This is a genomic window from Cupriavidus sp. F041 (genome assembly GCF_057814235.1).
On sequence record NZ_JBVASY010000001.1, the window covers coordinates 1,077,820 to 1,133,848 of the forward strand.

A 56,029-nucleotide genomic window follows, 5' to 3' on the forward strand; every position below is an offset into this window, starting at 1 on the left:
CTACCTGCCCCCACACTGCGCTGCCGGCCGCCATGGCGCCGAAGAACACTACCAGGTAGACCGCCAGCGCCCGTGCCTTCACCCAGCCCGCCGAACTGCGCTGCGCGCCGCCATTGAGCACGGACAGCACGACGATCCAGGCCAGGCCCGCGAACAGCAGCACGGCGGCGATCAAGGCGAAGCTCCTGAAGACCGACATGGCCAACAAGACCAGCGCGAAAATCACGCTGGCGCCAAGCACCAGGCGATCGGGCGAGAGCAGCTGGCGCAGGCGCGGCAGCACCAGGGCGCCGCCGATCGCCCCCGCCCCCACGCAAGCCAGCAGCAGCCCGTAGCCGCCCGGCCCCACCGCCAGCCCTTTGCGCGCCACCAGCGGCAACAGCGCCCAGCCGGCACTGCCGAACACAAAGAAGGCCACCGCGCGGACCAGCACCACCTGCAGCACCGGCGCCGCCTGCACGTAGCGCAGGCCAGCCCGCACGGCCGGGAGGAAATGCTCGGGCGGCAAGCGCCGCGTGACCTGCGCCGGCTGCCACCGGTAGATCACCCACAGCACCCCCAGCACCGACACCGCGTTGATCAGGAACACCGCCGGCGGCCCGAACAGCGTCAGCACGACGCCGCCCAGCGCGGGCCCGATCGCCCGGCTGATGTTCACCCCCAGCGAGTTGAGCGCCACCGCCGACTGCAGCTCCGGCTTGGGCACCAGGTCCGGCACAATGGCCTGGAACGGCGGCGCGCTCATCGCCGCGCCAATGCCCAGCAGGAAAGTGGCGGCCAGCAGCACCGCGGGCGTTACCAGCCCGGCCAGCGCCAGCAGGCCGAGCGCCGCCGCCACCACCAGCATCCAGGCTTGCGCGAACAACAGGTATTTGCGCCGGTCCACGATATCGGCCAGCACGCCGGACGGCAGGGCGAACAGGAACATCGGCAGCGTCGTGGCCGCCTGCACGAGCGCCACCATCAGTGGCGACGGGCTGACCGACGTCATCATCCAGCCGGCGCCGACATCATGCATCCAGGTACCGATATTGGACGCCAGCGTGGCCAGCCAGATGGCCCGGAACACCTTGTTGCGCAAGGGACTCCACGGCCCGGCGGCAGGCGCGGCTACCGCGGAGCCTGCACGGGAAAGCTCCTGATTCATCTCAGCTCCAGGTCCACGAAAGCGACACCCATGGATTGTAGGATGCGGTATGCGCGGCATGGGTCCCCGCGGGCATGCCACTATCGAGCGCCGGAAATCACTGCCCGCGCGATGGCGCCTGAGCATCGGCTGACAGGCGTTGTCAGCGAGGCGGGCCCAGGTGCGACGCGGGCTGCGGCCACGGGCGAACATCCGCTGCCTGGCGCGCCTCGCTCGCCTCGCTCGCCGGAGCGAAGTCGGCCGGATCGAGCCTGGCGGCAAGCAGCTTGCCAAAAGCACTGAGGAGCACGTCGGAGGTCAGGCCGGAGGGGCCGGCCAGTGCCGGGCAGATAATCCAGGTGCTGTCGCCCCGCGTGACCACGCGCAGGGATTTCACCAGGTCGGCGGGCTGCAACTGCCGCTCTTGCATCGCCGCGCCGTCCAGCGCGAATGCACTGACAAAATCCTCGGTGTGCCGATGGCCCAGGCACACCACCACCTTTGGCCGCCAGCGCGCGCACATCTGGGCCAGGAAGCGGAAGCGTCCGCCGTACCGGCACAGGTCCAGGTAACGCTCCTTGGGCACCAGTTCGGGCTGGCCGCGGAACACCCTGGACCAGGGGGTCAGGCCATCGAGCTGCACGGGCAAGGGAAACAGGTTGAGCTTGAACTCGGCGCCGCGGGACGAATACAGGCAGTGCTCGTAATACGGCTTCCAGTCGGCGTCAGCATCGCGAAGGCCCAGCACCTCGGCGCGGGCGGCGGCCATGATGCGGGCAATGCGCTGGTGACTAAGCCATTTGCCCATGCTGCCCCGATGCGCTTCACGAAACGCGCGGTCCCACGACAACGGCGCCATGCGGGGCTCGAGCGGCGCTTTCAGGTGCTCGGACCAGGGATTCGGACTCCTGTCGCAGAACCAGACCGAAGCCCGGGGATTCCCACCCTCCATGCCGACATACGACGCAAAATAAGTGTCCAGTTCCTGCCTTGTGAACACCTCGGTGTTTTCCATGCTGCCCCCCTGATTGCCTGGTGGGCCCCCCTTCCGCACTTGCCGCAACGTGCCGTTCAGCCAGGTAATGGCCACGCGTGCCGTCGCGATCGTCAGCCGGACGCCAGGCACCGGCCAGGGCCGGCGCTATGTCATTCCGGTCGTCTCATCTGCTTTGCGCCTCGTCGAAATCGTCCTGAGTAGCCTCTCGTCGCGGCCTGCCCCCTCCCCCTATTCGTCAGCCTTGTCGGCCCGGCCGGCGTTGCCGGCCTTGAGCAACTCGGCGATCGTGGTCGCGTCGGCCGGTGCGAACTGCGTTACGCATGCACGCGTCAGCGCCAGTGTGTAGGAAAACGCCATGGCACGGTCCTCGAATGTGCGGTTGAGCATGAAGTGCGCGGCGGGCATCTGGCCGTCGGCCAGCTTTGACAGGCGGACGAGCGATCCCCAGCTTCCGTCCTCCACTTGCAGGATATCCACTTCAATGGCGTATCCCGCCTCGATATAGGTTCTGGCCGGTCCTGGTCCTGCCTGCCGGCGTTCCGGTTTGTCGGGCACCATCTCTCGCTCCTCCACGATACAGATCATTCCAACACCATCACGCGCACGCCGTGCGCGTCACCACCAGCCCCTGGCGGCGGGCTCCCCCCGGCCGCCACGGGCTGCAATGCACAGGTCAGCCTCGCCTTCGGGCCGGCGCGCCGGCCACGCGGTTGACGGCAGGCGGCGGCGCGGTGGACTGGCGCACCACCAGGCCGCTGGGGAAACACAGGCGAATCGGCGCCAGCCCGGGTTGCGCCAGCCGCAGCATGACCCGGCGCACCATGGCTTCCGCCATGTCGCCAAAAGGCATGGCCACCGATGTGAGCGCGGGATTGGTGTATGAGCACATGCCGATATCGTCCATGCCAATCACTGAAACGTCGGCCGGCACCGACAAACCGGCCTGGTGCAAACCCGACATCAGCCCGATCGCCATCATGTCGTTGACCGCGATCAGCCCGGTCGGGCGCGCCGTGGTGCGCGCCAGCCGAGCGGCCAGGAGCTGGCCCAGTTCGGCCAGTTCGGCATCGCCATAGTGCGCGGCGGGCGGGCACTCTATCACCTCTGCCGTTTCTGCGATCCCGGCCTCTGTTGCCGCGGCCTCAAAACCGGCAATCTTGCTCGCGCGGCTGACGGTGCGCCCGGCGGGCATGACGAATGCGATATGCCGGTGGCCAAGGGCGATCAGGTGCGAGGCGGCCAGGTGGCCTGCCTGGAAGTTGTCGGGCGCGACATGGTCGATGCGCACAGGCATGTTGGGATCGGCGCCGCCGTCGTAGCTCACCATCGCCAGCCCCTGGCGGGTCGCCGGCTCGAAATGCTGCTCGTCGGTCAGCGACGAGACGATGATCACGCCGTGCACGCCAAACGAGAGCAGGTCGTCGAGCATGCGCGACTCCTGCTCCCGGTCGCGGTTGGTGTTGCCCAGCAGCACGCGATAGCCGGTCTGGCGCTGTGCTTCGGCCTCGATCTTCAGCGCGAGCTGGCCGTACATCGGATTGGCGGTGGAAGGCACCAGCAGGCCCAGCATGGGCGTCTGCCCGGTCTTGAGCTGGCGCGCAACCTGGCTGGGGCGGAAGCCGAGCGTGCGGATCGCCTCCTGCACCCGCTCGAAGGTGGCGGGATTGAGCCGCTCGGTGCGTCCATTGAGCACGTTGGAAACGGAGCTCACGGACACGTTCGCCAGTCTGGCGACGTCTTGTATGGTTGCCATTATCGGGTTCTCATGCCAGCTTCATCAGTCGGGGTAGCCATAGCGTGAGCGATGGCATCAGGACCAACAGCAGCAAAATCAGCAACAGCAGCACCAGGTACCTCAGCATCGGCCCGGCGACCTGCTCCATGCGCGTGCCGGTCATCGCGCACGTGGCGAACAGCCCCAGGCCCAGCGGCGGCATGAACAGGCCGAACCCCATGGCGATCACCATCACAGTGCCGAAGTGTAGCGGATGCACGCCGGCCTGCGCGGCAATGGGCGCCAGCAGCGGACCAAAAAGGATGAGCGCCGGCGCGCCCTCCAGGATGGTGCCGAACACGATCGTCAGCAGCACCGACACCAGCAGGAAGGCGGAACTGCCGTAATGCACCGCCAGCCCGGTCATGGCGTGCTGGAGCAGGCCGGGAAGTTGCTGGATCGACAGCGCGAATGCCAGGCTCGATGCCGTCGCGATCACGAACAGGATGCTGCCGGTCATGGCCGCGGCCCGCGCGAACAGGCGCACCACGGCGCGCACATCGAGCTCGCGGAACACCAGCACCCCCACCAGCAACGCGTAGACCACCGCAAAGGCGGACACCTCGGTCGAAGTAGCCATGCCCGATGTCACGCCCTTGCCGATCATCGCGATCATCAGCAGGGTGGCCAGCGCGCCGCCGGCCAGCTTGCACCTGGACTTGCGCACCGGAAAGGCCAGGGCAGGATCGATGCGGCTGCCGCGGGCCACGGCGAGGACGATCAGGCCGAGCGCCATCACCACGGCCGGGACCACGCCGGCCAGGAACAGGCCACCAATGGAGATGTTGGCGACAAAGCCCATCAGGATCAGGTTGATGCACGGGGCGATGGTCTCCGCCATCACGGCTGAACTGGCGAGCACCGCCGCGGTTTCGTTGGCATCCTGCCGCGTGCGGCGCACCGCCGGCACCACGATGCCGCCCACCGCGGCAATATCCGCCAGCTTGGAGCCGGACACCCCGGAGAAGACCGCCGTCGCCACGATGGCGATCAGGTTCATGGCACCGCGCACGCGGCCGAAGGCCAGCACCAGCAACTCCACCAGGCGCGCCGACATGCCGTTGACCTCCATCAGCAGGCCCGCCAGCACGAAGAAGGGGATCGCCAGCAGCACGAAATGATCCATGCCGGAGAGCACCTGCTGCGAATAGACGATCAGCGGCAGCGACGGCTCTGCCAGGAAAAACAGCAGCGCGGCCAGCCCCAGCACGAAGGCAATCGGCATGCCCAGCAGCATGCCGCCGGCAAAACCCACGGCCAGCAGCAACCACGGCGGAACCTGCCAGCCGCTGCCGGCCACCGTGCCGGACAGCGTGTTCCACCCCCACACTGCGGCGCACAGCAACGTCGCCAGCAACAAGGCCAGCCACTTGGCACGGCCCCCCTTCAGTGCATTGGCGAGCGCAATCGCGCTCAGGTACAGGCTGCCCAGGCAAGCCGGCAGGACATGGAGCCACTGCGGCAGGCCCAGCGGCGTGCTGACGTTGCGCGCGTCGAGCAGCAGCAGCACCGATGAAGCGAACAGCATGACCGACACCGCAGCGATCATCCACGCGCACAGCCGCGTGGCAAGAGACTGCCACCTGCTCGGCAGCCGGTTGCGAAAGACCTCGAAGCCGGGATGCCGGCCACGCGCCAGCACCGTGCCGGCGCCGAAGAACACAAGTACCGCCATCAACAGCCGCGCGCCATCCTCGGCCCACTCCAGCGGCGCGTGCAGCAGGTAGCGGCAGATCACCGATGCGCACACCAGCAATACGTCGGCGGCCAGCGCTGCCGCGCAGAGGTATTCGGCCAGCCTGGACAAGCGGCCCGGCACGCTGCCGGCACGCCCATCGGAGGCGTGTGCGGCGACGCCCCCGGCATCGTCCAGCGGGTTCGCGCTCATACCGCCGCGCCTTGCGCGCAGAGACAGGATGGCACGCCCATGCTGCTCAGGCGCGCGCGGCTTCGATCGCCGCCAGCAGCGGCCGGGTAGCGGGATAGCTGGCGGTGAATCCCGGCCATAGCTGCGCCTGCATGCGGGAGCGGACCGACTCCCGCTCCGTGGCGCGCATGGGATGGAAGGCCAGCCCGAGCTGGCGCAGCGCATCCATGGCCCGCTGGCCACGCTGCGGCGCCACCTCGCGCTGGTAGACGCTGGCCTGCGCGGCCGCCTGCAGCAGCGGCGCCTGCAGCTCGAGCGGCAGCTTTTCCCATGCCCGCTTGCCCAGCACGGCAACGCTGGCACTGAACAGGTGCTCGGTCAGCCAGCAATGCCCGACCACCTCATTGAGCTTGTTGGCCAGCACGCTGGCGGCGTCGTGCTCGAAGCCCGCCACCACGCCGGTCTGTACCGCCGTATAGACCTCGTTGAAGGGAATCGGCGTGGGAATGGCGCCCATCAGGCGAAAGGTGTCGACAAAGATCTGCGTGGGCAGCACGCGCAGCTTCACCTTCTGAAGCGCCGCCAGCGAGGTCACCGGATTGCGGGTATAGACGCTGCGCGCGTTGAAGAAGGCGCCCCATCCGATCACGCGGCAACCGGTACGCTCGCGCAGCATGGCATCAAAGCGCGCGGCCACGCCGCCATCCAGCGCGCGCGCCAGGTGCGCCCAGCCGTCGAACAGATAGCCCAGGTCGAGCAGTGCCAGCTCAGGCAATGCGGTGGCCCAGATCGAACTCCCGGTGACCATCATGTCGATCGAGCCCAGGCGCACCTGCTGCACCACGTCGGCCTCCTTGCCCAACTGCCCGTTAGGAAAATAATCGACACGGATGCGCTCGCCCACCGCCGCGCGCAGGCACTCACGGAAGCGCTCGAACCACAGGTACTGGGCCGAATTCTGGTCCACCGGCATGGCCGAGGAACAGCGCAGCACCACCGGCGCATCGGCGCCCATCGCAGCGCGCGGCAGCGCGGAACCCGCGGCAAGCGCCAGCGAGGACTTCATGATCTTGCGGCGAAAAGCATTGCACACTTCGTAAGACTCCATCATGGGCAGGGCCGGACAACTTCGTATTAAGCGTTTCAGTAAAACGGTTTACTGAAACGATTGACGAGATCATAGGCGAGTGGGAGCCAAAAGCAAGCGCGGCGAACTGGCAGGGCAGCGGGCGGCGCACATCGGCGGGCCAGGCGCGGGGAGAGCATGCACGAACGAGAGAATTCAACAGCAAGACACGGAGTGATGCCGCCTGGATCCTCCTCTAAAGTTCGTTCCATCGACACGAACCACGAAAGGCCGCAGCATGAAAGCAAGCCACGCAACGGCAACCCGCAGCGCGAAAACCAGTGAAGAGGCCACCCCGCGCATAGAGAGCCTGGACTGGGACGCCATCGCACATAACCTGGACCACCACGGCTACGCCGTCATGGAAAACCTGCTCGCCCCCAAGGCGTGCGACACGCTCTCGGCCCTCTACCCCCTCGACACGCCCTTCCGCTCCCGCGTGGTAATGAGCCGCCACGGCTTCGGCCAAGGCGAATACAAGTATTTCAGCTACCCCTTGCCTGCCCTGATCGAAAGCCTGCGCGGCGCGCTATATCCCTACCTCGTCCCGATCGCCAACCGCTGGAACCAAGCCATGGCCATCGACACCCGCTACCCCGCCCGGCACGCCGATTTCCTGGAACGCTGCCACGCAGCCGGCCAGACTCGCCCCACCCCGCTGATCCTCCGATACGGCCCGGACGACTACAACTGCCTGCACCAGGACCTGTACGGCGAACACGTCTTCCCCATCCAGGCAGCCATCCTGCTCTCCGAGCCGGGCCAGGACTTTACCGGCGGCGAATTCGTGCTGACGGAGCAGCGCCCGCGCATGCAGTCCCGCGCCGAGGTGGTGCCGCTGCGCAAGGGCGACGCGGTGGTGTTCGCGGTCAACCAGCGCCCGGTGCAGGGCACGCGCGGCAGCTACCGGGTCAAGCTGCGCCACGGCGTCAGCCGCCTGCGCTCGGGCCAGCGGCATACGGTGGGGATCATCTTCCACGATGCCCTGTAGGGGTAACGCGGAAACCACCCGCGGAATTTGACCGCAAGGCCCGGAGTGCGCAGCCCGCTCCACCGGCATACAGTGAACCCATGAAACGCCACCAGACACCCAGTTCGAGGACCGCCATGGAAATCCCGCCGAACTCCGCCGAACGCGACCCGCGCTGGGCACGCGTGCTCGCCCGCGCCCCGGCTGTCGACGGCGACTTCGTCTATGCCGTGAAGACCACCGGCATCTACTGCCGGCCCGGCAGCCCGTCTCGCCTGCCGCGTCCGGAGAACGTGGAATTCTTCGACACGCCCGAGGCCGCCGAAGCGGCCGGCTACCGCCCGAGCCAGCGCGCGGCGGCCGATCAGGCGGCGGTGGCCGCGCAGCACGCCGCCATCGTCGCCGAGGCCTGCCGGGCCATCGAACGCGCGGACAATCCGCCCACGCTGGACATGCTCGCCGCGCAGTCCGGCCTGAGCCCCTATCACTTCCATCGTGTCTTCAGGGCGGTCACCGGCCTCACGCCGAAGGCCTACGCCGACGCGCACCGCGCGCGCAAACTGCGCGCGCAACTGGGCCGCGCCGGCTCCGTCACCGAAGCCATCTACGACGCGGGCTTCAACTCCAACAGCCGCTTCTACGAGGCCTCGGACCAGATGCTTGGCATGACGGCCAGCCGGTACCGCGCCGGTGGCGCCAATACCGATATCCGCTTTGCCGTCGGGGAGTGCTCGCTCGGTTCGATCCTGGTCGCGCGCAGCGAGCGTGGCGTGTGCGCGATCCTGCTGGGCGACGATCCAGACGCGCTGGCGCGCGAGTTGCAGGACCAGTTTCCCAAGGCCAACCTGATTGGGGGCGATGCCGGCTTCGAGCAATGGATCGCGCGGGTGGTAGGCCTGATCGAAGCGCCGTCGCTGGGCCTGGACCTGCCGCTGGATGTCCGCGGCACGGCGTTCCAGGAGCGCGTGTGGCAAGCGCTGCGGGAAATTCCTTCCGGCACGACCGCCAGCTACGCCGAGATCGCCGCGCGCATCGGCGCACCCAAGGCCGTGCGCGCGGTGGCGCAGGCTTGCGGCGCCAACCATCTCGCCGTGGCGATTCCCTGCCATCGCGTGGTGCGCAGCGATGGCAACCTGTCCGGCTACCGCTGGGGCGTGGAGCGCAAGCGCGAGTTGCTCGAGCGGGAAGCGCAAGCGTCATTGTGAATAGCGCAGCCGCCTGCGGCGTACGCGTCAGCTTGTCAGCGAGTCAGCGCGCCACGTTCGGTGGGCAACCAGCCGTGCCCCCGATACCACGAGATGACATCGCGCACGGTTTCCTCGACCGGCCTGAATCCCAGGCCCAGCTCGCGCTCGCTCTTGGCGTGGCTGAAGCGGGTCCGGTCCGCTTCGCTCACCATCAGCCGCACGGTGGCCAGGCTGAGCAGGACCGGCTTGCCGCTCAGGCGCGCGTAGATCTCTTGTACGCCGGCGAGCGCATACAGCAGTGGCAGGGGCAGCGCGCGCGCCGGTGTTGGCACGCCGGCGATGCGGCCGATCAACGGGATCAGCTCGCGCATCGTCATATGCCGGCCCGCCGCGAGATAGCGCTCGCCACGCCGGCCGCGCTGCGCGGCGGCGATCAGCGCCAGCGCGACGTCGCGGGCGTCGACCACGGAGAAACTCCCCGGAACCAGGCCCGGCAGCTTGGCCAGCACCGTGTCGAGCGCCACCTGGCCGGCGGAAGTCGGGCCGATATCGCCCGGCCCCCACATCCAGCCGGGCAGCACGAAGGTGGCATGCATGTCGGGGGTTGTCTCGAGGAAGTCCCGGACCGCGCGGTCCGCCAGGATCTTGCTGCGATAGTAGTCGTCCGCCTCGGCGAGATCGCGATCGTTGGTTTCATCGATCACCGCGCCCGGCGCGCCGTTGAGCACGGCAATGGACGAGGTCTGCACGAAGCGCCGTACACCAGCGGCATAGGCTTGCCCGATCAGGGCAGCCGTGCCGTCGACATTGATGCGCCTGAGCGTTTCCCAGTGACTGCCGCCCTTGTAGTTGTCGCGGAAGAAGGCGGCGGTATGGAACACCACGTCACAGCCGTGCAGGGCCGGCGCGAAGGCGGGAACGTTCTCCATGTCACCAACCACAAGCTCGACGCCGGCAAGGCCGGCGAATTGCTGCTGTCCTTTTTCCTGCGAACGGACGAGCGCCTTGACAGCCACGCCGCGGTCGAGCAGTGCGCGCACGAGATTGTTGCCCAGCAGGCCGGTGGCCCCGGTAACGAAAGCGGTATTCAAGTTCATGGCAGCCCCTGCATTTCGGAGTTCATTGCAATTTCAGATATCAATTGACATCCGTTATCATAACAGTTGAAGTCCCAAAAGCAATTGCTATCGTTATCGCCACCCGCCACGCCAATGAACCAACCCACCCCACGAAAGCGGCTAAGCCGCGAGCAAAGCCAGGCGCAAACCCGCGAACGCCTGCTTGATGCAGCACGGCGGCTATTCGTGCAGCGCGGTTTTGGTGGCACGTCGATCCGGGATATCGCAGAGGAAGCTGGCTATTCGCAGGGCGCGTTCTACTCGAACTTCCCTGACAAGGAGGCGCTGCTGCTCGACCTGCTGCGCGGACACATGGAAGCCGAGGCGCGGCAGCTTGCCACGGTGTTCGATACCGCCGAACGCTCGGGCAGTGAGGTGCTCGCGGGCCTGGATGCCTGGGCGGCGACGCTCAACGCGGAGACGGACTGGGCCATGCTCTCGATCGAGCTGCAAATGCACGCCAATCGCAGCCCGGCGTTCGCCGCCGCATATCGCACCATCTGGGAAACGCACCGCGCGGAACTAGGCCGCCTGATCGAACGGCTGTTCCGGCACCTTGGCCGCGTACCGCCAGCCGCACCGGAAGAGCTGGCCGCCAGCTTCATGGCGCTTGCGCATGGGCTTGCGCTGCAACGGGCCACGACGCATCCCGACCCCACGGGCCGCATGCTCATGGTCTTCCTGCGCGGCCTGCTGGCCAGTGCCGAGGCTGCGGGCGGGGCGCCCGCCGCGCGTCGCCGTTAGCGGGTGCCCCGCGCCTCAGTCGTCGAAATCCCACATTCGGTGCAGGTCCAGCCGCAGCCGGCTGTCCGCCTCCAGCGCGTCGACCATGGCCACGCGTTCGGCCAGCGTGGTGTCGGCCAGCGCGCGCCGGATGATCAGCAGTTCGCTCAAGCCGGTTTCGCCTGCCTTGTAGGCCCGCCCGGTGCGCGCGGCGGCGCTGCGCTGCAGCGCCAGCGCCTCGGACTGGGCCATGGCCGCGGCCCGCTTGCCTTCCAGCCCGCGATACAGCACCTCGAACTCCGCACCGATCCGGCGCTCCACCGACAGGCGGCGGCGGGCCGCGGCCTCCGCTTCGGCGGCGGCGGCCACCGCCGACGAGCGCCGGTGCGCCGAGCCCAGCGGCATGGCGATGCTCACACCGGCAATCCGCTCCGCGCCGCCGCGCTCGACCGTGAAGAACACGCCCACGGTCGGGTCGGGCTTGCGCTCCAGGTCGGTGCGCCGGGCCTGCCGCTGCGCCTGCATCTCCTCGGACTGAGCAAGGCGGAACTCGTGGCTGTCCTCCACATAGCGGATGCGCAGCGCGTCGGCGGAATCGTCCGGCAAGGCCTGCAGGCGAACCTCCGCAGGCAGGCCGCCGGGCACGCCAAGCCCCGGAAAGCGCGCGCGCAGCTCGGCTTGCGCCGCGGCTTCGGCCGCCCGCGCGCTCGCCAGCGCGGCAGCCGTGCGGGAGCGCTCGGCCAGCAAGAGTTCGTGATCCATGCGCGCCGCATCGCCTGCCTGTACGCGCCGCGCGGTCACGCTCGCCAACTCGGCAGCCAGGCTGTCGTTGCCCTGCGCCGCGGCCCTTGCCTGCTGCGCGCGCAGCGCCGCGAACCACAGCGACAGGATCTGCCGCGAGACCTCATGGCGCGCATCCATCACGGCGAGCTGGCCGGACTGCACGGTCGCATCGGCCAGCGCGCCATCGGCATCGGCCTTGCCCCATAACCGCAGCGGGCGCTCCAGCGCCAGTTGCCCTTCGGCATACCGCTCGGACGGCTCCCGCACCTGCCGGCCCTGCCCGATGGCGCGCACCACGGCCTCGGCGGTGCCGGCACGGATGCCGTCCGCGCGGGCCAGCACCGCATCGCGGTGCGCTTCGGCCATCTGCACGTCGGGGGACTGGCCGACCGCCTCGCGCACGGCGGCTTCCGGAGGCAGGATGCCGGCTTCGGCGGGCCGGATCGCCTGCGCCCACGCGGTACTCGTCATGCCGCCGGTTGCGGCCATCAGGGAGACGGCCGTTGCCACGGCGAACGCCGAAGCGGCGGCAATCCCGCGCATTGCTCCCTTCGTTGCGCCCTTCGCGCTCCTGGTTGCGCTCTTGGTTGCGCTCTTGGTTGCGCTCTTCATTGCCCCACTCCTTGTTCCATGCGGCCCTGGTTTTCCTCGCGCGAGCGCGCCACGCCGTAGCGCTCGAACAAGAGCGGCAACAGCAGCAGGGTCAGCGCGGTGGCACTCACCAGCCCGCCCGAGACGACGATGGCCAGCGGACGCTGGATCTCCGATCCCGGCCCGGTCGCCAGCAGCAGCGGGATCATGCCCAGCGCGGTGATGCAGGCGGTCATCAGCACCGGCCGCAAGCGGTCGCGCACGCCGGTGCGCACCGCCTCCGCCACTGGCCGCCCCTCCTCCAGCAAGGTATTGAAATGCGAGACCAGCACCACGCCGTTGAGCACGGCAATGCCAAGCAGCGCGATAAAGCCCACCGAGGCAGGCACCGATAGGTATTCGCCCGCCACCCGCAACGCGGCGATGCCGCCCACCAGCGCGAACGGGATATTGGCAATGACCAGCGCCGCCTGCCGGATCGAGCGAAAGGTCAGCATCAGCAGCAGGAAGATGGCCCCCAGCGCGAGCGGCACCACCAGCGCAAGACGCGCGGCGGCGCGCTGCTGGTTCTCGAACTGCCCGCCCCAAACCACGCGCAGCCCTTTGGGCAGCCCGGCCAGGCCAGCCACGGCGGCTTGCGCCTCCTGCACGAAGCCGGTCAGGTCGCGCCCTTCCACGCTGACCTGGATCACCGCGAAGCGTCCGCCGTCTTCATGGTTGATCCGCACCGGCCCTTCCACGCGCCGCACCTGCGCCAACGAGGTGAGCGGCCAGGGCGTGCCATCCGGTGCCGTCACCTGCAGGCTGGTGAACATCTCCGGCGTCTGCCGCAGGCTTTCGCCGCCTCGCAGGATCAGCGGCGTGCGCACGGTGCCCTCCGGCACGATGCCAATGCGCTCGCCTTCCACCTGCGCGCGCAGCAGCGCCTGCAGCGCATCGCCGGAAAGCCCCGCGCGACCGACGGCCGCGCGGTCCAGCGCGAGCGTGAGGTACTGCACGCCCTCGTTGCTGGGCGCGATGACTTCCGCCGCGCCGGCGATCTTGCGCACGCGCGCTGCAATGGCCTGCGCGGCCGTGTCGATGACGCCGAGATCGCTGCCGAACACCTTGATGGCCACGTCGCCGCGCGTGCCGGTCAGCATTTCCGACACGCGCATTTCGATGGGCTGGGTGAAGCCATACACCACGCCCGGGAAGCGTTCCATGACGTGGCGGATGGCGGTGGTGATATCTTCCTTGCTGCCGCGCCACTGGTCCTTTGGCTTTAGCACCAGGAAGGTGTCGGTCTCGTTCAGCCCCATCGGGTCCAGGCCGAGGTCGTCCGAGCCGGAGCGCGCCACGATCGAGCGGATCTCCGGCACCTCGGCCAGCAGCGCCTGCTGCACCCGGAGGTCCAGGTCCACCGAAGTGGCCAGCGAGACCGACGGCGCCTTTTGCAACTGCACGATCAGGTCGCCCTCGTCCATGGTGGGCATGAAGGTCTTGCCCACCGACAGGTAGAGCGCCACCGCCAGCGCCAGCGCCACGCCCGCCGCGGCAAAGACGATGCGGCGATGCTGCGCGCTCCAGTCCTGCAGCCTGGCAAACCCGCTCGCCAACTTGCGCATCAGGTACGGCGCCTCGTCGGCATGCGCGCGCAGCAGCAGCGATGCCAGCGCAGGCACCACGGTGAACGCGATCACCACCGACGACACCAGCGCCAGCACGATGGTCAGCGCCACCGGCCCGAACAGCTTGCCCTCCAGGCCCTGCAGCGACAACAGCGGCAGGAATACGATGGCGATGATCGACACACCGGCCAGCATCGGCGGCGCGACGCTGGCAACGGCATGGCGGATCACCGCGCCACGCAGCGACGGATCGCTCTTGTGGCCGTGCGCCCGCGCCAGGGCGGACTCGATGTTCTCCACCACCACCACCGCCGCGTCCACCAGCATGCCAAGCGCAATCGCCAGGCCGCCGAGGCTCATCAGGTTGGCGCTCAGGCCCACGTAGCGCATCAGCAGGAAGGTTGCCAGCATCGACAGCGGCAGGGTGGCCGCCACCACCAGCGCCGCGCGCAGGCCGCCGAGAAACAGGTACAGCGTCACCACCACCAGCAGGCTGGCTTCAATCAGCGCGCGCACCACGGTATTGGCGGCGCGGGTGACCAGTTCGCCGCGGTTGTAGAACACGTGCGTGGACATGCCCTTGGGCAGTTGGGGCGCCAGCTCGTCCAGCCTGGCCTGCACGGCGGTGACCAGCTGGCGGGCATCGGCGCCGCGCAAGCCCAGCACCAGCCCCTGGACCGCTTCGCCACGGCCGTCCTTGCTGACCGCGCCGTTGCGCGTGGCCACGCCGAGCCTGACGGTGGCCACATCGCCCACCGTCACCAGCGGCATGCCATTGCGCGCGCCGGGCGCATCGATGACGATCTGCCGCAAGTCTTCCACACCGCGCACGCCGCCTTCCACGCGCACCACCCAGTTCTCGTCGCCCTGCTCCACCCGGCCCGCGCCATCGTTGCGGTTGTTGGCGTCGAGCGCCTGGCGCAGTTGCTCCAGCGTGACCGCGCGGGCGCGCAGCCGCGCCGGGTCGGGGATGACTTCGTAGCTGCGCACCGCGCCGCCCAGCGCGTTGACGTCGGCCACGCCAGGCACCGTCCGCAAGGCCGGGCGGATCACCCAGTCGAGCACGCGGCGCCGTTCGGCGAGCGAGAAACCATCGCCTTCCACCGTGAACATGAACATCTCGCCCAGCGGCGTGGTGATCGGCGCCAGCCCGCCGATGGCGTTGGGCGGCAAATCGCGCATCAGCCCGGACAGCCGCTCGGACACCTGCTGGCGGGCCCAGTAACTGTCCACGCCCTCCTCGAAATCGACCGTCACGTCGCTGATGCCGTACTTCGATACCGAGCGGACGATGGTCTTGTGCGGAATGCCGAGCAGTTCCTGCTCGATCGGCGTGGAGACGCGCTGCTCCACTTCTTCCGGCGTCATGCCGGGAATCTTCAGGATGACCTTGACCTGGGTGGGCGAGATGTCCGGGAAGGCATCGATGGGCAACTTCAGGTATGCCCACGCGCCGGCCACCGCCAGCACGCAGGCGGCAATCAGCACCAGCGCCCGCTGGCGCAGGGAGAATTCAATCAGTCCGGCGAGCATCACTGACCTCCCGCCAGCATGCCCTTGAGCGCGCCCACGCCGCCGACCGCAACCCGCGTGCCGGCCGGCAGCGCGGCGCGCACGGTCGCCGCGGCATCGTCCACGGCCTCGACCACCACGGTCTGGTAGCGCACGCCGGCCTTGGTCGCCACGAACACGCCGGGCGTGCCGCGCCAGTACGTCAGCGCGGCAGCCGGTACCCGCGCGCGGCCGGCGCCAGTGGCGTCGGGTGTGCTACGCAAGTGCACGATCACATTCACGCTTTCGCCGGCCTGCAGGCTGCCGCGTTGGTCCAGCGCCGCGCGCACGCGCACGGCGGCGGTGCCGTCGCTCGCCGGCACCACGCCGGCCACCTTGCCGGTGGCGCCGCGCTGGCGCACTTCCACGCGCTCGCCGCCGGTTGGGGCCGGCATGTCGCGGCCGACCAGCAGATCAAGCTCCAGCGCGGTGGGATCGACGATGCGGAACAACGGCGCCGCGCCGTCCACGCGCGTGCCGGGCACCGCGTTCACCTCGGCGATCAGCCCGGCGCGGCCGGCCACCAGCTGGGGTTCGCCCGAGCCACTGGCGAACACGATGCCCGCGGCGCCCATCTCGGCCTCGCGGGCGCGCACCATCGCCGCCGCCTCGGCGGCGCGCGCCTGCGTGGCCTGCCAGCGGCTGCCGGGGATGATGCCGTCTTCATGCAAGCCGCGGTCCCGCGCCAGCGCGAGCCGCGCCAGGTTGGCCTGCGAGCGCGCTTCGGCCAGCGCACGCCCCGCATCGAACAACTGCGGGCTGGCAAAGGTGGCCAGCGGCTGGCCGGCGCGCACCGGCTGGCCGATCGCCACCAGCACGCGCGAGACCATGCCGGGATAAGGCGCCGCCACCACGTACTGCGCATCGGGCTTGAGCACCACGCGCCCGCTGGCGCCAATCTCAAGCTGCGCGGCACTGGCGACCGGCTCGAACCGCACGCCAAGCGCGCGGGCCTGGGCATCGGACAAGGCCAGCGCCTGCGCGCGCGCCATGCCGACGGGAAACAGCGCTGACGCAAGCAATGCGCCAACGAACAACATTCGACGGGAAAACATGCCTGACTCCAAAGCAGGATGGAAGCGCCCGGCACGCCTTGACCGGTCCCGGTCAGGCGCGCGAGCGTGCACCGCCGGCGTGGCCGGCGGGGGAATCAGGATGCGAAGGGAGGAGCGTGCGCCGGAGGCGGCCTGCTATCGCCGCCACGCCATCGGGGCGGCGTGCGTTCGCGCCAGGGCAGGCGCCGGGGTGCCGGCAAGGGCAGCGCCGCGAACAGCAGGAACGCGAAGACCAGGCCGACGAGCACATCGGCGGCCTGTACGTGGAGGGTAAAGGCAATGGGGCCGATGGCGGTCTGTACATCGACCTCCAGCGGCTCGACCGCGACCAGCGCGCTGCCATCGTGGGCAGCGGAAGCGTTGGGCGAAGCGGAAGGAGAATAAGAATTAACCGCACCTTGCAGCGCCGTGTGCACGTGCAGGCCATGGAGCTTCGGGGTTCCGAGATGGCCGTGCAGAAGCGGGGTCAGGAGCTGCATTGCGAACAGCAACAGCAGCAGGACTCCCCGAAAGAAGGAGGGGCGGTCTGCGCGAAACATGGTGCGATTGTAACCGAGTTCGAGGCGGCGGCTAGTTCTCATGGCATCTGTGCAGGCCGAGGATCCGCGCGACGCAGCCCGGCTTATCGAAGCGAAAAGGCCGCGCATCGGGCGCGCAGCACCGCCCACCGCCAAACCCGTTCACTTCACCGCGCCCACGGTGAAACCCGCGACAAAGCGGTCGACGAACAGGTTGTAGAGCACCGCCACCGGCACGCTGACGACCAGGCAGGCGCCCATCAGGGAGCCCCAGAAATAGACGTCCCCGCGCACCAGGAAGGTCGGCACGCCAACACTGACGGTGTACTGCGACGAACTGGTGATAAAGGTGAGGGCATAGACGAATTCCTGCATCACCAGCGTCAGCGTGAATATGACCACCGTCAGGATGCCGGCCGACGACAGCGGCACCACCACCTTCAGGAATGCGCCGAAGCGGCTCAGCCCGTCCATCATCGCCGCCTCTTCGATATCGCGCGGCACCGACTTGAAGAAACCCATCATCAGCCAGGTGCAGAACGGCACCGTGAAACTCGGGTACACCAGCACCAGCGACCACAGCGAATCCTGCAGCCCGAGCGCGCCGATGATGCGGGAGAAGGGAATGAACAGGATGGTGGGCGGGATCAGGTAAGTCAGGAAGATGGCGATCGCCAGCTGCCGGCCGCGGCTGCCTGCCAGCCGGGCCAGGCTGTAGCCGGCGGGCACCGCCAGCAGCAGGGTGATGGCCACCACCATCGCGCCCACCAGCAGCGTATTGGCGATCCAGCGCAGGTACTGCGTCTCCAGGAACAGCACGCGCAGGTTGTCCAGGGTGGGCGGCTGGTTGAACAGGAAGGGGTTATTGGCGGTGTTGATCAGGTCGTGGACATCCTTGAAGGTGGTGATCAGCATCCAGTAGAAGGGAAAAGCACAGAACCCCGCGAAGACGGCAAGGATGGCGACATGGCCGAAGCGTGCGCCCCAGCGCTCGCCACGGTGCTTCCAGCGATTTGCATCGGCACGCATTTCAGGCTACCTCCGCGCGGTTGGCGACGGTCAGCAGCAGGGCCACCACCGCTACCAGCAGCGGGAACAGGAACAGCGAAATCGCCGCGCCCTCGGCCAGGTCGCCGCCCTGGATGCCGGTGAAAAATGCCAGGCTGGCCAGCACCTGCGTGGTGTCGTAAGGCCCGCCACGCGTCAGTACGAAGATGATGATCATGTCGGTGAGCGTAAACACGATGCCGAACAGAAGCGCCACCAGCATGATCGGCATCACCAGCGGGATATTGATGCGGAACAGGTGGCGCCAGAAACCGGCGCCGTCCATGGCGGCGGCGTCGTGGATATCCTGCGGGATGCCATGCAGGCCGGCCAGGATGATGACCGTGGCCAGCGGCAGCAGGCGCCAGACATCCACCAGGATCACCGACGCCATCGCCAGGTCCGGCTGGCCCAGCCAGACCGGCCAGGTATTCGGGCCGAGCAGGCCGAGCGCGCGCAGCGTCCAGTTGATGATGCTGTAGACCGGATCGAAGATCCACAGCCAGCCGATCGAACCCAGCGAGATCGGCGCCACCCACGGCAGCAGGATCAGCAGCCGCACCAGCCATTTGCCGCGAAAGTCGCGCAGCAGTGCCAACGCCAGGATCTTGGCCAGAATCACCACCAGCGCCTGCGACACCAGCGTGAACACAAGCGCATTGCCGAGCGAGCGCCAGAAGGTGGGGGTCTGCACGATGCGCCGGAAATTCTCCAGGCCAACGAAATGCATGGCGCGGCTGCCCACGGTGATGTCGGACAGGCTGTAGTAGATCGACAGCAGGAAGGGAAAGCCGAGCAGCAGCGCGATGTAGATGAGTGCCGGCGCCAGCATCAGGGCGCCTAGCCAGCGCTCGCCCTCCAGCACATGCCAGGCGCCGGCCTGTGGCGCAAGCGCGGCGGAAGACCGGGCGCTCATGCGGGCCTCCCTGACGGCGCCGCGCTCACTCTGGCGCCGGAACGCGGATCAAAGCGCCTCAGGTCGGCACGCCGCACCACGAACGGGTAGCGCGCACCGGTCTCCAGCGGGAAGGTGACCGTGCAGGGAATCCGCGAGATGACCTTGGCGGGCGGCAGCGGTGGCTCCAGCAGGCCGTACACCAGCCGGTCGGAACCGAGGTTCTCGATGCGGGTGACATGGAACGGAAAGGGTTCCAGCATTTCATCATCGCCGTAGACACCGCGCGGCAGGAAGTGCTCCGGCCGGAAGCCCGTCACCACCGCATCCGTATCGACCAGGTTCATCGGCGGCGAGCCGATGAACGTGGCCACGAACGTATCGGCCGGCTGCTCGTACACTTGCTGCGGCGTTCCGATCTGGTGCACGCGGCCGTGGTCGAGGATGGCGACCCGATCGCCCAGCGCCAGCGCCTCGATCTGGTCGTGCGTCACGTAGATCGTGGTGGCCGCCAGGCGCCGCTGCAACTGCTGCAATTCCTCGCGCGCGGAAGTCCTGAGCTTGGCGTCCAGATTGGAGAGCGGCTCGTCCAGCAGGAAGGCCACCGGATCGCGCACCACCGCGCGCGCCAGCGCCACCCGCTGGCGCTCGCCGCCGGAGAGCTGGCGCGGCTTGCGCGCCAGCAGGTGGCCGATGCCGAACAGCGCCGCGGCCCAGCTCACCTTGCGCGCGATCGCCTCGCGCGGCATGCGCTGCGCCTGCAGCGGGAAGGCGATGTTGCCGGCCACGCTCAGGTGCGGATAGAGCGCGTAGCTCTGGAACACCATTGCCATGTTGTGCGCGCGCGGCGGCAGCCCGGTGACGACACGGCCGCCCACCAGGATGTCGCCGGAGGTGGGCGCTTCCAACCCGGCGATCAGGCGCAGCAAGGTGGTCTTGCCCGAGCCGGACGGGCCCAGCAGCACCAGGAACTCGGCCTCGCGCACGGCAAGGCTGATGCCGTCGACGGCGTTGCCGCCGTCGAAGCGCTTGGTGAGCGAGCGGGTCTCCACCGTGGCCATGGCTCATCGGGCCACGCCCGTCCCGACACCGCCGGCCCGGCGGGGGCGGCTCATACCAGCCCTTTTTCCCGCCACTTGGCGAAGATCCGCTTGCAGGTCGCATCCGCGGCGCGGATGGCATTCTCCGGCGTCTCGTCGCCAGTGGCGGCCTTGGCGAACATGGTGTTGAGCACCCAGGTATTGAAGATCTCGTCGGTGGCCGCATTGGCATAGCCAGGGAAGCCGACGTTGGTGGCCTGATTCCTCAGGCTGCCCAGTACTTTGTACTTGTCGCGCGGCCTGGCCTTGGGATCGTCGGCGATCAGCTTCTGCAGGTCCGGCACCGTGCCCGGGAAGCACGGGAAGTTGTAGAACTCGCTGCCGAGGAAGCCGTCGCGGAAGTGGTCGATATAGTCCACCAGGAACTTCCTGGCGCCCGCAATGTTCTCGGCGAACTTCCAGATCACGTAGCAATCCATCACATGCTCCAGGCCGATGCGCCGCACCGGCCCTTGCAAGGCCTGCGTGAGCCAGATGTCCGGCGTGACCGGCAGGTTCTTGTTCTCGCCTTCGCGGGTGATGGAAATCGCGTTGAGGCAAAGCGAGATCTTGCCCGCGAGCATGGCTCGGTTATTGGACGAAGGGTCCCACGCCAAGACCTCCGCCGTCATGGTTTCCTGGTACAGCGCCTTGACGAACTTGACTGCCTCCAGCGTATTCTTCGAGTTCAGCACCACGGTATGGCGCTCATCCTGCACCGAGCCGCCGAATGCATAGAGGATGGCTCGCATCGCCATCGCGGTGTCGAGTTCCGCGGACAAGCCAATGCCGACCGGAATATTGCGTTTCTGCTTGATCTTCCTGCCCGCTGCAAGGACATCCAGCCAGTTATCGGGCGCGGCCATGCCAACGTCGTCCCAAAGGTCCTTGCGATAGTTGATCGGGTCCGGCACGAAGCTGTCGGAAAAGCCGAAGTACTTCTTCGTCTTCGGGTTATACGTACTTTTGATCGCCAGTTCGACCGGCTTGCCATGCTTGCGCTGGCATTCCTCGTAAATCTCGCGGTGATCGATGACCTGCTCCTCGTACACCGGGGGCGGCGACAGGAACATGAACAGGTCGTGCCCTTTTTGCGCGGAAACCTCGGCCGCGGCCCGCGTGGCCAGCGCGGGGATACCCACGTGATCGACGATGACCTCGGTATCGTTGCGCTGGCCCCATTCCTTCACGTAGGTGTTGTCGAACCACTTGTCGTAGCCCGGTACGAAGTGGTTCCACTGGAGGATCTTCAAGGTGTGTTTGGCCGCCCGCGCCCGACGCGGCAGCACAAAGGGGCCAAGGCCCGCAGCGAGCGCGGTTGCCCCGGCGGCCTGAATCAGGCCGCGCCGCCGCGCGTTGTGGCCGATAAGGGTGCCGGTGGATTCGTGCCGGCGCGAATAGACGATTCGCTCGATAGGTGCAATCCGCGTATCTTCGTTCATGGCCGTCTCCGCAAGCAAGCCGTTAGCCGGCATGCGCGCCGATCGCGGTGGCATGCGCAACCTGACTTAAGGATAGGAGTTGGCGAACCCAAGGAAAAGAGACAAAGGCTTGATTTCATTGGGTTTAGTATCCAGATTCAAGGACTGGCCGGGTCTCTGCCGCATAGCAGCATCGGTAGCCAGCGTCGGCCGCCACTTGCGCAGCGCAGCACAAAACACGCGCATCGCAAACCGGTATTCCTCCGGCTTTCGCCATACCATGGAGGCTGGCGTCAGCCACGCCGCCCAACAACCTAGCCAGGGGCTTCCCATGCGCGACCGCTATCTTTCCCACCTCCGCGATACGCTAGACACGATCCGAGCCGACGGCTTTTACAAAGCCGAGCGCGTCATTGCCAGCCCACAGGCCGCCGACATCCGGCTCGCGGGCGGCGAGCATGTGCTGAACTTCTGCGCCAACAATTACCTGGGCCTGGCCGACGATCGCCGCCTGATCGATGCGGCGCGGCGTGGCCTGGAGCAGGATGGCTTCGGCATGGCGTCAGTGCGCTTTATCTGCGGTACGCAATCGGTCCACAAAACCCTGGAGGCGGTGCTCGCCAAGTTCCTTCACACCGGCGACAGCATCCTCTATTCGAGCTGCTTCGATGCCAACGGCGGCCTGTTCGAGACACTGCTTGATGATCAGGACGCCGTGATCAGCGACGAACTGAACCATGCCAGCATCATCGACGGCGTGCGCCTGTGCAAGGCAAAGCGCTACCGCTACCGCAACAACGATATGGGCGACCTTGAGGCGCGGCTGCGCGAAGCGCATGCCGCCGGCGCGCGCTTCAAGCTGATCGCCACCGACGGCGTGTTCTCGATGGACGGCATCATCGCGGACCTCCGGTCCATCTGCGACCTGGCGGACCGCTACGGCGCGCTGGTGATGGTGGATGACTCGCACGCGGTCGGCTTTGTCGGCGAGCACGGGCGCGGCACGCCGGAGCTATGCGGCGTGGAGGGCCGCGTGGACATCATTACCGGCACGCTGGGCAAGGCGCTGGGCGGGGCCTCCGGCGGCTACGTGGCCGCGCACCGGGAAATCGTGGAATTGTTGCGGCAGCGCTCGCGCCCGTATCTCTTCTCCAACTCGCTCGCGCCGAGCATCTGCGCCGCCACGCTGAAGGTGCTGGACCTGCTGGCCAGCGAGGAAGGCGCCGCGCTGCGCGCCCGCGTGCGCGAGAACGGCGAGCATTTCCGCCGCGAAATGACGGCGCTGGGCTTTACGCTGGTTCCCGGCGAGCATCCCATCATCCCGGTGATGCTGGGCGATGCCGCGCTGGCCTCCGGCATGGCGGACGCGTTGCTGGCAGAGCATGTGTATGTGGTCGGGTTCTCTTTCCCGGTGGTGCCCAAGGGCCGGGCGCGGATCCGCACGCAGATGAGTGCCGCGCACACGGCCGAGCAGATCGAGCGGGCCGTTGCCGCATTTGCAAAGGTCGGCCGCAAGTTCGGCGCCATCGCCTAAGCTTCGTGCAGGAGGCTCCCCATGAAAGCCCTCGCCAAACTTGAACGCGCGCCCGGCCTGACCATGACCGAGGTGCCCGAGCCGGATGTCGGCCACAACGATGTGATGATCCGCATCCGCCAGACCGCCATCTGCGGCACCGACATCCACATCTGGAAATGGGACGAGTGGGCGCAGAACACCATCCCCGTGCCGATGCAGGTGGGGCACGAGTACGTCGGCGAGATCGTCGCCATCGGGCAGGAGGTACGCGGGCTGGAAATCGGCGACCGCGTGTCCGGCGAAGGGCACATCACCTGCGGCTTTTGCCGCAACTGCCGCGCCGGGCGCCGCCACCTGTGCCGCAACTCGGTGGGCGTGGGCGTGAACCGGCCCGGCGCGTTCGCCGAGTATCTGGTGATTCCGGCCTTTAACGCCTTCCGCATTCCCGACGACATCCCGGACGAGATCGCCGCCATCTTCGATCCTTTCGGCAACGCCACCCATACCGCGCTGTCTTTCAACCTGGTGGGCGAGGACGTGCTGATCACCGGCGCCGGCCCCATCGGCATCATGGCCGCCGCCATCGCGCGCCATGTGGGCGCGCGCAATGTGGTGATCACCGACGTCAACGACTACCGTCTCGCGCTGGCGCGCAGGATGGGCGCCAACCGCGCCGTCAACGTCCTGCACGAAAACCTGAAAGACGTGGCCGCGGAGTTGCATATGACGGAAGGCTTCGATGTGGGCATGGAGATGTCCGGCGTGCCGACCGCCTTCGCCACCATGCTCGAGCACATGAACCACGGCGGCAAGATCGCCATGCTCGGCATTCCACCGTCGAAGATGGCGATCGACTGGAACCAGGTGATTTTCAAGGGGCTGGAGATCAAGGGCATCTACGGCCGCGAGATGTTCGAGACCTGGTACAAGATGGTCGCCATGCTGCAAAGCGGCCTCGACCTGACGCCCATGATCACCCATCGATACAGCGTCGGCGACTTCGAAGCAGGCTTCGCCGCCATGCTGTCCGGCAATAGCGGCAAGGTGGTGCTGGACTGGACGGGATCGAGTCCGACGGCCACCGTTCCCGCCTAGAAGAGCGAGAGCGCATGCGCATGCCGGCCCTGTCGGCACCCCCGCTCAAGTGCCGCTAGCGATACACCAGCACCGGGATATTGCTGTGCGTCAGCACCTTATTGGTTTCGCTGCCGATCAGCACGCCCTGCACGCCGCGGCGCCCGTGCGAGGCCATCACGATCAGGTCGCAGCCCTTGTCCTGGGCAGCCTGGATGATCGCCTGATACGGGTGGTCCTGCATCACGCCAAGGGTCTCGCAAGACACGCCCGCCGCCTCGGCTTCGGCGGCCAGGGTCTTCAGATAGTCCGCCACGTTGCTGGTGGCCTCCCGCTCGAACTGCGCACGGGTATTGGCCAGCATCTCCACCTGGTACGTATAGACATGGAAATCCGGGATCACACGGATCAGAGTGACCCGGGCTCGCGCCTCGCGGGCAAACACCAGCGCCTTCCTGAAAGCGGATTCGGACAGTGGCGAGCCATCGACGGGTAGCAACAGATGCTGGAACATGGCTTCCTCCTTGCACGCGAGGGGCGGAGGCCACCGGGTAGATTCCTCCTCGCCCATCGCTCGGGGTTGAGGATTACCTCACTCCAAGTATAGGTGTCGCGGTGCCGCGCACACACCGCCCTCTTCATCCAGCCGCGATTTGCCGGTAAGATCCAGCACCGGTTCCGCGCCAGTGCGCGGCACCAAGCGTTTACCCGAGGCCGGGCAGCCACACAATGGCAGCCCGGCCTTATCAAGACGGCAGCCGGCCCGGCCGCCGTCGCCACTGCACCGCCTTGCCACCCAATGCGGCGCACCAGGAAAGCGAAGCTACCCCTTTGCAATCCCAATCTTCATGGAGAAGACGCTTTGACTGAACGCACCACCCCAGAGGCCGCCGGCCGCCTGTTCGGCACCGGCGAAGGCCCGACCCACGAGCGCGTCACGCTCGCCACCGACCCCGAATCCGGCCTGCAGGCCATCATCGCCATCTATAGCACCAGCCTTGGCCCCGCTTTCGGCGGCTGCCGCTACTGGACTTATCCCGCCGAGAGCGATGCCCTGACCGACGCCCTGCGCCTGTCGCAAGGCATGGCCTACAAGAACGCGCTCGCCGACCTGCCCTTCGGCGGCGGCAAGGCCGTCATCCTGCGCACCCCGGCGCAGCATGACCGCGCCCAGCTCTTCCGCGCCTTCGGCCGGCTGGTCGAATCGCTGGACGGCAGCTACATCACTGCCGAAGACGTCGGCACCACGGTGGAGGACATGGTCGCCGCCCGCACGCAGACCCGCTACATCAGCGGCATGCCGCGCGAAGGCACTTTCGGCGGCAACCCCTCGCCCAAGACCGCCTATGGCGTGTTCGTCGGCATCGAAGCCGCCGTGCGCTATGTGCTCGACCGCAACACCCTGCAAGGCGTGACCGTCGCCGTGCAAGGGCTTGGCTCGGTCGGCTGGGACCTGTGCCGCCGGCTGCATGAAGCCGGCGCCAGACTGATCGTGGCCGACATCAACGGCGCCAGGGCGGAGCAGGCGCGCGAGCAGTTTGGCGCGCATGCCGTGCCGACAACCGCCATCACCAGCGTCGCCGCCGATGTTTTCGCGCCCTGCGCGCTCGGTGCCGTGATCACCCCGGCGGTTGCCGAGCAGTGCCAGTTCAAGATCATCGCAGGCGGCGCCAACAACCAGTTGGCCTCGCTGGATGAAGGCGACACCCTGCAGCGCCGCGGCATCTTCTATGCGCCCGATTTCCTGATCAATGCCGGCGGCATCATCAGCTGCGCCCGCGAGTATCTCGGCGGCGCCGATGAAGCCGCGGTGCTGGCCGAGGTGGCCCATATCCGCGAGCGCGTGTTCGAGCTGGCACAGCGCGTGGAGAAGACCGGCCTGGCCCCCGCGCGCGAGGCGGTCAGCTGGGCGCAGGAGAAGCTCGCACGGGGCGTGCGCTAGCCCTCGCCGTTGCGAGAGTCCGCGCCGGCAGCAGGAGCCGGCGCGGCATCACAGGTCCGGCTCGCGCCGATCGCATGATCAGGCGCGAGGAAAGCTCTCTCTATTTACAAATCAATCGACGAATCGATCGGCTAATCAATCGTCACCACGATAGCCACCCGCCGATTCTCCGCGCGGCCGGCCGCCGTGCGGTTGTCCGCCACCGGCTTGCTCTTTCCCAGCCCTCGCACCTCGATCTGCCCAGGCAGGAATCCCGCCGTGGCGAACACCTTGGCCACGGCCTCCGCGCGCCGCACCGACAGTTGCTGGTTATAGTCTGCCGAGCCGGAATCATCCGTATGGCCATCCAGCCTGACCTGATCGATGCCCGCGCCAGTCAGCGCCAGCCCTATCCGTTGCACGGCCACTTGCCGGTCGCCGCTGATGACATCCTCGTTCAAGCCGAACAGAACCTTCTCGGACAGGCCCAGTTCCCAACCGTTTTCGGTCAGTTTGAAACCCTGCTGCTGCAGCGCGTCGACTTGCGTGCCGGTGAGTCCGGCGGCGGGCACGGTCTGGCAGGCGCCCAGGGTGAGCGTCATGGCTATCAGGGCGGCAGCCGGGCCCCGGCCGCCGATGCCTCGCAAGTTCGATAACACGATGGATACTCCTGTTTCCGTTTCCGTTTCCGTTTCCGCATCCGCTTCGGTTTTCTCCTTCTATGCCTGTTCGGTTTGCACCGTGGCCAGGCGCGGTTCCGCGCTTTGCCAGCGCCCCCCCGATCTGCGCTTGGCCTGATACATGGCCTCGTCCGCGGTCCGCAGCAAGGCGGCGGCCGTTTGCGCATGCACGGGGAACACGGACAGGCCGATGCTCAGCGACGCGTCGATGCGGGTTCCGCTCGACAGTTGAACCGGATCCCGCATGCGAATCAGGATATGCTCCGCGACCTGGATGATGTCGGCCGGCTTGCGCAGCGCCGTCACCAGTACGGCGAACTCGTCCCCGCCCAGCCGCGCGACCACGTCGCCCTCGCGCACGCAGGAGCGGATGCGCTGCGCAATGTCGAACAGCACTTCGTCCCCTGCGGCGTGGCCGAAGCTGTCATTGATCTCCTTGAACGCGTCGCTATCCAGGTAGAGCACGCCCGCATGCGTCTTCGTGGCGGTGGCAAGGCGCACGGTGCGCTGCAATGCATCCTCGAATGCCGCCCGGTTGAGCAGGCCGGTCAGGCTATCGTGGCTGGCGCGGTGTGCCAGCGACCGGTTCTCGTGCTGGAGCTGGTTCTGCCAGGTCTCAAGCTCGTCGAGCAGGCCGTTGAAGTCCTCGCCGAGCGCGTTGAGTTCGGCAATATGGGCCGGGGGCGTACGCTGGCCGAAGGCACGCTCCGAACGCACGGCGTGGGCTACGTGCATCAGGTTGCGCACCGGCTCGATGATGTGGACCAGCATGCGGCTCGACAGATAGTGCGCGCTGACCGCGGTGAGCAGCAGGCAAGCCAGCAAGCCGAGCAGGCCGCTCAGCACGAAGCGCAGCAGGTTGGCGGGATCGCCGGTCAGCCGAACGGTGCCAACCGGCTGCGTTTCATGCAGGATCACCTGTTCCACCGGGCCCAGCGCCATCAGGCGGCTCGCCAGGCGCTGCAGGCCGGAGAACCGCGCACCTTCCGGGCGCTGCCATTCGGCCAGCAGCCGGTTGTCCCTGTCATAGACGCTGGCCTCGGCCACCTCCGCCGCGGCGATCGCCACCAGTGCCTCGTTAGCGGCCGCCTGGTCGCGGAACACCACCGGCGCCTCCAGCGTATAGGCGACGGAGCGGGCCACCAGGTGCAGGTTGTGGTCGGCATACACGCGCAGCGCCGCCAGTCCGAGCGCGGTCAGCGAGATGCCGGCCGTGCAGACCGCGATCAGCGCCACGCCGAAGTGGATGCGGCGCAGCGTGTTGTACAGCGTCGGGCGCGATACCGCTGCGTCGGGCCGGGATGGCATGTTCATGACGGCGGCCCCCGGCGGCGGCCGAGCTGCAGCACGCCCGGATGGATGTGAATCCCGCTACGGGCAACGGAATCCAGGTTGACGCGGAACGTAACGCGGCCATCGGCGACGTTGAGGCAGAACATGCTGCCGACCTCGCACTCGAAGTCTTCCTCCGTGATGACGAGGACGGGGCGCCCGCTCAGCTCAGTTGCCACCTTCTTGCGCCTGACATCCGTCATGACGCCCAGATAGACGGAATCGCAGCCCGTGGCCATCCCGGCCTCCAGCAGTTCGATGCGCCTGGCTTGCACGGAGCGCCCGCTCGCCAGGATCCCGCCTTCCGAAAGTTTGGCGGCGTAGCGGGCGGATCCGTCTATGCAAAGGCGCAAGACGTCTCGCTCCGAGGGCCAGCGGGCATAGCCGAGCAGGCTGAATACCACCCGTGCCACCGCCTCGGAACGTTGCGGGGCCGTGTCCGCAGCGGTCCCCTGCGACTGCACGCACAGGATGGCGGCAAGCAGGGCCAGCAGGAAACGAGAGGGAGAGAAGCGCCTCCGGCCGGTACACGGACTGGCCGGGGCGGTAGCCATTTCAAGAGGCAAGAGTTCGGGCCTACCAGGTTGTACTTGTTGGGCACATCGAATCACACTGCAGGCGATACGATCTGACTTGGCCAGCGTCGATACTCAGGGTTCCTGCCCGATGCGGATGCAATCACGGGACAACCTTGCCAGCCCAAACCCTATAACGGCGTTCCCGGATTGATATTTACCTTTATTTTGGCTGTCGAGCGGATGCCGCTCCCTTTGGCCAGGAGCCACGGGAAACGAGGCGAGATTTTTTGCGGCACGACAGCAACTGGCAGGCAGAAGCAGGCCCGGGACCAAAGCCCCGGCGTTCGATATCCGAATGCCTGTCAATGAAAGCGCTGCCGAGACAACAATTCAGCGTACCCGTGCGGAGCGGGCCACACAGAACGCGATGCGAAGCGAGCCCCCCACGCGATGCGAAGCGAGCCGTGAAGGTGTACCAGGCCGTATGGGGCGCCTCGTCGGCAGGCAAAAAGAGCGGAAAAGAGGGAACCCATGTTTGGGTATCGCCTTAAAGCGATGCGAGTTTGGGTCCCGGCCGCTCTTTTTGCCTGCCGACGAGGGGGGGTCGCCCCATCCGGCGCGCCTTTTTTGCCTACTTTTTTGGCAAGACAAAAAAGTAGGTCGCCGCCCCGCAGGGGCGGTGAAACTGCCTTTGACGTTAAGCTTTTGACCTTATGCCTTTAAGCGCCTCACAAGAAGTATCTCTATACTGTCGGGCCGAACAAGAACCGCTACATAGACGATGGCCGTATTGAAGCCGCTGGAACTGACGAAGGAAGAACGTACCGAGCTTGAGGTTCTGGCGAGAAGCCGCCGTGATTGGAGAACACGAGACAGGTCTCGGACGATTCTGATGTTTAGCAACGGCGTGCCAGCCAAGGAGATAGCCAGGCGGCAGGAGTTGACGTTGGAGGCGGTGTACGAGAGGCGCTATCGTTGGTTGGACAATGGCATGGCAGGGCTGTCGGACGCGCCGCGTAGCGGTGCGCCGTCGAAGCTGTCGCCGGCGCAGGTTGAGCAGTTGAAGATGTGGGCGACGCAGGAGGCGCTGACGGCCGCGGAACTGCTGGCACGACTCGAAGAGAAGTTCGGGATTCGAGTTCATGTGCGACCTGAAAGTCGCTTGAGTTTCTGTTTCACTGGAGCAGGTATTACCTGATGAAACCGGTTGTTCCATCAACCGTTCCCTACCCGGGCATGCGGAGCCGGTAACAGCTCGGTGTGAAGCTCTGGGGACAACGTAGCCGCCGGATAACCGGTACGCCGAGCCGCGAGGTAAGGCCGAATCTGCCAGCACAGAGGCGGAGAGGAGCAAGGGATGAGTGGGTACGATCAACATATGTGAACTTCCGATAAACGTCGTCAGAATCAACAAGCCAAACGTGCTGACAGGCTTGGACCAAAACGGTACGCGGTGTGGAGTGGCCTTCGTGAACTGGGCCACCATGGACGACAAGCCGCCGGCGAAGAGGAAGGGTCCGCCCCGCTCGGAAATTCATGCGGAACAGGGTAAGCCCATCGCGGCGCCGGCAACGGCAGGCGAACCGCGAGGAACGCTGTTGGCGCGGTGGGTAAAGGAATGCGGAGAAAGCGAACGCCCGGCTGTAATGGACGGGATACGGGCTGAGACATCGCCCGACGCGAAAGCGGGCAGACTTCCGCGTGGTCATTCATGGCGAGATAACCTTGAACAATCGTTATACGGGGGAAAGCAGATGACGGCAACGGACGCGAAAGCTCCTGACGCTGGTGCACTCTCGAGCGCTGCGCAGATGTGGGACCATGCAAACTGGTCGCACATCGAAGCAGAGGTGAAGCGACTTCAGATGCGTATCGCCAAGGCCGCTCAGGAAGGCCGATGGGGCAAGGTGAAAGCATTGCAACGTCTGCTAACCCGCTCGCATGGCGGCAAGATGCTCGCCGTCAAGCGTGTGACGGAGAATCGCGGTAAGAGAACGCCGGGGGTGGACGGCAAGATATGGTCATCCCCGGCGGCCAGATGGAACGGAATGCTGTCGCTACGACATCGCGGCTATCGTGCGATGCCGTTGCGGCGTGTCTACATTCCCAAGAGTAATGGGAAGAAGCGTCCGTTAGGAATCCCGTGTATGCGGTGCAGGGCGATGCAGGCCTTATGGAAGCTCGCTCTGGAACCCGTCGCGGAGACCCTTGCAGACGCCAATTCCTACGGCTTTCGGCCCGAGCGCTCGACCGCCGATGCCATCGAACAGTGCTTCAACGTTCTGGCCAAGCGTGCCTCGTCAGAATGGATTCTGGAGGGTGACATTCGGGGCTGTTTCGACAACTTCAGTCATTCCTGGTTTCTGGAGAACGTACCGATGGATAAGGAGGTTCTGCGCAAGTGGCTTCGAGCCGGATATATCGATGAAGGAACCTTGTTCGAGTCACAAGCGGGCACACCCCAAGGGGGTGTGATCTCGCCTGTGATCGCGAATATGGCGTTGGACGGACTTGAAGCAGCAGTTCATGCAAGTGTGGGCACATCCACACTTGAGTGCAGAAAGGCGCAGCTCAACGTCGTCCGCTATGCCGATGACTTTGTGGTGACTGGCGTATCGAAAGATGTGCTGGAATCCCGGGTACTTCCGGCAGTCAGGCAGTTCATGGCGGCTCGGGGTCTGGAGCTCTCGGAAGAGAAAACCCGGATCACGAACATAGCGGCGGGTTTCGATTTCCTTGGCCAGAACGTGCGCAAGTACGACGGCAAGTTGCTGATCAAGCCAGCGAACAAGAGCATCAAGTCGCTGCTTGACAAGGTCAGGGGAATCATCAAGGAAAACGCGAGCGCCACGCAGGAGGCGTTGATACGACAGCTCAACCCTGTGATCCGGGGATGGGCCCAGTATCACCGTCACGTCGTGTCGAAAGCGATCTTCTCCTCAATCGACTCCCACATCTGGCAACGGCTCTGGAGATGGGCGAAGCGTCGTCACCCCATGAAAGGAGCCCGATGGGTCCGGCAACGGTACTTCCGGCGCGACGGATACCGGTCCTGGGATTTTGCAACAGAGGGTTCAACCGAGGGTGACACCTGCGGCCTGCAACTCTTCCGCGCAACGACCGTCGCGATCCAGCGACACGTCAAAATCCGGGGACTGGCCAATCCGTTTGACCCGGCATGGGCCGCCTACTTTGCCCGCCGTCGAACCGCGAAACGTTCCGCTGGTCTGCCCGGTGCCACACAATGGTGCTGAACGAATGGCTTGAGCCGGATGCGGGGCGACTCGCACGTCCGGTTCTTAGGGGGCGGCGACGTAGTAATGCGTCGCTGCTACCCGACCGCAATACGCTGACAGGGATTCTCAAACGGGCGGGGCTGGTATGGAAGCGAACCCGGCATAGCTTAAAAAAAAGCGGGACGAACAGCGGTTCCGACAAGCCCAATCCGAAATTGGGGAGTTGGTCCAGCAAGCCCAGCGTGGCGAAATCGAACTCGCCTACGTAGACGAAGTTGGCTTCGCGCAAGCGCAGCCGAATCGAAGTGCGTGGACACCTGTCGGGGAGCAACACATGATTGAAGCCCGGCGTGGTAAGCGTCTGAACGTGGTCGGAGCACTGCTGTCCTCGGGAGAACTGTTTGCAGCGAAGTTGTGGGAGACGATGACCTCGATGCTGTTCGCTGGATTTCTCGGCCTGCTGGTCGAACACGTCGGCAAGCCGCTGACCGTGATTCTCGACAATGCTTCGGTCCACACGGCCCGCGCACTGCGGCCTTATCTCCGGCTGCTACAAACGAAAGGCTTGACGTTGTATTTCCTGCCACCGTACAGCCCGGAGCTCAATCGCATCGAGAAGCTCTGGCACAAGATGAAATACGAGTGGCTGGCCTTCAAGGCCCGCGACACCAAAACCCTTGAAGCTGATGTCGATGTAATCCTTCAGGGATTCGGGGCAGACTACAGATTCACTTTTTGTTGAAAGCTTATGCCTTTATGCCTTTATGCCTTTATGCCTGGGCCTGCCAAAAACCACTTTCAAACCAAAACCGCACCCGCAACCCTCCCCAACATCCCCATCGGCCCAACCCGCTCCACAATTCGCATCTGCGCCCCATCCCGCACAAAAAAAGACCCCGCAAACCCCAGCGTATTCACCGAAATCCCCTCCACGCACTCCGCTGACCTGGGCACGAGCAGCATCCCCAACCGCGTGACCAGCAAGTTATACGGCCCCGACGGCTGCAATTCGCCATCGACATTAATCGCCCGCACGCCGACAGCATCGAGCAGCGCCCGGTAACGCGCTAGCGCGGTGCCCGCCAGCCCAGGCACGCGGGCGGACGACAAAACCAGCGGCGCGAACGCATGCGCAAAAGCCAGCCCTGGCACGGTACCGACCGGGTCATTGATACGCACCGACGCCAGTAGTGGCGCGATGGGCAGCGCCGGGCCATCCGGGCCCAGCGGCAGCGGCACCATCTGCAAGTGCTTGTGGCGCTGGCTTGCGCCGGCGGAAGCGCCCCCGTTGTAGAAACCCACCGCATCGAACTCGGCCATGCACACCAGCAGCGCCTCGAAATCCGCCAGATCAAGCAGCGCGTCCTGCGATTCGAAGCGGCGGGTGACAATGAGCAGGTGATGATCGATGACGTTGAACTTGTTCAGCAGCGCCACGTGGGTGTCCGAGATATCGGCGACGAACAGATCCGGATCGTAAGGAAGGAATGGGTTGACCGCCGCGCTGGCGTCGCGTTGCCGGGCCTTGTCCTGATCCTTGCGCGCGAGGCTGGAGACTTGCCGCACCAGGAAGCGTACGCCACCATCCTCGATGACCGCCTGGATGGTCTCGATCGGACGCAGCGCCCCGCAACGCAGGGCGTGCGCCGTCTGGCGCAGGATGGCCGGCCACAGCGTACCGGGCTGGAAAGATCGATCAGGCATGATCTGGACGACAGGATGCAGTGACTATAGTCATAGCCGGCCTCGCCGGCCAATCCCATCCCGCAGCCGCGCAATGCGCCGGAAGTGACGCACCCTTTACCGTAATGCCGTGGCGCGCGGCGGGCATCTTGCCTCAGCGAAAATCAGGGATGACTGACAATGGCGCGACGCCAGGCGCCAGGCCCGGTGCGCTAGCTCGCCCGCTCCTCGATTGCGTCGACGCGGCCCGGATAGAAAGCCAGGTGATCCCTGATCGCCGCAACGGCGGGATACGGCGCCTCATAGGTCCACACCGCATTGACCGACCGCTCGCCGCCCGAGGGGATGCTGTAGTAGGCGCAGTCGCCTTTGTACGGGCAGTAGGTGGCGTGGCCGGTGCGGGCAAGCCGCGACATGTCGACGTCCTTGCGCGGGATGTATTGCACCGCCGGATACGATGCCTCTTGCAGCGTCAGGGCTTCGCGCGTGTCGGCGATCACGACGCCGCCGATGGACACGACGACGCGCGACGGGTTGGCCTCGATCGTGATCGGATGATCGGGTCCAGGGATCTTGATCGGCTTGCTGGTCATGGCCAGGCCTCCTCCGGGGAATCGCCAGACCGCCAATACTACGCCCGAAGCAACAACGCCGCCGGGCGTCAATGTGCGCCATGCACCGCCCGGCGCAGCGCCGCCCGCGCCAGCAAGCGCGTTGAATCCAGCGTAGGCAGCGGCGAATTGGCGTCATTCACGATCAGCGGGATTTCCGTGCAGCCAAGCACCACGGCGTCGCATCCCTGCCCCTTCATCCGCTCGATGACTTGCTGGAAGTAAGCGAGCGCTTCCGGCGTGGCGATGCCGCCAACCAGTTCATCCATGATGATGCGGTTGATCTCGTCGCGCTCGGCGTGGTCCGGCCGCACGACCCCGAGGCCACGCGCGCTGAGCTTCTCGGGGTACACCTCGCTGTCGACAAGCCAGCGCGTGCCGGTCACGCCAAGGCGGGTGAAGCCGCGCTGCACCGCGCTGTCGGCGACTGCCTCGGCAATATGCAGCCACGGCAGCGGCGAACGCGGCAGCACGTAAGGCAAGGCCTGGTGGATGGTGTTGTCGGGGCAAATCAGGAAATCGGCACCCATGCCGGCAAGCTTTCCGGCGGAGGTGAGCATCAACTCACCTACCGCTTCCCAGTCGCCGCGATCGAGGCACCTGACATACTCGGCGAGCGAAGGCGTGTGCATCGATATCTCGGGATGCGCATGCGACCCCAGCAGGCGGCTGCCTTCCATGCAGATGGTGCGATAGCAGAGCGCCGCGCCTTCGGCGGAGCAGGCAACGATGCCAATGTGGTCAGGCATTAGGGAATCCCGTCAGGAGAAAGGGGGAGTTTATCCCGCCCGCTTCCTGCCTTGCCCGGCGGCTATCCCCCCGGGTGCCTCAATACGGCATCGCAGATCGCCACGATATGCCGGTGATCGGTCCCGCAACATCCGCCCAGCACCGACATCTTCGTCAGATGCCGGCGCAGCCCCAGATATCGCTCCCCAAGGTCAACCGGATCGCCGGCATCCAGCGTTTGCGCTTCATCGAGTTCCGCGTGACTCTTTGCCGAGGCATTGGCACGCACGCCGCCGATACGCGCGGTCCAGGGCTCTCCGGTGGCGACGGCTGCCTCGAAATGGCTCGGGTGCGCGCAGTTGATCATGTAGTAGAGGGGACCGCCCGCCGTCTCGCGGTCGACCCGTTCGATCGCCGCGCCCAGGGTGTCGCCCGATGGCAGCTTGCCGTCGGTTTCGACGGTAAAGGAAACCGCGACAGGCGCACCGGCGGCGCTTGCGGCACGCACGATGCCGATTGCCTCGTCCGGATAGGTCATGGTCACGGCAGTGACCATGTCGGCGCCCGCCTCGCGCAGCGCTTCGATCTGCGGGGCATGGTAATGGCGGGCCTCGTCCCCGCTCATCCGGATGCCGGGCTGGTAGCCATCCCCGCGGGGGCCAACCACGCCGTTGATGACGATCGTTGTATCCGGCGTGGCAAAGGCCGCGCCGAGGCCCGCCGCCCAGGCGACCGACCGGCGATTCGCATCGGCTACGGCCTGTGGCGAAAAACCAAGCTTCCCGCCCCAGTCAGCGTTGGCCCGCCAGGTCGGCGTATCGAGGACGAATCCGACCTTGCGCTCCACGGCGGTGCGCAGATACGGCACGAAGTAGCGCTCCAGCCGCTGCAGCCCCTCGTCGCTAAGCACGAGCGGAAACGCGGCAAAGCATGGCAATTCGATGCCTTCCAGGAAAACCAGCGTGGTCTCGAGCCCGCCATCAGCCAGGAAGACCGGGCCGCCGGGCCTTGGCAGGTTTTGGGGAGCGAGTGGCATGACAGCACCTCCGGCAGTGGGACACCAGGACTCGGCGCGCACGCACCGTCCTGGCCCCGGCACACCGCCGGAGAGCGCCAATGCGCGCATGCCGCCGGCTTCACCCGCGGCCCGGCAGCAGGGCTGGCCAATCCACCGGTGTTGCCGATGCCTCGAAGTATAGAAGCGCCTGGATTCGCCGCCAGCCTGCCGTGGCGCCCTTAGCCCGCCGTGCGTGCCTTGACGCGCCCCGCCGCATCCTTCGCGCGGACGCGGGCGGTTTCCACATCGGCGTCATACGCCAGTGCCACGCCCATGCGGCGCTTGGCAAAGCTCTCCGGCTTGCCGAACAGGCGCAGCTCGGTCTGCGGCACGCGCAGCGCCTCGTCCACGCCGTCGAACACCACGCCTTGCGCATCCACGCCGCCATAGATCACCGCGCTGGCGCCCGGGCTCTTGAGCGCGGTGCTGACCGGCAGGCCGAGAATGGCGCGCGCATGCAGCTCGAACTCGTTCTGCCACTGGGTGATCATGGTCACCATGCCGGTGTCGTGCGGACGCGGGCTGACTTCGCTGAACCAGACTTGCTCGCCCTTGACGAACAGCTCCACGCCGAACAGGCCCTGCCCGCCCAGGTTGGCGGTAACGGCCTGCGCGATCTGCTGCGACTTCTGCAGCGCGGCGGGATGCATGGGATGCGGCTGCCAGCTTTCCACGTAGTCGCCGCTCACCTGCACATGGCCGATCGGTTCGCAGAAGTGCGTCTCGACCTGGCCGCCGGCGCCGATCGCGCGCACCGTCAGCAGCGTGATTTCATAGTCGAAATCGATAAAGCCTTCCACGATCACGCGGCCGTGGCTGACCCGGCCACCGGCCATGGCGTAGTCCCACGCGGCCTTGACATCAGCGGGGCCGTCGATCTTGCTCTGGCCCTTGCCGGAGCTGCTCATCACCGGCTTGACCACGCACGGGTAGCCGATGCCGCCGTCGATGGCGGCCTGCAGTTCCTCCAGCGAATCGCAGAACTTGTACGGGCTCGTGGGCACGCCCAGCGTTTCAGCGGCCAGGCGGCGGATGCCTTCGCGGTCCATGGTCAGGCGCGCCGCGCGCGCCGTGGGAATGACGCGCACCACGCCGCTGGCTTCCAGCGTCTCCAGCATCTGCGTGGCGATGGCCTCGATCTCCGGCACCACCAGGTCCGGCTTCTCGGCTTCGATCAGCGCCTTGAGCTGCCCCGGGTCGCTCATGGCGATGGTGCGCACATGGTGGGCGACCTGCTGTCCGGGCGCGTTTTCATAGCGGTCCACCGCGATCGTTTCAACGCCGAGCCGCTGCAGCGCGATCAGGACTTCCTTGCCAAGCTCGCCGGAGCCCAGCAGCATGACTTTGGTCGCGGAAGGCGAGAGAGGGGTGCCGATAGTGGTCATGTGAGATCAGGGCCTGAAGATCAAGTAAAAACAGGGATTGTACGTGCAGAGAAAGGGCGCGCCCAGGCAGGACGGCAAGCGGGCCGGGGAGGCCGGGCCAGGCTGGCGAGGCCTGCGCCACATCGTTGCGGCTTTCCCGCTACATCCGCGAGGGGAAGCGCAATGCATCGTGTGGCATCACCCAGATCGCCGCGGCACGCGGGACGCGCGCACAAGGCCCTCACATGGCAGGTCCTCAGCGAATCAACTTGCGCACATCCTGTTGCCAGGACGGCTCGCCGCATCCGGACGGGTTCTCGGGACCCATCAGCGTGAAATAGCCCCTGCCCTTCATGCACGATTCATAGGCCCGCACCTTGGCGCACTGCCCCGTGCCGGCCTGTTGCGAGGCGGCCTTGCATTGCGCGATCGAGCGGTCCATCGGACCGAAGTCGAGGGAATCCGGATTCGCCGGGGATACGGTATCGGGGCCGCCTGCCGAGAACTCGACCGGGCCGGTGCAGCCAGCCAGCAGTGCCACGGCTGCGGATAATGCGACGGCGGGAACAGACCAACGGGATTTCATCGCCCGGGCTCCAATGCATGATGGAAGTGGATGATACGCCGATCCCTGCCATTCCGGCATGGCGGCCCCGCGTCGGGGTCATTGTCCGATGGCGCCAAAAGGTCGTTTTCCCCACACCTCCTTGCCCATTTGCGCGGAGCCAATACACTGGGTCAATCGGCCTCCGTCCCGGATGCCTACCAATCTGGAATCAACATGAAGATCGACCTCTCGGGCAAGATCGCCCTCGTTTCAGGATCCACCGCCGGCATCGGCTTCGCCGCGGCAAAAGGGCTCGCCGGCGCGGGCGCCCGCGTGATCGTCAACGGCCGCAGCGAGGCCACGGTGGGCAAGGCCCTGGAAACGCTGCGCGGCGCCGTGCCCGGCGCCGATGTGGCGGGCTTCGTCGGCGACCTTGCCGACCCCGAGGCCTGCGTCCGGCTGGTGGCGCAGTACCCGCGGGTCGATGTCCTGGTGAACAACCTCGGCATCTTCAAGCCGCAGGACTTCTTCGAGACGCCCGACAGCGAGTGGACCCGCTTCTTCGAAACCAACGTGATGTCCGGCGTGCGGCTGTCGCGCGCCTATGCGCCGTCGATGGCCGAGCGAAAATGGGGGCGGATCGTGTTCGTCTCGTCGGAATCGGCGCTGAATATCCCGGCCGACATGATCCACTACGGCTTCTCCAAGGCCGCGCAACTCGCCGTGTCGCGCGGGCTGGCCAAACGGCTCGCCGGCACCGGCGTGACGGTCAACGCCGTGCTGCCCGGCCCCACGCTGTCCGAAGGCGTCACCGATATGCTCAAGGATGCGATCGCAAGCACGGGGCAATCCGCCGAGGAGGTGGCGGCGGATTTTGTGAAGACGCACCGCTCGTCTTCCATCATCCAGCGCGCCGCCACCGTCGAGGAAGTCGCCAACATGATCGTGTATGCCTGCTCGCCCCAGGCATCGGCTACCACTGGCGCCGCGCTGCGCGTGGATGGCGGGGTGGTCGATACGATCGCCTGACCCGCAGCCGGACTGGCGCGCGGTGGCATGGCAGGCGACAGCACCGTCTTGCGCTTTGCATCGATTCCCTATAGGCTAAAACTACGATTCCATTTATCTTAGTTAAGTCATGTCCCACATCAGCACAGGTGTCGAATACGGACTGCATTGCCTGCTGTTCCTCGTGGACCCGCCGCCGGGCACCAAAGGCGCCAGCGTGCGGGACCTGGCCGACCTGCAAGGCGTGCCTGTCGAATACCTCGCCAAGCTGTTCACCAAGCTTGCCAAGGCCGACCTGGTGGTAGCAACCGAGGGCATCCGCGGCGGCTTTTCGCTGGCGCGGCCGGCAGGGAAAATCACCGTCCAGGATGTCGTGGAAGCCATCGACGGAGACAAGGCGCTGTTCGATTGCCGCGAGATCCGCTCGCGCTGCGCGCTGTTCGAGGATGCGCCGCCCGCCTGGGCCACGCGCGGCGTCTGCTCCATCCATGCGGTGATGCAGGCGGCGGAAAAGGCCATGCGGCAAGAGCTGTCAAAACATACCCTCGCCGACCTGGCCGAACGGACCCTCGCCAAGGCAAACGCCAGCTTCGGGCCGCATGTGGTGCAGTGGCTGACGGACCGCGCCACGCATCGTCGCGGCGACCGCGACACGGATGCCAGGGACTAGGCCAAGGCGATTCGGCCGACGCCAGCAAGTAAAGGCCGGACCGTCAGCGCGATTGACGGCCCGGCCTTTACCTTTGCCCTTACTATCCTGCCATCAGGACATCCGGCAACGCCGCGCAAGCGAACGTTGCCGGGTTTCCGATCACGCCACCACGATGCGGTTCGGATCGGCCGCGGCCAGTGCCTCCGCCCGATCGGCGCTGGGCGGATAGATCCACTCCGAGTTGATCTGGCTCTTCAGCTTCTTGGCATCGGCACCCACGAGCCTGACTTCGCGCTCCCAGCCCTCGGTATAAACCGCACCCCACGGACCCAGGTCCAGGCAGGTGACGTACTTCGGCTGGCTGTACGGGATCGGCGCAAGGCCGAGCAGATCCGCCGCCACGTTGTGTCCTGCCGAACGGCCAAGGTTCATTGCGTGCTGGCACGACATCGCGGCGTAGTTGCCTTCATCGTCCGTCGCGGCATAGGCGACGTCGCCGGTGGCGAACACGGTGTCCACGCCCTTGACGCGCAGGCTGCTGTCCACGTGCAGGCGGCCGAACGCATCGCGCTGCGCGGGGATCTGCTGCGTCAGCGAACTCGCGCGCACGCCGGCAGTCCAGATCACCGTCCTGGCATCGATGCGTTGTCCGTCCGCGGTGGTCAGGCCATTCTCGTCGACGGACGCCACCGCGGAGCCAAGCCGCCAGCTGACGCCAAGTGCATCGAGTGCCTGCGTGATGACGGGGCGCGGGCCGGCACCAAGTTCGGCCGCCACTTCGTCGTTGCGATCGACCACGATGACGTTCACGTCGGCGTCCTCCCCCAGCGCCTCGCGCAGGCGCGCCGGCATTTCCGCGGCTGTCTCGATACCGGTGAAGCCGCCACCAGCCACCACCACGGTATTGCGCGCAGGGGATTCGGGATGGTCGGCCAGGCGCTTGATATGCGCCTCCAGCTCGGCCGCTTCATCGACCTGATCGACGCTGAATGCGTGCTTGTCCAGGCCGGGGATTTGCGGACGGAACAGGCGGCTGCCCGTAGCCAGCACAAGGCGGTCATACGCCACGGTGGAGCGGACCTGATCGACGCCGACCACCTCGACTTCATGGCGGTCAGCATGGATCCGCTCCACCGTGCCCTGGATGAACCTGACGCCAACCGCATCGAAGATCTCCTTGAGCGGCGCCCGCATCTGCGCGGCACCCACTTCATAGAGGCGCGGACGCACATGCAGCTCCGGCTGGGGGGCGATCAGCGCGATCTCTATGCCCGCCTCTCCCTGCTGGTCGATCAGGCGCGCCGCGCTCAGGGCGCTCCACATACCGGCAAAGCCGGCGCCAACTACCAGGATACGTTTGGTCATCATGCCACTCCGTTGAATTGATGCGTGCTTTCACTCTGCGGGACCTCCTTGCGCCACCGCGCGGGCTTTGGTCCGTAAAGGAAGGGGAAAAGGGCCAGGCTGCGCCACAAGCCCCCCATAACTCCGATTCTATGAGTCGTAGTTATGGAATTCAAGGAGTTTTTTCGCACGGCGATGCCTGTGCCGGGAAGATCTCGTGCGGTGCGAGCGAAGGGACTCCCCCGACAGCACACGGCAGACGGCGGAAACTGCGATATTTCGAGTCTTAGTCTTTGGGCAAGAAAAGCCCGGAGTATCGGCATGAATGCCGGAGTTCGTCACTCAGGAAGAGGACGGCGAGACACGCCGGGCCCTCTTGCGAGGTGCCGGCGTGATGGCTCGGCGTGATGGCTTAGAGCTTCTTGCTCATGTAGAGCCGGAATGACCCGACGGGAAAATCCTGCAAGCGACCGAACTCCGCATAGCCATGCCTGGCGTAGAACGGCGCGGCCTGCCATTCGAACGTATCCAGGCAGGCACTGTGCGCACCCAGTTCCCTGGCGCGCGCCTCGGCATCGATGAGCAGGCGCGAACCGAGCCCCGCGCCGCGCGCTTCCTCCGCGACCCAGAGCACGTTGATCGACAGCCACTGCATCATGACGTAGCTGTTCAGGCCGCCGACTACCTCACCCTGCCCGTTCCTGGCGACGAGCCAGACCGGCTGGCTTTCGTATTCGCCGATTGCCGCGTAGTTAAAGCACCGCAACCGTGCGCCAACATCCCTGGCTTCCTGCTCGGTGGCGGTACGGATCTGGATGATGGACATGAATGCGGCGGCTAACGGCTGTATTTGCCGATCACGCTCTGGCCGCCAAGCGCGTGGCCCTTGAGCGCCGACATCAGTTCCTCCCTGGTCAGCCCCGGCGGCAGCGCGGAGGGCGGAAGGTCCGTCGCGATGACGGTCAGGGTGTAATGGTGCGGCGCATCGCCGATCGGGGGACAAGGCCCGCGATAGATCATCTCGCCCCTGACGTTCTTGCCTACGGTGGCGCCGTGTCCGTCGGCCTGCGCTTCGCCCTCCTTGAGCTGCGCGCGCTCGGCGGCGATGTTGTACGCAACCCAATGCGAAACGCCGAGCCCCATCGCGCCATCGGGATCCGAAAGCAGCACGGCAACCGACTTGGCGCCGGCGGGAAGATTTGACCATGACACCTGCGGCGTCACGCCCTTGCCGCCGCAATCATTCGTATTGTTGCCATGCAGCACAGGGATCGTGGCGCCATCCGCAAACGACGCCGAAGACACCTGCATGCCTGCCGCATTGGCAATGCCGGCACACGTATAAAGCAGTGCGCCAGCCAGCGGCGCGAATCGTGTTCTAGCCAGTTTCATTTTTTGTCTCCGTCAATGAAATGTGTGGAATGTATGCGCAAGGCGCCGGCTAATCTGCGCGTATACCCTCTGCCATTTGCGATTGCCAGCACAGCGATTCCGGATTTACCATGGACTTGATCGTGCTCCAGGCAGTTAATGCGTCCGGACGGCGTCCGGTGATGTCATTAGATATAACGTTAAAAATATAACGATTAAAGGAGACATCCATGCAAGATTATCAAAGCCTCGTTTTTTTGTGCGCTATTGGCCTTGTATGCCTCTATGTATTGCTCGGTACACTCGCCCAATCCCGCGCGATCAAATTCGGTGCGCCGGCGATCGTCTCGGTCCTGATGGTGGCCTTCTCCGTCTCGCCTTGGCACGTGGTGGGGTAAGTCCACCCGCGCGATAGGACAGGTGCCGCGGCGGCCATCCGCGTCGAGCCGCCGCACGGAAGGCCATGCTGCGCGAACGGTCCGTTCAGTGCATTCTTGCGGGATTCGACGCCTTGCTGGCTGCGTCCGGCGCGGCGATTGCTTAGCCCGCCCAGGCCCGCCCAGGCCTGCACGGACGGCCCCGTCAACACGCGTGCGGGGCTCGCACCCGACTACCCGATCATTGCCCGATTGCCCGGGGGCGTGCCCTTCCCCGTGATGGGATCCATCAGCCGGTACACTTTGTGCGATGCGGCACTGCACAATCTTCGCGACCGGACTTATTCGGCGCAGCTTAGCTACCCCCCTGCCAGTGCAACCGTGCCCCGGTGCTGAACCATGGCGCCGCTGGCAACCACTGGCAGCCACTGGCAAACGGGTTCAGCCAGGCTGGGAACTTTGGCCATTGCCGGGCGCAGCGGCGTGGCCCAGAATTTCGCCAGCCCCTTTCCGGACGGACGGCGGCCATTCACAAAAGAACACCAGGAGACCACCATGCGCGACTACGCCGAGGCCATCGCCGGCTTTTCCTATGAGGCATCGATCTCGGAGCGCCTGAGCGGCAAGCTCGATGCCCTCAACGCCTGCGTTGAATGCTGCGACCGCCATGCCCTGCCCGGACGCATCGCGCTGTTCTGGGAAAGCCGCGACGGCACCAGCGAGACCTACACCTTCACCCAGTTGCAAAAACTCTCCGCCCGGTTCGCCAATTTCCTGAAGGCGCAGGGCATCGGGCCGGGTGACAGGGTGGCGGGCTTGCTGCCGCGCACGCCGGAGTTGCTTGTCACCATCCTGGGTACATGGCGCGCAGGCGCGGTCTACCAGCCACTGTTCACGGCCTTCGGACCGAAGGCCATTGAACACCGGGTGCAGGCCTCGGGCGCCCGCCTCGTCGTCACCGATGGCGCCAATCGCGGCAAGCTGGCGGACGTGGCGAACTGCCCGGAAGTCCTCACCGTTGGTGGCGCCAAAGGCCGCGGCCTTGTGCACGGCGACTTCAGCTTCTGGGCGGAACTCGATCGCCAGCCCGCGGACTTCGAACCGGTCTTGCGCAGCGGCAACGATCCGTTCCTGATGATGTTCACCTCCGGCACCACCGGCCCCGCCAAGCCCTTGCTGGTACCGCTCAAGGCCGTCGCCGCGTTCGCGGGCTATATGCGCGATGCGGTAGACCTGCGCCCCGAGGATGCCTTCTGGAATCTCGCCGATCCGGGCTGGGCCTATGGCTTGTATTACGCGGTGACCGGGCCGCTGGCGCTGGGGCATCCTACTACCTTCTACGACGGCCCTTTCAGCATCGAGAGCACCTGCCGCGTGATCGAAAAATACGGTATCACCAACCTGGCCGGCTCACCTACCGCCTATCGCCTGCTGATCGCGGCGGGGCAGGCCGTGGCCGGTCCGCTGCGCGGCAAGCTGCGCGCGGTCAGCAGCGCAGGCGAGCCGCTCAACCCGGAAGTGATCCGCTGGTTCGCCGGCGAGCTTGGCGTCACCATCCACGATCACTACGGCCAGACCGAGCTGGGCATGGTGCTGTGTAATCACCACGCGCTGCGCCATCCAGTGCACCTGGGCGCCGCCGGCTTTGCCAGCCCCGGCCATCGCGTGGTGGTGGTGGACGACGAAGCGCGCGAACTGCCGGCTGGCCAGCCAGGCACGCTGGCGCTGGACCTGGAGCAGTCGCCGATGTGCTGGTTCGCCGGCTATCACGAAACACCGACCGACGCATTCGTCGGCAAGTACTACCTGACCGGCGACACTGCCGAGCTGAACCCGGATGGCAGCATCAGCTTTATCGGCCGCGCCGACGATGTCATCACCACCTCCGGCTACCGGGTCGGTCCGTTCGACGTGGAGAGCGCGCTGATCGAGCATCCGGCCGTGGTCGAGACCGCGGTGATCGGCAAGCCCGATCCCGATCGCACCGAGTTGATCAAGGCTTTCGTCGTGCTCGACCCGCAATACCGGCCAAGCCCGGAACTGGCCGAAGAACTGCGTCTGCATGTGCGCAACCGCCTTGCCGCGCACGCCTATCCCCGCGAGATCGAGTTCGTGGCCGAACTGCCGAAAACGCCCAGTGGCAAGGTCCAGCGCTTTATCCTGCGTAACCAGGAAGTGGCGCGGCAGCGTGAGGCGCAAGGACAGGCATAGCGCCGCCGCCGGCAGTAACGCATGAGAGGGCGCTGCCCGGCAGCGCCCTCCTTTCTTCATCACCACTCCCCCCGCTTTCCTTCCCCTCCTGGACGCCTCCATGTGTGGCCGGATCCGCTTCCGGCAAGCCGCAAACACGTCCAATTCCATCGAACGAGGTCATCGACTCCTTCGCATGGATTATTGAACTACGCGGTCCATAATGCTTTCACACACACCACGCACCGATAGACGTTCCCAGGAGAACACCATGAATCGCTTTGAAGGCAAAACCGTACTGGTCACCGGCGGCAACAGTGGAATAGGCCTGGCGACCGCGCAAGCGTTCGCCGCGGAAGGCGCGCGCGTCATTGTCACCGGCCGCGATGTAGCCACGCTGGAAGCCGCCAGACCCACGCTGGGCGCCAACGCCCTGGCGATCCGGAACGAGGCCGGCACCGTTGCCGCCGCCCGCGCGCTCGCGCAACGTCTTACCGACGAGGGCATCCGGCTCGACGCCGTGTTCATCAACGCGGGCATCGCCAGGTTCACGCCCCTGTCCGACGTCGAGGAAGCCATGTGGGACCAGACCTTCAATACCAATGTGAAGGGTCCCTTCTTCCAGATCCAGGCGTTGACGCCCCTGTTCAACGAAGGCGCATCCATCGTGCTCAACGGCTCGATCAACGCACATATCGGCATGCCGGCGTCGTCGGTTTATGCAGCCAGCAAGGCCGGCATCATCTCGCTGGCCAAGACCCTCTCCGCCGAACTGCTGCCGCTCGGCGTGCGCGTCAACGTGATCAGCCCGGGTCCGGTCAGCACGCCGATCTACGGCAAGCTCGGCCTGGATGCCGACACGCTGGCCAACACCGCGGCCCAGATCAAGAGCCAGATTCCGCTCGGCCGCTTCGGCGACCCGAAAGAAATCGCGGCAACCGTGCTGCACCTCTCATCGGCCGAGTCGGCGTTTATCGTCGGTACCGAGATCGTGATCGACGGTGGCATGAGCCAACTGTGAGGCGGGAGCCGGCCGACCGTACCTCGCACACAAGGAGTCTTTCCATGAGTGAAACCATTGCCTTTATCGTCCATCTGCCGGGCAAGCCGGAGCATCGCGACGAACTCGAATCCGGCCTGCTTGACGTCCTGGAGCAGATGGCCAAGGAGCCGGATTTCATCAACACCTACCTGCATCGCTCGGCCGACGATCCGGATACGCTCATCCTGTATGAGACCTGGGCCTGCAGCCGCGAGTATTTTCAAACGCATCACCTCGCGCGCCCTTACCGCAGTGCCTATGAGGCGGCGCTCCCGCGGCTGCTCAGGCGGACGCGCACGCTGGAGTTTCTCAAGCCCGTGCGCGCCTTCGAAAAGCCCGCCGCGTAAGGGCACGGAGATATCCGTCGGCTTCGGGGTCACCGGCCGCGGCGGGAACCGGGCGAAGGCTAGCCAGAGGTGGATGACTCCGTCTCCCCGCCAGCACACCCGCCACGGCGACGGCGCTGGCCCGCGATCCGGCGCCTCAGGTAATCCGGCAGTTTTGGCCGTGCCTTGCCGTCGAACGTGCGCTCACCAACACAGCGCCACGGCCGCGTGCGGCGCAGGTGCGGCCTGTTGAGCCGACCTTCTGGCCCGGGCCGAGGTCATGATGTCATCCTGACAAGACAATGATGCCGGGCGGACTCAAGGGCAGTGTGCTGCCGAAAGCACCCCACGAAACGGGGGCATGCGAAAGTCGACCTTGCTGCACAGCAACAGCATGGATCCTGCTTTTGTCCGGGTATCTCCCTAGGGGCTATCCAAATAGAGGGCTCTAGAATTTGCCTTGGGATGGTGCACTGCGCAAATCAGTGGCACCGCCGCCCTTCCTAATCAGATCAGATATTCGACCCGGTCCGCCCGACATCACATCCCGTGCATGCCGACCTGGCAGCCGGGCGATTCACAGGAGAACACGCATGTTCGCTTTTTCGTCCGATCAGTTCGCCGAAGCCCAGAAAGCCCATTTCGCCAACCTGTTCGCGCTGACGAATACGGCTTTCGACGGTTTCCAGAAACTGGCCGAGCTGAACCTGCAGGCAGCGAAATCGACCCTTGCCGAAAGCCAGGGCAACATCGAGGCTGCCTTGTCCGGCGGCGACCTGAAGGACGTATTCAATGCACAGGGCAGGTTCGCGCAACCGGCGGCAGATAAGGCACTGGCGTATGCGCGCAATGTGTACGAAATTACCTCGGGCACGCAGGCCGAACTCGCCAAGGCAGTGGAAGCGCAGTACGAACAGCACACCCGCAGCGTGCAGACCTTCGTCGACACGTTCGTGAAGAACGCGCCGGCAGGCTCGGAAGCGCTCACCGCCCTGCTGCAGCAGACGGTTGCCGCCGCCAACAACACTTACGAATCGGTGCAGAAGGCCACGAAGCAAGCCGCTGAAACGGTCAAGTCCAACTTCGAAGCATCGACCGCCGTGGCGACCGGCGCGGCCCAGCAGGCCTCGCGCCGCACGGCCAAGCAGTAAGCATCCATCGCAGCGCAGTGCGGGAAACCGCGCTGCGCCGCGGTTGCCATGGCACCGATCCCGGCAGCATGCCTGGATCCGGTGTTCGGCCCTGAGCCTGATCGCATGTGCCGGCGCTCGCCCGGTGTCGATCAGCGCGCCGTAGCTTGCCGATCGCGCAAGCGTCTTCGAAGACCGGTAGTCAGTGCAGGTGCCCGCCGAACAGCCCGAGCAGGCCGATCACGATCAGGTAGATCGCCACGATGTAGTTCAGCAACCGCGGCATGACCAGGATAAGAATGCCCGCGATCAGCGAAATCAGCGGGCTGGCGTTCGTGATGGCGATCATGGGGATCCCCTCCACAACGATATACGCAAAGGCATGAAACAGCGGCGCGGCTCGCCAGTGCAGGACCGCGAGCGATCCGCACTGGCAAGGCCGTCCGCAAGGGGCTTATGGCTTGCGCTTACTTGCCCTTGCCTTTCATCAGGTTCTTCGCCTCTTCGATATTCTGCTCCGCGCGCTTGGTGATCACGGCCAGCGCCTCGGCTTGCGATTTCTGCGCCATCTCCGCCAGTTCGCGCATGTTATTGAACGCCGTCTGCAGACCCTGCTGCACGAATTCACCCTGCTTGGCCATCGCCTCGGCCGGATTGCCGCCGGCGGTCATTTTCTGGGCCGCGGCCTGGATCTCCTGCATGGTCTTGCTCAGGATCTCCGTCTGCTTCTGCACCAGTGCCTGCATGCCTTCGTAGGCGACCTTGTTGGCCTCCGTGATGGCGTCGATATCCTTGCGCCGCGCTTCGATCACCGAAGTCATGTCGACCCCCGGTAGCTTGTACTGCTCGAGCAACTTGCTGAAATCGGTGAACGGATTTGACGTTGTAGCCATGGTGCATCTCCTCGCTGGGGGGGTAGGTGAAGCAGGAAACCGGCCGCGCCAGCCGATGGGTTTTCTGTCCTAACGCCGCGCGGTAGCTCAAGTGTAGCGCGTGCCGCACGGCACTTGGAGATCAATGCGGCACCGACGCCTGCCGGGCGCCCGGCAATGCACTCGGGAACGCCATTGCGTCCGGCACGAATCGCCCGCCACCATTCGAATTCGGCGAACACCGCCCTCAAGACAATGAACTGGCCCCCCAGAGGGGCGGCCGATACACTCGCCCGCACTATCACTACCTGTCCCGGGGAGAAGCCATGCATCATCAGGCCGTGGCTGGCACCAAGGTGAAACACCCCGGCCACGGCGGCGCTACGCGCGGCTGCGGGTCGCCCTGCCAGCTGAAGCTCGTCAAGGACATTCATTTCAATAAACTGCAGCAGGACGGACGAAGCCATGAGCCAAGCAGATATCAAACACTATGCCGGCGTGGAGATCAACGCCCTCGGCATCGCGACCCTCACCATCCGTGAGGCGGGCTCGCTCAACATCCTGAGCACGCCGGTGATCGCCGCACTGACCCAGGCGGTGAACGAGCTGGCCGGCCGCGACGAGATCCGCGTACTGATCGTGCAAGGCGCCGGGGAAAAAGGCTTTATCGGCGGCGCCGATATCAAGGAAATGGCGGCTCTCACCCGTGAAAGCGGCGAACGCTTTATCAGCGGCCTGCGCGGGCTTTGCGACGCGCTGCGCCACTTCCCCGTTCCGGTGATAGCGCGCATGCCGGGCTGGTGCCTCGGCGGCGGACTGGAACTGGCACTGGCCTGCGATATCCGCATCGCCGCGGACAATGCGCACGTCGGCATGCCAGAGGTCAAGGTGGGCATCCCCTCCGTCATCCACGCCGCGCTGATGCCGCGGCTGATCGGCAACGCACGCGCCGCATGGATGTTGCTGACCGGCGAAATCTCCGACGCCCGCGAAGCGCTGGCGTGGGGCCTGGTGAGCAAGGTCGTGCCGCTGGCGGAACTGGACGCCGAGATCGAACGCGTTGCTACGCTGCTGGCTGGTTTCGGGCCTGCCGTGGTACGGCAGCAGAAGCGGCTGTTGCGCGAGTGGGAAGAGTCGTCACTGGATGTGTCCATCAATAACAGCGTGGCGGAGTTTGGCAGCGCGTTCGAAACCGGGGAACCGCAGCGTTATATGAATGCGTTTTTGCAACGCAAGCGTTAGCACGCCGCCAGAAGCCGGGACGGGGTGAATACTGTCCACCAGCACGAACAGTCTGTCCCGGCAGCTCCCTTTTCCACAATGTCCTTATGAGGCTACATTGACGCCGCTGCGATGACCGAGCCCTTGGGCCATCGCAAATCATAAGGAAATTCAAGCAATGAAATCTCCAAGCGCTCCGACCTCTATACGATCCTCGGTTATGCGAAGAACCGCGATGGCTCTGCGATGGGATTGTCCGGCTTCGGGCCGTCGCTCAACCCCAGCGCCACGACCCTCGTCAACGCCACCGAGCAGGTAGGTACAGGGCAAAGCCAGCTTGGTGCGATCGTTGGCGTGCGGCATCGCTTCTGAGAATCCGCGCGCGGGCTGCGGACAGCCCGGCGCGAATGTCCTATATCGACATTGGCCCGCTTTGCCGGGCGTTTTTTGGTCTTTATCGATTGAAGCCGTCTGGCATCTTGCCTTGCGACCCGCGCCCGACGTCTTACTTCTCCGGCATGACCGATGAGTGATGGCTTGTAATCAGCCATTGCACCCCATCCCAATGATAGGTATAGGTATAGCGGGCCTTAACGACGGCGCCAGTTCGGGAGAAGGTGAACGTGTAAAGCCCGGAATCGACAGCGGAATTGCACCCCAGTTCAATGCTGCGGAAGTCGATCTTTCCGGACGGGCCGTCCTGTAGAAAGTGATGAAAATAGTCCTCTCTCTCTGCGACCGTCAAGCGAGGCTTGTTGGATACCGTCGGAAGAAGAATTGAGCGCTCCGCATAGTTGGCGGCCACCTTGTGGGGATCCCCTGTTTGCAGCGACCGGTTCCATCGATCGAACAACGCCGCAATCTCCTGCTCTGACGTGACCTTGCAGCTTTCCGTGCGCGATGCCTGCGCGTTGCCCGGCATACCTTGGTTCGTGGCGCATCCGGCGAGCGCAAGCGCCAGGACAGCAATGCTAGATAGCTTCATGGCAGCGTTCTCCCGAGTTGCAACCCGCAGTCGTTGCGTTGGAAGTCCGTCGTGGCGCAGGCGCCAGGCGGCAAGGTCGCGGCTGGAGCCGCGAACTCGATTCGCCTCGTGATTTCCCCGCCCAGTTAAGGCTCTGGCAAATTCTGGTGCAGTTTGCCCAGGCGAGGCATCATCCAGAAGTAGGAGAGCGGCGCTACACTGCGCCTCTTCATGCACGGGCAGCGGACGTGCGCGAAATCAGATGCCCGCCCGATCGAAGCGTTGACGTGCGCGAAGGTTTGCACCCGGCACGTGAATGCCGGCAGCCATGACGACGCGGCTTCCATGCGGTGTGCGCGGCGAAGCCGAATTGATGCAGCGGGAACTGATAGAGCACTTGCCGGCGCGTTTGTCGAGCGCATCAGGCGTTGAGCATCTCGCCGGGAAACGCCGATGCGCCTGTTCGCCAGCCGCACCAATCACATGCGACGTCGAAGGAAGTGCACTACCGCACGCGTTGCTAACTGCGCGCTTGCCGCCCCACGCAACCATCGACTATGTTGAACCTCAAGGCCGACGTGGCCACTGCCATGAGGAGCAATGATGAACAGGGTCACAGGACACCTGGCCGTGCTCGTTGTCTTGGGCCTGTCCGCCTTCGATGGCGCGCAGGCATCCGACATCAACTGTAAGTCAGCGCTGGGCGCGAGATCGGTCCGCTGCGAAGATCCATACGGCACCGGGACAAGATGTACGCTGGTGACCGACGACCGCCCGCGTAACAAGCACCTGGTCTGCGATAACCCGGAGCTCTCGATGCGCTACGAGCGCATCTACGCCGAGCAGCAGAGGCTGCTGCGGACCGGCGTCACGAACGATGCCGACGTCGGCGCGTGGCGCATCGAAAGGGATGCCTGCGGCTCCGTGCGCTGTCTTGATAGCCTGTTCCGCCAATGGTGGCGGTGGCGGGATGCCGCCCGCTTCAAGCCGGCATCGCCATCCATCCCGCCAGGTAAGACCATTGCGGCGCCCGTCCCGCCAAAGCAAGCGCCAACACCTGCCGCGGAAGATCGGGCGATGCCGGCTCAGTTGATTGCCACGCAAGAGAGCGCGCAACCGATCGGGCCAACACCGCCGACAGCTGCCTCCTTGCAGGTCTCGCCGACCTCGATTGCAACCGGGCAAGCCCCGCCCAAGACAGCGTCGGGCGCCGTCGGGTTGCCAGGCCTGCTGACAGGCTTCGCCGCCTTCGGCATTGGTACGGCCTGCCTGTGGAAACGCAGGCGCGATCGGCACGCCTCGCCAGAACATGAACAGCCTCGGACCATCTCAACGGCCATGGCGATCGTCTATGGCTTGCTCATCGTGAATGCGCTGCTTCTGGCATTCACGCTGGGGTTTAGTTAGACACCTCCCCGCGACCGCCGTGACGCGGCCAAGCCGTGACAGATTTCCCGCCCACGGCTCAAAGACTCCTGGGCGCTGGACATGGCTGACGATTGGCACGTCGTATCTGCAGTCCATCCCGTTCGACTCGGAGATGACTTGCGGCGAACGAGGCGAAGGAAACCAGCCGAGATTCCAAGGGCTCCATCGGATCGCATTGCCTCGTTCGCGAACTCAGCCGACGCGGATACCCAGTTGCCCGACAAGTTCGGCGGCTTGTCCAACCGAGATGATTGCGCCTTTGAACGAAGCCGCGGCGGTCGTGAGGTTTAGTCCACCGAGCTCGGCCAGACGAAGGTCTGCGCCATCGAAGCGCGCTTGCTTCAGGTTGGCGCCACGCAAGCTGCCACCGTCGAAGAGGGTGTCCCGGAAATCGCAGCCCGCGAGGTCGGCATCGGACAGGTCGAGCTGCTCAAGGCGTTGCTTGCGGAACGACAAGCCGCGCAGGTCACAGGCGACCAGAAGGCTGTTGTGGAAGGCGAGACCCAGGGTGGCGGCTTCACGGAACCCAGCGCCGGTTAGCTTCGTTTCCGCGAAGATTGCGCCGGCCAGCCGGGCGCGTTCCCATCGCGTGTTATTCAGGTCGCTGCTGCAAAATCGCGCCTCCGTAGCGTCAGCCAGGCTGAAGTCCGCGCCTGCGGCCTTGCTGCGCATCCACTTCGACTCGACGAGGCTTGCTTTTCTCAGCTGCGCGCCCGCGAATGTACACATCAGAAACTCCACCGATGAAAAGTCCAGGCCGCTCAGGTCCTGGTCGTCGAAGTTGCATTGCTCGAAACGGAGGTGGGTCGGACGCTCGGCAAGAATGTCGCGGATACTATCTCGCGAGAGCGTTGTATTACTGACGGTGTAGGGAGATGGTGCGGGCATGGATTTCGCCAGTGGAACGTCGCAAATGCTCAAAGTCTGTTTCGGGGACGCCGCCCTCGCGCGTTCCGGGGTGTGACCAGGGAAACGGGGGCCAGGCGCTCAATGCACTAGTGTGTAGCCCTGTCGCACATGTCCAACAACAATGCGAGCAGACGCGCCTTGCGGGGTCCATCGACGTCATAGACTTCGAACATCTCCCCGAACCACATTCCATCCGCAGCCAGTCGGCAGATGAGGAGCAGATCTTCGGTGGCGGCGACCGCAGGGTCATGCGCGAGAGCAGCCCTTATTCGTTGGCTCCATCTCTCGCGACAGGAGGGAAGCGTCAAGGCGAGCATTGCGATGGCACGCTGTGTTCCGATCGCGTTGTTGGATGAGTGACTGTCGAAGCATGTCCTTATGTAGGCACGAGCGTGTTTGGCCGGGCCATCCGCCTCGGCGGACAGCGCACGTTGATAACACCTTTCGAATTCTTCGAAGAGCTGCTCGCTAAGCGCTTCGAGCAGGGCATTCTTGCTGCGGTAGTGATATTGCAGCCCGCCCTTGGTCACACCGGCGCGCTGCGCTACCAAATCGAGTGTAACGAACTCCGGACCGTGAGAGACCAGCAGGTCCCGCACGACCGACAGGCACTGGTTTCGGATGAGTTCAGGGTTCTTGGGGCGTTTGCTTGCTTCGGACATCAAATAAATCCATCCAGATGGATTTATTATTCTAGCACTGTCGGGTTGCGTGGGAGCAAACCAGGGCGATGTAAGGAAGCCGCATCAGACGAAAGGGTTCGGCCGCCCATCGCGCTAAGTCCGAACGCGGCTGGAACCGGTGTCAGAAGACGCCTAGCGCAAGACCCGCCGCCAATCCGGCACCGAGTTCGGCACAGCGCGTAAGGTCTTCCGCGCCGATCTCCTTGCGCGCCAGAATGCGTTCGGGCGTCTGTGCATGGGTACAGATGATCAGGCCTGGCGCCACACACTTGAGGCGCCAGCCAGTGGCGATGCGTTCGACCTGACGCAGTGCGTTCTGCCCGTCGCTGCCGGCGCAGATCATGGCCGCGTACGGTCGGCCGTTCACACGGTCAAGTGCCGCGTAGTAGCAGCGATCGAAAAAGTCCTTCATCATCCCCGACATCGCAGCCAGGTTCTCCGGCGTCGCGAACAGATAGCCATCGGCGGCCAGCACATCGTCCGGACCGGTCTCGGCCGCACGCTGCAGCTTGACTGCGACGCCAGACTGCATGCGCGCCGCATCGGCTGCCGTCTCGGCCATCTGCTCTGTTCCCCCGGTCATCGTGTGATAGATGATCAGCAGCGTCTTCATTCACTCCCACTCGCCGTCCGTCGGTACCTTGCCGACTGTATCACGCCACCGTCACAACGACACGCCCCGAACGCTGACCCGACGCGGCAAGCTGCATGGCAGAAATGGTCGATGAAGCGGCGATCGCCGATGCCGCCTTGAGTGACCGTACATGCGCGCTTACCGAACTTTCCTCTGGCATAGCCCCGAGGCCTGCAGTTAGGCCAAAGCGGACATCGGATGGTCATCTTACGAGACTCCTATCGAGGTACATGCTACCGATGCTTCGCACGCTCGAAACAGCCCGAGTCCTTAAATCGCGACGACATTGCTGTTCTTGTTGTACAGCCAGGCCAACACAAGCTGCGAGAGGGTGCAGCCCTGCTCCTCTGCGATCGCGCCCAGCCGATCCGGCGTCTGCGCCCTAATGCGCGCCTGCCGATTTCGATCAATCGAGCGTGATATTTGCCTCCTTGGCAACCCGCTTCCAGACTTCAATCTCGCGGGCGTTGACCGCTGCCTGTTCTTCCCCAGATAGATAGTCAGGGGTAATGCCCCAGTCGAGCATTTTGCCCTTGACGGTGGGGTCCTGGAGCGTATCCCTAAGCGCCGCCGAGATCTTCTCGATGAACGGCTTCGGCACGCCAGCGGGGGCGAACATGGCCCAACCAGTCCACTGATCGAAATCGACCCCCTGTTCCTTGTACGTTGCCACATTCGGGAAGTTCGACGTACGTCGGGTGCACATGGCAAGTGCCTTGATCTTGCCGGTCTTCACTGCCGTGGTTCCCGAGCCGATGTCGAGCCATCCCACCTTCACGACATCGCCCATCATCGCCGTCATGACGGCAGCGCCTCCCTTGAACGGAATGTGATCGAGCTTGATGCCGGTCTTCTGCGCAAGTACCTCCGCACAGAAATGACCAGTCGAGCCCGCCCCCCAGGTACCGAACTGAATGGGCTTGGAACTCTTCTTGGCCAGCTCGATAAACTCCTTGAGGTTGTTTGCAGGAAAATCCGTTGTTGCTACGAGAATAATCGGCGATGTGCCAACCCGCGCCACGGTGGTAAGGCTCTTGATGGGATCGTAGGGCAACTGATGATAGACCGCGGGCGCAAGCGTGGTGGTGGTCATCGTCCCCAGCGCAATCGTATAGCCATCCGGCTTGGCGTGAGCGAGCTGCCCGATCGCGATCGTGCCTGCGGCGCCTGCGATGTTCTCCACCACGAACGACTGCTTGAATCGCTTGCTAAGCTGCTCACCGAGCAGTCGACCGAAAGCATCCGCGCCGCCGCCCGCCGCCGACGGCACGATCAATTTGATGGGACGCGCAGGGTAATCACCGGGAGCCTCGGCCATCGCAGCACTGGCGAACGTCGCACATATGGCCAAGAGGCCCATGCAAAGGGACTTCTTCATGACACTTGTCTCCATTCTTCTTGTACGTGAGGATCGATGATCCGCGCCTTCCGAGCGAGCGCCGATTTCGAGTGCTCTGCCCTGTGGCCCCATGGGAAAGCGCTTCCCAGACTATTGCGAGCTAGTCCCGCGAAAACTCCGCGCCACCCTTTGGACGGATATACCGGGGCACAGGAAGGCCGGCGTTCCGAGCCGCGGCAAGAATGCCTTCTTCGATGGCTCCGGCATCCCGAACGCTCTGGTACTCCCCATCGGAGAAGATGACGTTGGCTCCGTACACCACCATGAAGCCCTCGGCAGGTTCTTTAGCATCCGCCGGCACCGAGAACGTATGCACCGAGCCACCGGGTTCGTAAAGGTAGCTACCAGCAGTTTGAGGGTCATCCGGGTACTCCACATAGTTCCACTGCCCTTTGGTCGTGAAGAAGTGCACGGTGCCGGTGTGGAAGTGCGGCGGCAGCGTCGTGCCAGGTTCGAACTTGCCATACAGCACCCATACGCCGTTCTCGCGATCGAGGAACAAGGGGATGATTGTGGAGCCCGATTCGGATCCCGGAAACTCCTGCGACTCATGGATATTGACCGAAAGCAATCGGTCCTGATGCGTAACAACCTTCGGTAGTGCCATCTCAACCTCCTATGGAATGATCGTTTTCTGGCGAAGTACAGGGCCGAGGCCGATCAGACGCCGGCCTGGCTACAGCATTTGGCGATTGCTTACTCCAGCGTGATGTTTGCTTCGCGCGCTACCCGCTTCCAGACCTCGATATCGCGGGCGTTAGTCGCAGCTTGCT

Annotated in this window: 54 protein-coding genes and 1 pseudogene (2 of these 55 running past the window's edge); 18 read left to right on the forward strand and 37 right to left on the reverse strand. The window is 65.3% G+C overall.

The features are described 5' to 3' along the window. The 6 genes from ACZY0R_RS04935 to ACZY0R_RS04960 all read right to left on the reverse strand — a co-directional run. Positions 1-1,147, reverse strand: partial view of an MFS transporter gene (locus ACZY0R_RS04935; protein ID WP_488857386.1) — the 5' portion only. 467 nt of this gene lie to the left of the window's left edge; only the first 1,147 of its 1,614 coding nucleotides appear in the window; it begins with the start codon at positions 1,145-1,147; its stop codon lies off the left edge, out of view. 142 nt (positions 1,148-1,289) lie between these two features. Further along, positions 1,290-2,141, reverse strand: a complete 852-nt coding sequence (locus tag ACZY0R_RS04940) for a transcriptional regulator (protein WP_488857387.1) — start codon at positions 2,139-2,141, stop codon at positions 1,290-1,292. Between the two features lie 210 nt (positions 2,142-2,351). Then, a complete protein-coding gene (locus ACZY0R_RS04945) occupies positions 2,352-2,681 on the reverse strand; it encodes a hypothetical protein (RefSeq protein ID WP_488857388.1) in 330 nt (109 codons plus the stop codon). A 115-nt stretch (positions 2,682-2,796) separates the two neighbouring features. Then, the gene (locus tag ACZY0R_RS04950) at positions 2,797-3,876 is read right to left on the reverse strand and encodes a LacI family DNA-binding transcriptional regulator (RefSeq protein WP_488857389.1); all 1,080 of its coding nucleotides are present in this window, start codon (positions 3,874-3,876) and stop codon (positions 2,797-2,799) included. Between the two features lie 10 nt (positions 3,877-3,886). Further along, entirely contained in the window at positions 3,887-5,785 is a 1,899-nt protein-coding gene (locus ACZY0R_RS04955; protein ID WP_488857390.1) for a TRAP transporter large permease, read from the reverse strand. A gap of 46 nt (positions 5,786-5,831) precedes the next feature. Then, the gene (locus tag ACZY0R_RS04960; protein ID WP_488859505.1) at positions 5,832-6,872 is read right to left on the reverse strand and encodes a TRAP transporter substrate-binding protein; all 1,041 of its coding nucleotides are present in this window, start codon (positions 6,870-6,872) and stop codon (positions 5,832-5,834) included. Positions 6,873-7,128: 256 nt separating this feature from the next. Between ACZY0R_RS04960 and ACZY0R_RS04965 the strand changes: the two genes are divergently transcribed. Then, positions 7,129-7,881, forward strand: a complete 753-nt coding sequence (locus ACZY0R_RS04965; protein WP_488857391.1) for a 2OG-Fe(II) oxygenase — start codon at positions 7,129-7,131, stop codon at positions 7,879-7,881. Positions 7,882-7,997: 116 nt separating this feature from the next. Then, positions 7,998-9,065: a bifunctional DNA-binding transcriptional regulator/O6-methylguanine-DNA methyltransferase Ada gene (gene ada, locus ACZY0R_RS04970; RefSeq protein WP_488857392.1), complete on the forward strand. Its 1,068-nt coding sequence runs from the start codon at positions 7,998-8,000 to the stop codon at positions 9,063-9,065. A gap of 35 nt (positions 9,066-9,100) precedes the next feature. Here ada and ACZY0R_RS04975 read toward each other — a convergent pair whose 3' ends face one another. After that, positions 9,101-10,144 (reverse strand): SDR family oxidoreductase, encoded by a 1,044-nt coding sequence (locus ACZY0R_RS04975; RefSeq protein WP_488857394.1) that lies wholly within the window; start codon positions 10,142-10,144, stop codon positions 9,101-9,103. A 114-nt stretch (positions 10,145-10,258) separates the two neighbouring features. On the opposite strand from ACZY0R_RS04975, the gene ACZY0R_RS04980 reads away from it, so the two are divergent. Continuing rightward, on the forward strand, positions 10,259-10,909 hold the full coding sequence (locus tag ACZY0R_RS04980) for a TetR/AcrR family transcriptional regulator (RefSeq protein WP_488857395.1): 651 nt from the start codon (positions 10,259-10,261) through the stop codon (positions 10,907-10,909). Between the two features lie 15 nt (positions 10,910-10,924). On the opposite strand, the gene ACZY0R_RS04985 is transcribed toward ACZY0R_RS04980, so the two are convergent. The 8 genes from ACZY0R_RS04985 to ACZY0R_RS05020 form a co-directional block, all read right to left on the reverse strand. Further along, positions 10,925-12,142, reverse strand: coding sequence for a TolC family protein (locus ACZY0R_RS04985; RefSeq protein ID WP_488859506.1), 1,218 nt, complete (start codon positions 12,140-12,142; stop codon positions 10,925-10,927). 137 nt (positions 12,143-12,279) lie between these two features. Then, positions 12,280-15,405, reverse strand: a complete 3,126-nt coding sequence (locus tag ACZY0R_RS04990; RefSeq protein WP_488857396.1) for an efflux RND transporter permease subunit — start codon at positions 15,403-15,405, stop codon at positions 12,280-12,282. After that, on the reverse strand, positions 15,405-16,478 hold the full coding sequence (locus ACZY0R_RS04995; protein ID WP_488857397.1) for an efflux RND transporter periplasmic adaptor subunit: 1,074 nt from the start codon (positions 16,476-16,478) through the stop codon (positions 15,405-15,407). The genes ACZY0R_RS04990 and ACZY0R_RS04995 overlap by 1 nt, the downstream gene beginning before the upstream one ends. Before the next feature lie 95 nt (positions 16,479-16,573). Then, complete coding sequence (locus tag ACZY0R_RS05000; RefSeq protein WP_488857398.1) at positions 16,574-17,059, reverse strand: hypothetical protein; 486 nt, start codon at positions 17,057-17,059, stop codon at positions 16,574-16,576. A gap of 99 nt (positions 17,060-17,158) precedes the next feature. After that, entirely contained in the window at positions 17,159-18,025 is an 867-nt protein-coding gene (locus ACZY0R_RS05005; protein WP_447432526.1) for a carbohydrate ABC transporter permease, read from the reverse strand. A gap of 1 nt (position 18,026) precedes the next feature. Next, positions 18,027-18,959, reverse strand: coding sequence for a carbohydrate ABC transporter permease (locus tag ACZY0R_RS05010; protein ID WP_488857399.1), 933 nt, complete (start codon positions 18,957-18,959; stop codon positions 18,027-18,029). Beyond that, a complete protein-coding gene (locus ACZY0R_RS05015) occupies positions 18,956-19,999 on the reverse strand; it encodes an ABC transporter ATP-binding protein (RefSeq protein ID WP_488857400.1) in 1,044 nt (347 codons plus the stop codon). The genes ACZY0R_RS05010 and ACZY0R_RS05015 overlap by 4 nt, the downstream gene beginning before the upstream one ends. Before the next feature lie 50 nt (positions 20,000-20,049). Continuing rightward, entirely contained in the window at positions 20,050-21,459 is a 1,410-nt protein-coding gene (locus tag ACZY0R_RS05020; RefSeq protein WP_488857401.1) for an ABC transporter substrate-binding protein, read from the reverse strand. Between the two features lie 310 nt (positions 21,460-21,769). Here ACZY0R_RS05020 and ACZY0R_RS05025 point away from each other — a divergent pair, with 310 nt between their 5' ends. Together ACZY0R_RS05025 and tdh are read left to right on the forward strand one after the other, a co-directional pair. Further along, positions 21,770-22,972: a glycine C-acetyltransferase gene (locus ACZY0R_RS05025; protein WP_488857402.1), complete on the forward strand. Its 1,203-nt coding sequence runs from the start codon at positions 21,770-21,772 to the stop codon at positions 22,970-22,972. A 21-nt stretch (positions 22,973-22,993) separates the two neighbouring features. Continuing rightward, positions 22,994-24,049, forward strand: a complete 1,056-nt coding sequence (tdh, locus tag ACZY0R_RS05030) for an L-threonine 3-dehydrogenase (RefSeq protein ID WP_488857403.1) — start codon at positions 22,994-22,996, stop codon at positions 24,047-24,049. Positions 24,050-24,104: 55 nt separating this feature from the next. Here tdh and ACZY0R_RS05035 read toward each other — a convergent pair whose 3' ends face one another. Further along, on the reverse strand, positions 24,105-24,542 hold the full coding sequence (locus tag ACZY0R_RS05035) for a universal stress protein (RefSeq protein ID WP_045236993.1): 438 nt from the start codon (positions 24,540-24,542) through the stop codon (positions 24,105-24,107). Between the two features lie 285 nt (positions 24,543-24,827). On the opposite strand from ACZY0R_RS05035, the gene ACZY0R_RS05040 reads away from it, so the two are divergent. Next, on the forward strand, positions 24,828-25,970 hold the full coding sequence (locus ACZY0R_RS05040) for a Leu/Phe/Val dehydrogenase (RefSeq protein WP_488857404.1): 1,143 nt from the start codon (positions 24,828-24,830) through the stop codon (positions 25,968-25,970). Between the two features lie 131 nt (positions 25,971-26,101). On the opposite strand, the gene yfiB is transcribed toward ACZY0R_RS05040, so the two are convergent. The 3 genes from yfiB to yfiR form a co-directional block, all read right to left on the reverse strand. Further along, positions 26,102-26,596, reverse strand: a complete 495-nt coding sequence (yfiB, locus tag ACZY0R_RS05045; RefSeq protein ID WP_488859507.1) for an outer membrane lipoprotein YfiB — start codon at positions 26,594-26,596, stop codon at positions 26,102-26,104. Between the two features lie 72 nt (positions 26,597-26,668). After that, entirely contained in the window at positions 26,669-27,943 is a 1,275-nt protein-coding gene (gene dgcN, locus ACZY0R_RS05050; RefSeq protein ID WP_488857406.1) for a diguanylate cyclase DgcN/YfiN, read from the reverse strand. Beyond that, on the reverse strand, positions 27,940-28,515 hold the full coding sequence (yfiR, locus tag ACZY0R_RS05055) for a regulatory sequestration protein YfiR (protein WP_488857407.1): 576 nt from the start codon (positions 28,513-28,515) through the stop codon (positions 27,940-27,942). Before yfiR ends, dgcN begins: the two co-directional genes overlap by 4 nt. Positions 28,516-29,260: 745 nt before the next feature. Here yfiR and ACZY0R_RS05060 point away from each other — a divergent pair. The 3 genes and pseudogenes from ACZY0R_RS05060 to ACZY0R_RS05070 form a co-directional block, all read left to right on the forward strand. Then, positions 29,261-29,677: a helix-turn-helix domain-containing protein gene (locus ACZY0R_RS05060; RefSeq protein WP_488857408.1), complete on the forward strand. Its 417-nt coding sequence runs from the start codon at positions 29,261-29,263 to the stop codon at positions 29,675-29,677. A 271-nt stretch (positions 29,678-29,948) separates the two neighbouring features. Further along, complete coding sequence (gene ltrA / locus ACZY0R_RS05065; protein WP_488857409.1) at positions 29,949-31,733, forward strand: group II intron reverse transcriptase/maturase; 1,785 nt, start codon at positions 29,949-29,951, stop codon at positions 31,731-31,733. A gap of 166 nt (positions 31,734-31,899) precedes the next feature. Next, positions 31,900-32,457, forward strand: a pseudogene (locus ACZY0R_RS05070) (IS630 family transposase); the annotation flags it as partial. Positions 32,458-32,513: 56 nt separating this feature from the next. Here the strand turns inward: ACZY0R_RS05070 and ACZY0R_RS05075 are convergent. From ACZY0R_RS05075 to ACZY0R_RS05100, 6 genes are all read right to left on the reverse strand, one after another. Further along, complete coding sequence (locus tag ACZY0R_RS05075) at positions 32,514-33,419, reverse strand: ATP adenylyltransferase family protein (RefSeq protein WP_488857410.1); 906 nt, start codon at positions 33,417-33,419, stop codon at positions 32,514-32,516. A 191-nt stretch (positions 33,420-33,610) separates the two neighbouring features. After that, entirely contained in the window at positions 33,611-33,991 is a 381-nt protein-coding gene (locus tag ACZY0R_RS05080; RefSeq protein WP_045236987.1) for a DUF427 domain-containing protein, read from the reverse strand. Positions 33,992-34,059: 68 nt separating this feature from the next. Further along, complete coding sequence (locus ACZY0R_RS05085) at positions 34,060-34,758, reverse strand: aspartate/glutamate racemase family protein (RefSeq protein WP_488857412.1); 699 nt, start codon at positions 34,756-34,758, stop codon at positions 34,060-34,062. Positions 34,759-34,820: 62 nt separating this feature from the next. Continuing rightward, entirely contained in the window at positions 34,821-35,774 is a 954-nt protein-coding gene (locus tag ACZY0R_RS05090; protein WP_488857413.1) for a homocysteine S-methyltransferase family protein, read from the reverse strand. Positions 35,775-35,974: 200 nt separating this feature from the next. Further along, the gene (purT, locus tag ACZY0R_RS05095; protein WP_488857414.1) at positions 35,975-37,180 is read right to left on the reverse strand and encodes a formate-dependent phosphoribosylglycinamide formyltransferase; all 1,206 of its coding nucleotides are present in this window, start codon (positions 37,178-37,180) and stop codon (positions 35,975-35,977) included. Positions 37,181-37,415: 235 nt separating this feature from the next. Continuing rightward, positions 37,416-37,745 (reverse strand): hypothetical protein, encoded by a 330-nt coding sequence (locus ACZY0R_RS05100; protein ID WP_488857416.1) that lies wholly within the window; start codon positions 37,743-37,745, stop codon positions 37,416-37,418. A gap of 195 nt (positions 37,746-37,940) precedes the next feature. Here ACZY0R_RS05100 and ACZY0R_RS05105 point away from each other — a divergent pair, with 195 nt between their 5' ends. Together ACZY0R_RS05105 and ACZY0R_RS05110 are read left to right on the forward strand one after the other, a co-directional pair. Beyond that, positions 37,941-38,735, forward strand: coding sequence for an SDR family NAD(P)-dependent oxidoreductase (locus ACZY0R_RS05105; protein ID WP_488857417.1), 795 nt, complete (start codon positions 37,941-37,943; stop codon positions 38,733-38,735). Between the two features lie 109 nt (positions 38,736-38,844). Then, positions 38,845-39,384, forward strand: a complete 540-nt coding sequence (locus ACZY0R_RS05110) for an RrF2 family transcriptional regulator (RefSeq protein WP_488857418.1) — start codon at positions 38,845-38,847, stop codon at positions 39,382-39,384. Positions 39,385-39,525: 141 nt separating this feature from the next. On the opposite strand, the gene ACZY0R_RS05115 is transcribed toward ACZY0R_RS05110, so the two are convergent. From ACZY0R_RS05115 to ACZY0R_RS05125, 3 genes are all read right to left on the reverse strand, one after another. Beyond that, the gene (locus ACZY0R_RS05115) at positions 39,526-40,731 is read right to left on the reverse strand and encodes an NAD(P)/FAD-dependent oxidoreductase (protein WP_488859508.1); all 1,206 of its coding nucleotides are present in this window, start codon (positions 40,729-40,731) and stop codon (positions 39,526-39,528) included. A 391-nt stretch (positions 40,732-41,122) separates the two neighbouring features. Beyond that, complete coding sequence (locus tag ACZY0R_RS05120) at positions 41,123-41,536, reverse strand: GNAT family N-acetyltransferase (protein ID WP_488857419.1); 414 nt, start codon at positions 41,534-41,536, stop codon at positions 41,123-41,125. Positions 41,537-41,547: 11 nt separating this feature from the next. Then, positions 41,548-42,102 (reverse strand): YbhB/YbcL family Raf kinase inhibitor-like protein, encoded by a 555-nt coding sequence (locus ACZY0R_RS05125; RefSeq protein ID WP_045236979.1) that lies wholly within the window; start codon positions 42,100-42,102, stop codon positions 41,548-41,550. Between the two features lie 209 nt (positions 42,103-42,311). On the opposite strand from ACZY0R_RS05125, the gene ACZY0R_RS05130 reads away from it, so the two are divergent. From ACZY0R_RS05130 to phaP, 5 genes are all read left to right on the forward strand, one after another. Further along, positions 42,312-42,479, forward strand: coding sequence for a hypothetical protein (locus ACZY0R_RS05130; protein ID WP_488857420.1), 168 nt, complete (start codon positions 42,312-42,314; stop codon positions 42,477-42,479). 534 nt (positions 42,480-43,013) lie between these two features. Continuing rightward, entirely contained in the window at positions 43,014-44,669 is a 1,656-nt protein-coding gene (locus ACZY0R_RS05135) for an acyl-CoA synthetase (RefSeq protein ID WP_488857421.1), read from the forward strand. Between the two features lie 250 nt (positions 44,670-44,919). After that, positions 44,920-45,669, forward strand: a complete 750-nt coding sequence (locus tag ACZY0R_RS05140) for an SDR family oxidoreductase (RefSeq protein WP_488857422.1) — start codon at positions 44,920-44,922, stop codon at positions 45,667-45,669. A 44-nt stretch (positions 45,670-45,713) separates the two neighbouring features. Continuing rightward, a complete protein-coding gene (locus ACZY0R_RS05145; RefSeq protein ID WP_488857423.1) occupies positions 45,714-46,037 on the forward strand; it encodes a putative quinol monooxygenase in 324 nt (107 codons plus the stop codon). Positions 46,038-46,609: 572 nt separating this feature from the next. Next, positions 46,610-47,167, forward strand: coding sequence for a TIGR01841 family phasin (phaP, locus tag ACZY0R_RS05150; protein WP_488857425.1), 558 nt, complete (start codon positions 46,610-46,612; stop codon positions 47,165-47,167). A 181-nt stretch (positions 47,168-47,348) separates the two neighbouring features. On the opposite strand, the gene ACZY0R_RS05155 is transcribed toward phaP, so the two are convergent. Together ACZY0R_RS05155 and ACZY0R_RS05160 are read right to left on the reverse strand one after the other, a co-directional pair. Then, entirely contained in the window at positions 47,349-47,495 is a 147-nt protein-coding gene (locus tag ACZY0R_RS05155) for a DUF3096 domain-containing protein (protein ID WP_082094789.1), read from the reverse strand. A 118-nt stretch (positions 47,496-47,613) separates the two neighbouring features. After that, on the reverse strand, positions 47,614-48,039 hold the full coding sequence (locus tag ACZY0R_RS05160) for a phasin family protein (protein WP_045236975.1): 426 nt from the start codon (positions 48,037-48,039) through the stop codon (positions 47,614-47,616). Positions 48,040-48,483: 444 nt separating this feature from the next. Between ACZY0R_RS05160 and ACZY0R_RS05165 the strand changes: the two genes are divergently transcribed. Beyond that, positions 48,484-49,260 carry an enoyl-CoA hydratase gene (locus ACZY0R_RS05165; RefSeq protein WP_488857426.1) on the forward strand — a complete coding sequence of 259 codons (777 nt, stop codon included), beginning with the start codon at positions 48,484-48,486 and terminating at the stop codon, positions 49,258-49,260. A gap of 484 nt (positions 49,261-49,744) precedes the next feature. Here ACZY0R_RS05165 and ACZY0R_RS05170 read toward each other — a convergent pair whose 3' ends face one another. Next, positions 49,745-50,224 carry an SgcJ/EcaC family oxidoreductase gene (locus ACZY0R_RS05170; protein WP_488857428.1) on the reverse strand — a complete coding sequence of 160 codons (480 nt, stop codon included), beginning with the start codon at positions 50,222-50,224 and terminating at the stop codon, positions 49,745-49,747. 579 nt (positions 50,225-50,803) lie between these two features. Here ACZY0R_RS05170 and ACZY0R_RS05175 point away from each other — a divergent pair. Then, positions 50,804-51,610, forward strand: a complete 807-nt coding sequence (locus tag ACZY0R_RS05175; protein ID WP_488857430.1) for a GntR family transcriptional regulator — start codon at positions 50,804-50,806, stop codon at positions 51,608-51,610. A 213-nt stretch (positions 51,611-51,823) separates the two neighbouring features. On the opposite strand, the gene ACZY0R_RS05180 is transcribed toward ACZY0R_RS05175, so the two are convergent. From ACZY0R_RS05180 to ACZY0R_RS05205, 6 genes are all read right to left on the reverse strand, one after another. Continuing rightward, positions 51,824-52,519 carry a pentapeptide repeat-containing protein gene (locus ACZY0R_RS05180; protein ID WP_488857431.1) on the reverse strand — a complete coding sequence of 232 codons (696 nt, stop codon included), beginning with the start codon at positions 52,517-52,519 and terminating at the stop codon, positions 51,824-51,826. Positions 52,520-52,626: 107 nt separating this feature from the next. Beyond that, positions 52,627-53,202, reverse strand: coding sequence for a TetR/AcrR family transcriptional regulator (locus ACZY0R_RS05185; protein WP_488857432.1), 576 nt, complete (start codon positions 53,200-53,202; stop codon positions 52,627-52,629). Between the two features lie 142 nt (positions 53,203-53,344). Continuing rightward, positions 53,345-53,836 carry a flavodoxin family protein gene (locus tag ACZY0R_RS05190; RefSeq protein WP_045236969.1) on the reverse strand — a complete coding sequence of 164 codons (492 nt, stop codon included), beginning with the start codon at positions 53,834-53,836 and terminating at the stop codon, positions 53,345-53,347. Positions 53,837-54,263: 427 nt separating this feature from the next. Next, positions 54,264-55,235: a Bug family tripartite tricarboxylate transporter substrate binding protein gene (locus tag ACZY0R_RS05195; protein ID WP_488857433.1), complete on the reverse strand. Its 972-nt coding sequence runs from the start codon at positions 55,233-55,235 to the stop codon at positions 54,264-54,266. Between the two features lie 121 nt (positions 55,236-55,356). Next, entirely contained in the window at positions 55,357-55,863 is a 507-nt protein-coding gene (locus ACZY0R_RS05200) for a 2,4'-dihydroxyacetophenone dioxygenase family protein (protein ID WP_488857434.1), read from the reverse strand. 89 nt (positions 55,864-55,952) lie between these two features. After that, on the reverse strand, positions 55,953-56,029 hold the final stretch of the coding sequence (locus ACZY0R_RS05205; RefSeq protein WP_045236966.1) for a Bug family tripartite tricarboxylate transporter substrate binding protein. Its footprint extends 892 nt past the window's final position; 77 of the gene's 969 nt are visible here — the last part of the coding sequence; its start codon lies off the right edge, out of view; it ends in the stop codon at positions 55,953-55,955.

Bases quoted from the DNA above. Each gene is read 5' to 3' on its own strand.
- ACZY0R_RS04940 (WP_488857387.1), bottom strand. From the start codon at position 2,141: ATGGAAAACACCGAGGTGTTCACAAGGCAGGAACTGGACACTTATTTT.
- ACZY0R_RS04945 (WP_488857388.1), bottom strand. From the start codon at position 2,681: ATGGTGCCCGACAAACCGGAACGCCGGCAGGCAGGACCAGGACCGGCC.
- ACZY0R_RS04950 (WP_488857389.1), bottom strand. From the start codon at position 3,876: ATGGCAACCATACAAGACGTCGCCAGACTGGCGAACGTGTCCGTGAGC.
- ACZY0R_RS04955 (WP_488857390.1), bottom strand. From the start codon at position 5,785: ATGAGCGCGAACCCGCTGGACGATGCCGGGGGCGTCGCCGCACACGCC.
- ACZY0R_RS04960 (WP_488859505.1), bottom strand. From the start codon at position 6,872: ATGGAGTCTTACGAAGTGTGCAATGCTTTTCGCCGCAAGATCATGAAG.
- ACZY0R_RS04965 (WP_488857391.1), top strand. From the start codon at position 7,129: ATGAAAGCAAGCCACGCAACGGCAACCCGCAGCGCGAAAACCAGTGAA.
- ada (WP_488857392.1), top strand. From the start codon at position 7,998: ATGGAAATCCCGCCGAACTCCGCCGAACGCGACCCGCGCTGGGCACGC.
- ACZY0R_RS04975 (WP_488857394.1), bottom strand. From the start codon at position 10,144: ATGAACTTGAATACCGCTTTCGTTACCGGGGCCACCGGCCTGCTGGGC.
- ACZY0R_RS04980 (WP_488857395.1), top strand. From the start codon at position 10,259: ATGAACCAACCCACCCCACGAAAGCGGCTAAGCCGCGAGCAAAGCCAG.
- ACZY0R_RS04985 (WP_488859506.1), bottom strand. From the start codon at position 12,142: ATGACGAGTACCGCGTGGGCGCAGGCGATCCGGCCCGCCGAAGCCGGC.
- ACZY0R_RS04990 (WP_488857396.1), bottom strand. From the start codon at position 15,405: ATGCTCGCCGGACTGATTGAATTCTCCCTGCGCCAGCGGGCGCTGGTG.
- ACZY0R_RS04995 (WP_488857397.1), bottom strand. From the start codon at position 16,478: ATGTTTTCCCGTCGAATGTTGTTCGTTGGCGCATTGCTTGCGTCAGCG.
- ACZY0R_RS05000 (WP_488857398.1), bottom strand. From the start codon at position 17,059: ATGAGAACTAGCCGCCGCCTCGAACTCGGTTACAATCGCACCATGTTT.
- ACZY0R_RS05005 (WP_447432526.1), bottom strand. From the start codon at position 18,025: ATGCGTGCCGATGCAAATCGCTGGAAGCACCGTGGCGAGCGCTGGGGC.
- ACZY0R_RS05010 (WP_488857399.1), bottom strand. From the start codon at position 18,959: ATGAGCGCCCGGTCTTCCGCCGCGCTTGCGCCACAGGCCGGCGCCTGG.
- ACZY0R_RS05015 (WP_488857400.1), bottom strand. From the start codon at position 19,999: ATGGCCACGGTGGAGACCCGCTCGCTCACCAAGCGCTTCGACGGCGGC.
- ACZY0R_RS05020 (WP_488857401.1), bottom strand. From the start codon at position 21,459: ATGAACGAAGATACGCGGATTGCACCTATCGAGCGAATCGTCTATTCG.
- ACZY0R_RS05025 (WP_488857402.1), top strand. From the start codon at position 21,770: ATGCGCGACCGCTATCTTTCCCACCTCCGCGATACGCTAGACACGATC.
- tdh (WP_488857403.1), top strand. From the start codon at position 22,994: ATGAAAGCCCTCGCCAAACTTGAACGCGCGCCCGGCCTGACCATGACC.
- ACZY0R_RS05035 (WP_045236993.1), bottom strand. From the start codon at position 24,542: ATGTTCCAGCATCTGTTGCTACCCGTCGATGGCTCGCCACTGTCCGAA.
- ACZY0R_RS05040 (WP_488857404.1), top strand. From the start codon at position 24,828: ATGCGGCGCACCAGGAAAGCGAAGCTACCCCTTTGCAATCCCAATCTT.
- dgcN (WP_488857406.1), bottom strand. From the start codon at position 27,943: ATGAACATGCCATCCCGGCCCGACGCAGCGGTATCGCGCCCGACGCTG.
- yfiR (WP_488857407.1), bottom strand. From the start codon at position 28,515: ATGGCTACCGCCCCGGCCAGTCCGTGTACCGGCCGGAGGCGCTTCTCT.
- ACZY0R_RS05060 (WP_488857408.1), top strand. From the start codon at position 29,261: ATGGCCGTATTGAAGCCGCTGGAACTGACGAAGGAAGAACGTACCGAG.
- ACZY0R_RS05075 (WP_488857410.1), bottom strand. From the start codon at position 33,419: ATGCCTGATCGATCTTTCCAGCCCGGTACGCTGTGGCCGGCCATCCTG.
- ACZY0R_RS05080 (WP_045236987.1), bottom strand. From the start codon at position 33,991: ATGACCAGCAAGCCGATCAAGATCCCTGGACCCGATCATCCGATCACG.
- ACZY0R_RS05085 (WP_488857412.1), bottom strand. From the start codon at position 34,758: ATGCCTGACCACATTGGCATCGTTGCCTGCTCCGCCGAAGGCGCGGCG.
- ACZY0R_RS05090 (WP_488857413.1), bottom strand. From the start codon at position 35,774: ATGCCACTCGCTCCCCAAAACCTGCCAAGGCCCGGCGGCCCGGTCTTC.
- purT (WP_488857414.1), bottom strand. From the start codon at position 37,180: ATGACCACTATCGGCACCCCTCTCTCGCCTTCCGCGACCAAAGTCATG.
- ACZY0R_RS05100 (WP_488857416.1), bottom strand. From the start codon at position 37,745: ATGAAATCCCGTTGGTCTGTTCCCGCCGTCGCATTATCCGCAGCCGTG.
- ACZY0R_RS05105 (WP_488857417.1), top strand. From the start codon at position 37,941: ATGAAGATCGACCTCTCGGGCAAGATCGCCCTCGTTTCAGGATCCACC.
- ACZY0R_RS05110 (WP_488857418.1), top strand. From the start codon at position 38,845: ATGTCCCACATCAGCACAGGTGTCGAATACGGACTGCATTGCCTGCTG.
- ACZY0R_RS05115 (WP_488859508.1), bottom strand. From the start codon at position 40,731: ATGACCAAACGTATCCTGGTAGTTGGCGCCGGCTTTGCCGGTATGTGG.
- ACZY0R_RS05120 (WP_488857419.1), bottom strand. From the start codon at position 41,536: ATGTCCATCATCCAGATCCGTACCGCCACCGAGCAGGAAGCCAGGGAT.
- ACZY0R_RS05125 (WP_045236979.1), bottom strand. From the start codon at position 42,102: ATGAAACTGGCTAGAACACGATTCGCGCCGCTGGCTGGCGCACTGCTT.
- ACZY0R_RS05130 (WP_488857420.1), top strand. From the start codon at position 42,312: ATGCAAGATTATCAAAGCCTCGTTTTTTTGTGCGCTATTGGCCTTGTA.
- ACZY0R_RS05135 (WP_488857421.1), top strand. From the start codon at position 43,014: ATGCGCGACTACGCCGAGGCCATCGCCGGCTTTTCCTATGAGGCATCG.
- ACZY0R_RS05140 (WP_488857422.1), top strand. From the start codon at position 44,920: ATGAATCGCTTTGAAGGCAAAACCGTACTGGTCACCGGCGGCAACAGT.
- ACZY0R_RS05145 (WP_488857423.1), top strand. From the start codon at position 45,714: ATGAGTGAAACCATTGCCTTTATCGTCCATCTGCCGGGCAAGCCGGAG.
- phaP (WP_488857425.1), top strand. From the start codon at position 46,610: ATGTTCGCTTTTTCGTCCGATCAGTTCGCCGAAGCCCAGAAAGCCCAT.
- ACZY0R_RS05155 (WP_082094789.1), bottom strand. From the start codon at position 47,495: ATGATCGCCATCACGAACGCCAGCCCGCTGATTTCGCTGATCGCGGGC.
- ACZY0R_RS05160 (WP_045236975.1), bottom strand. From the start codon at position 48,039: ATGGCTACAACGTCAAATCCGTTCACCGATTTCAGCAAGTTGCTCGAG.
- ACZY0R_RS05165 (WP_488857426.1), top strand. From the start codon at position 48,484: ATGAGCCAAGCAGATATCAAACACTATGCCGGCGTGGAGATCAACGCC.
- ACZY0R_RS05170 (WP_488857428.1), bottom strand. From the start codon at position 50,224: ATGAAGCTATCTAGCATTGCTGTCCTGGCGCTTGCGCTCGCCGGATGC.
- ACZY0R_RS05175 (WP_488857430.1), top strand. From the start codon at position 50,804: ATGATGAACAGGGTCACAGGACACCTGGCCGTGCTCGTTGTCTTGGGC.
- ACZY0R_RS05180 (WP_488857431.1), bottom strand. From the start codon at position 52,519: ATGCCCGCACCATCTCCCTACACCGTCAGTAATACAACGCTCTCGCGA.
- ACZY0R_RS05185 (WP_488857432.1), bottom strand. From the start codon at position 53,202: ATGTCCGAAGCAAGCAAACGCCCCAAGAACCCTGAACTCATCCGAAAC.
- ACZY0R_RS05190 (WP_045236969.1), bottom strand. From the start codon at position 53,836: ATGAAGACGCTGCTGATCATCTATCACACGATGACCGGGGGAACAGAG.
- ACZY0R_RS05195 (WP_488857433.1), bottom strand. From the start codon at position 55,235: ATGAAGAAGTCCCTTTGCATGGGCCTCTTGGCCATATGTGCGACGTTC.
- ACZY0R_RS05200 (WP_488857434.1), bottom strand. From the start codon at position 55,863: ATGGCACTACCGAAGGTTGTTACGCATCAGGACCGATTGCTTTCGGTC.